Source organism: Salipiger sp. H15 (assembly GCF_040409955.1).
Taxonomy (GTDB): domain Bacteria; phylum Pseudomonadota; class Alphaproteobacteria; order Rhodobacterales; family Rhodobacteraceae; genus Salipiger.
The window spans coordinates 501,299-555,156 of sequence record NZ_CP123385.1; the positions used below are offsets into that span (position 1 = coordinate 501,299).

The 53,858-nt window shown below is 69.3% G+C and carries 56 protein-coding genes and 2 pseudogenes (2 of these 58 running past the window's edge); 24 read left to right on the plus strand and 34 right to left on the minus strand.

What is annotated here, in order from left to right:
• Positions 1 to 516, plus strand: the 3' end of a protein-coding gene (locus PVT71_RS16615) for an HWE histidine kinase domain-containing protein (RefSeq protein ID WP_353475178.1). Its footprint begins 1,380 nt before the window's first position; 516 of the gene's 1,896 nt are visible here — the last part of the coding sequence; its start codon lies beyond the left edge, outside the window; the stop codon is at positions 514 to 516.
• 57 nt (positions 517 to 573) lie between these two features.
• On the opposite strand, the gene mfd is transcribed toward PVT71_RS16615, so the two are convergent.
• Positions 574 to 4,068 carry a transcription-repair coupling factor gene (gene mfd / locus PVT71_RS16620; RefSeq protein WP_353475179.1) on the minus strand — a complete coding sequence of 1,165 codons (3,495 nt, stop codon included), beginning with the start codon at positions 4,066 to 4,068 and terminating at the stop codon, positions 574 to 576.
• A gap of 31 nt (positions 4,069 to 4,099) precedes the next feature.
• Positions 4,100 to 4,624 carry a component of SufBCD complex gene (locus PVT71_RS16625; RefSeq protein ID WP_353475180.1) on the minus strand — a complete coding sequence of 175 codons (525 nt, stop codon included), beginning with the start codon at positions 4,622 to 4,624 and terminating at the stop codon, positions 4,100 to 4,102.
• A 193-nt stretch (positions 4,625 to 4,817) separates the two neighbouring features.
• On the opposite strand from PVT71_RS16625, the gene hemB reads away from it, so the two are divergent.
• Both hemB and PVT71_RS16635 read left to right on the plus strand, forming a co-directional pair.
• Complete coding sequence (hemB, locus tag PVT71_RS16630; RefSeq protein WP_353475181.1) at positions 4,818 to 5,816, plus strand: porphobilinogen synthase; 999 nt, start codon at positions 4,818 to 4,820, stop codon at positions 5,814 to 5,816.
• A gap of 141 nt (positions 5,817 to 5,957) precedes the next feature.
• Entirely contained in the window at positions 5,958 to 6,512 is a 555-nt protein-coding gene (locus tag PVT71_RS16635) for a YSC84-related protein (RefSeq protein WP_353475182.1), read from the plus strand.
• A gap of 173 nt (positions 6,513 to 6,685) precedes the next feature.
• Here PVT71_RS16635 and PVT71_RS16640 read toward each other — a convergent pair whose 3' ends face one another.
• Positions 6,686 to 6,955 (minus strand): usg protein, encoded by a 270-nt coding sequence (locus PVT71_RS16640; protein WP_353475183.1) that lies wholly within the window; start codon positions 6,953 to 6,955, stop codon positions 6,686 to 6,688.
• A 191-nt stretch (positions 6,956 to 7,146) separates the two neighbouring features.
• On the opposite strand from PVT71_RS16640, the gene gyrA reads away from it, so the two are divergent.
• On the plus strand, positions 7,147 to 9,927 hold the full coding sequence (gene gyrA, locus PVT71_RS16645; protein ID WP_353475184.1) for a DNA gyrase subunit A: 2,781 nt from the start codon (positions 7,147 to 7,149) through the stop codon (positions 9,925 to 9,927).
• A 187-nt stretch (positions 9,928 to 10,114) separates the two neighbouring features.
• Positions 10,115 to 10,807: a M48 family metalloprotease gene (locus PVT71_RS16650; protein ID WP_353475185.1), complete on the plus strand. Its 693-nt coding sequence runs from the start codon at positions 10,115 to 10,117 to the stop codon at positions 10,805 to 10,807.
• A 6-nt stretch (positions 10,808 to 10,813) separates the two neighbouring features.
• Here the strand turns inward: PVT71_RS16650 and PVT71_RS16655 are convergent, their stop codons facing one another.
• From PVT71_RS16655 to PVT71_RS16670, 4 genes are all read right to left on the minus strand, one after another.
• Complete coding sequence (locus PVT71_RS16655) at positions 10,814 to 11,323, minus strand: DoxX family membrane protein (RefSeq protein WP_353475556.1); 510 nt, start codon at positions 11,321 to 11,323, stop codon at positions 10,814 to 10,816.
• Between the two features lie 56 nt (positions 11,324 to 11,379).
• Positions 11,380 to 12,114, minus strand: coding sequence for a DNA-binding domain-containing protein (locus PVT71_RS16660; protein ID WP_353475186.1), 735 nt, complete (start codon positions 12,112 to 12,114; stop codon positions 11,380 to 11,382).
• Positions 12,111 to 12,953 carry a DUF692 domain-containing protein gene (locus PVT71_RS16665; protein ID WP_353475187.1) on the minus strand — a complete coding sequence of 281 codons (843 nt, stop codon included), beginning with the start codon at positions 12,951 to 12,953 and terminating at the stop codon, positions 12,111 to 12,113. The genes PVT71_RS16660 and PVT71_RS16665 overlap by 4 nt, the downstream gene beginning before the upstream one ends.
• 93 nt (positions 12,954 to 13,046) lie before the next feature.
• On the minus strand, positions 13,047 to 13,352 hold the full coding sequence (locus PVT71_RS16670) for a DUF2282 domain-containing protein (protein WP_353475188.1): 306 nt from the start codon (positions 13,350 to 13,352) through the stop codon (positions 13,047 to 13,049).
• Between the two features lie 188 nt (positions 13,353 to 13,540).
• On the opposite strand from PVT71_RS16670, the gene PVT71_RS16675 reads away from it, so the two are divergent.
• The 3 genes from PVT71_RS16675 to PVT71_RS16685 all read left to right on the plus strand — a co-directional run bounded on the left by PVT71_RS16675 (position 13,541) and on the right by PVT71_RS16685 (position 15,369).
• A complete protein-coding gene (locus PVT71_RS16675) occupies positions 13,541 to 14,095 on the plus strand; it encodes a sigma factor (protein WP_353475189.1) in 555 nt (184 codons plus the stop codon).
• Entirely contained in the window at positions 14,077 to 14,679 is a 603-nt protein-coding gene (locus PVT71_RS16680; RefSeq protein WP_353475190.1) for an NrsF family protein, read from the plus strand. The genes PVT71_RS16675 and PVT71_RS16680 overlap by 19 nt, the downstream gene beginning before the upstream one ends.
• 294 nt (positions 14,680 to 14,973) lie before the next feature.
• Positions 14,974 to 15,369 (plus strand): hypothetical protein, encoded by a 396-nt coding sequence (locus tag PVT71_RS16685; protein ID WP_353475191.1) that lies wholly within the window; start codon positions 14,974 to 14,976, stop codon positions 15,367 to 15,369.
• 78 nt (positions 15,370 to 15,447) lie between these two features.
• Here the strand turns inward: PVT71_RS16685 and PVT71_RS16690 are convergent, their stop codons facing one another.
• The 12 genes and pseudogenes from PVT71_RS16690 to PVT71_RS16745 form a co-directional block, all read right to left on the minus strand.
• Entirely contained in the window at positions 15,448 to 16,575 is a 1,128-nt protein-coding gene (locus tag PVT71_RS16690; protein WP_353475192.1) for a DSD1 family PLP-dependent enzyme, read from the minus strand.
• A gap of 32 nt (positions 16,576 to 16,607) precedes the next feature.
• The gene (locus PVT71_RS16695; protein WP_353475193.1) at positions 16,608 to 17,096 is read right to left on the minus strand and encodes a MarR family winged helix-turn-helix transcriptional regulator; all 489 of its coding nucleotides are present in this window, start codon (positions 17,094 to 17,096) and stop codon (positions 16,608 to 16,610) included.
• 23 nt (positions 17,097 to 17,119) lie between these two features.
• Positions 17,120 to 18,292, minus strand: coding sequence for an FAD-dependent oxidoreductase (locus tag PVT71_RS16700; RefSeq protein ID WP_353475194.1), 1,173 nt, complete (start codon positions 18,290 to 18,292; stop codon positions 17,120 to 17,122).
• Positions 18,289 to 18,612: a 2Fe-2S iron-sulfur cluster-binding protein gene (locus PVT71_RS16705; RefSeq protein WP_353475195.1), complete on the minus strand. Its 324-nt coding sequence runs from the start codon at positions 18,610 to 18,612 to the stop codon at positions 18,289 to 18,291. The genes PVT71_RS16700 and PVT71_RS16705 overlap by 4 nt, the downstream gene beginning before the upstream one ends.
• A 12-nt stretch (positions 18,613 to 18,624) precedes the next feature.
• Positions 18,625 to 19,863: a cytochrome P450 gene (locus PVT71_RS16710; RefSeq protein WP_353475196.1), complete on the minus strand. Its 1,239-nt coding sequence runs from the start codon at positions 19,861 to 19,863 to the stop codon at positions 18,625 to 18,627.
• A 15-nt stretch (positions 19,864 to 19,878) separates the two neighbouring features.
• Positions 19,879 to 20,589 (minus strand): ABC transporter ATP-binding protein, encoded by a 711-nt coding sequence (locus tag PVT71_RS16715; protein ID WP_353475197.1) that lies wholly within the window; start codon positions 20,587 to 20,589, stop codon positions 19,879 to 19,881.
• Complete coding sequence (locus PVT71_RS16720) at positions 20,582 to 21,343, minus strand: ABC transporter ATP-binding protein (protein WP_353475198.1); 762 nt, start codon at positions 21,341 to 21,343, stop codon at positions 20,582 to 20,584. The genes PVT71_RS16715 and PVT71_RS16720 overlap by 8 nt, the downstream gene beginning before the upstream one ends.
• Positions 21,330 to 22,286, minus strand: a complete 957-nt coding sequence (locus PVT71_RS16725) for a branched-chain amino acid ABC transporter permease (RefSeq protein ID WP_353475199.1) — start codon at positions 22,284 to 22,286, stop codon at positions 21,330 to 21,332. Before PVT71_RS16725 ends, PVT71_RS16720 begins: the two co-directional genes overlap by 14 nt.
• A 2-nt stretch (positions 22,287 to 22,288) precedes the next feature.
• Positions 22,289 to 23,149 (minus strand): branched-chain amino acid ABC transporter permease, encoded by an 861-nt coding sequence (locus PVT71_RS16730; protein ID WP_353475200.1) that lies wholly within the window; start codon positions 23,147 to 23,149, stop codon positions 22,289 to 22,291.
• A gap of 88 nt (positions 23,150 to 23,237) precedes the next feature.
• Entirely contained in the window at positions 23,238 to 24,404 is a 1,167-nt protein-coding gene (locus PVT71_RS16735) for an ABC transporter substrate-binding protein (protein WP_353475201.1), read from the minus strand.
• 124 nt (positions 24,405 to 24,528) lie between these two features.
• A pseudogene (locus tag PVT71_RS16740) lies at positions 24,529 to 24,693 on the minus strand (S-(hydroxymethyl)glutathione dehydrogenase); the annotation flags it as partial.
• 248 nt (positions 24,694 to 24,941) lie between these two features.
• Positions 24,942 to 25,877 (minus strand): LysR substrate-binding domain-containing protein, encoded by a 936-nt coding sequence (locus tag PVT71_RS16745; protein ID WP_353475202.1) that lies wholly within the window; start codon positions 25,875 to 25,877, stop codon positions 24,942 to 24,944.
• 104 nt (positions 25,878 to 25,981) lie between these two features.
• On the opposite strand from PVT71_RS16745, the gene uraD reads away from it, so the two are divergent.
• From uraD to PVT71_RS16765, 4 genes are read left to right on the plus strand one after another with little or no spacing between them, the layout of a single operon-like run.
• Positions 25,982 to 26,560: a 2-oxo-4-hydroxy-4-carboxy-5-ureidoimidazoline decarboxylase gene (gene uraD, locus PVT71_RS16750; protein ID WP_353475203.1), complete on the plus strand. Its 579-nt coding sequence runs from the start codon at positions 25,982 to 25,984 to the stop codon at positions 26,558 to 26,560.
• Entirely contained in the window at positions 26,557 to 27,543 is a 987-nt protein-coding gene (locus PVT71_RS16755) for a TRAP transporter substrate-binding protein (RefSeq protein ID WP_353475204.1), read from the plus strand. The genes uraD and PVT71_RS16755 overlap by 4 nt, the downstream gene beginning before the upstream one ends.
• Before the next feature lie 8 nt (positions 27,544 to 27,551).
• On the plus strand, positions 27,552 to 28,031 hold the full coding sequence (locus tag PVT71_RS16760; RefSeq protein WP_353475205.1) for a TRAP transporter small permease: 480 nt from the start codon (positions 27,552 to 27,554) through the stop codon (positions 28,029 to 28,031).
• Positions 28,028 to 29,308, plus strand: a complete 1,281-nt coding sequence (locus PVT71_RS16765; RefSeq protein WP_353475206.1) for a TRAP transporter large permease — start codon at positions 28,028 to 28,030, stop codon at positions 29,306 to 29,308. Before PVT71_RS16760 ends, PVT71_RS16765 begins: the two co-directional genes overlap by 4 nt.
• 17 nt (positions 29,309 to 29,325) lie before the next feature.
• Here PVT71_RS16765 and PVT71_RS16770 read toward each other — a convergent pair whose 3' ends face one another.
• From PVT71_RS16770 to PVT71_RS16800, 7 genes are all read right to left on the minus strand, one after another.
• Complete coding sequence (locus tag PVT71_RS16770; RefSeq protein ID WP_353475207.1) at positions 29,326 to 30,072, minus strand: aspartate/glutamate racemase family protein; 747 nt, start codon at positions 30,070 to 30,072, stop codon at positions 29,326 to 29,328.
• Positions 30,073 to 30,075: 3 nt separating this feature from the next.
• Positions 30,076 to 30,822: a polysaccharide deacetylase gene (locus tag PVT71_RS16775; protein ID WP_353475208.1), complete on the minus strand. Its 747-nt coding sequence runs from the start codon at positions 30,820 to 30,822 to the stop codon at positions 30,076 to 30,078.
• A gap of 116 nt (positions 30,823 to 30,938) precedes the next feature.
• A complete protein-coding gene (locus PVT71_RS16780) occupies positions 30,939 to 32,450 on the minus strand; it encodes an amidohydrolase family protein (RefSeq protein WP_353475209.1) in 1,512 nt (503 codons plus the stop codon).
• A complete protein-coding gene (locus PVT71_RS16785) occupies positions 32,447 to 33,166 on the minus strand; it encodes an aspartate/glutamate racemase family protein (RefSeq protein ID WP_353475210.1) in 720 nt (239 codons plus the stop codon). Before PVT71_RS16785 ends, PVT71_RS16780 begins: the two co-directional genes overlap by 4 nt.
• Positions 33,166 to 34,443: a TRAP transporter large permease gene (locus PVT71_RS16790; protein ID WP_353475211.1), complete on the minus strand. Its 1,278-nt coding sequence runs from the start codon at positions 34,441 to 34,443 to the stop codon at positions 33,166 to 33,168. The genes PVT71_RS16785 and PVT71_RS16790 overlap by 1 nt, the downstream gene beginning before the upstream one ends.
• Complete coding sequence (locus PVT71_RS16795; RefSeq protein WP_353475212.1) at positions 34,430 to 35,017, minus strand: TRAP transporter small permease; 588 nt, start codon at positions 35,015 to 35,017, stop codon at positions 34,430 to 34,432. The genes PVT71_RS16790 and PVT71_RS16795 overlap by 14 nt, the downstream gene beginning before the upstream one ends.
• A gap of 7 nt (positions 35,018 to 35,024) precedes the next feature.
• Positions 35,025 to 36,071 carry a TRAP transporter substrate-binding protein gene (locus tag PVT71_RS16800; protein ID WP_353475213.1) on the minus strand — a complete coding sequence of 349 codons (1,047 nt, stop codon included), beginning with the start codon at positions 36,069 to 36,071 and terminating at the stop codon, positions 35,025 to 35,027.
• A gap of 281 nt (positions 36,072 to 36,352) precedes the next feature.
• Between PVT71_RS16800 and PVT71_RS16805 the strand changes: the two genes are divergently transcribed.
• The 4 genes from PVT71_RS16805 (at position 36,353) to PVT71_RS16820 (ending at position 39,349) form a co-directional block, all read left to right on the plus strand.
• Entirely contained in the window at positions 36,353 to 37,033 is a 681-nt protein-coding gene (locus PVT71_RS16805) for a GntR family transcriptional regulator (protein ID WP_353475214.1), read from the plus strand.
• A 271-nt stretch (positions 37,034 to 37,304) separates the two neighbouring features.
• Entirely contained in the window at positions 37,305 to 38,051 is a 747-nt protein-coding gene (locus PVT71_RS16810) for a GntR family transcriptional regulator (RefSeq protein ID WP_353475215.1), read from the plus strand.
• Positions 38,048 to 38,704 (plus strand): flavin reductase family protein, encoded by a 657-nt coding sequence (locus PVT71_RS16815; protein WP_353475216.1) that lies wholly within the window; start codon positions 38,048 to 38,050, stop codon positions 38,702 to 38,704. The genes PVT71_RS16810 and PVT71_RS16815 overlap by 4 nt, the downstream gene beginning before the upstream one ends.
• A 156-nt stretch (positions 38,705 to 38,860) precedes the next feature.
• Positions 38,861 to 39,349 carry a DUF4188 domain-containing protein gene (locus tag PVT71_RS16820; RefSeq protein ID WP_353475217.1) on the plus strand — a complete coding sequence of 163 codons (489 nt, stop codon included), beginning with the start codon at positions 38,861 to 38,863 and terminating at the stop codon, positions 39,347 to 39,349.
• A 96-nt stretch (positions 39,350 to 39,445) separates the two neighbouring features.
• Here the strand turns inward: PVT71_RS16820 and PVT71_RS16825 are convergent, their stop codons facing one another.
• From PVT71_RS16825 to PVT71_RS16835, 3 genes are all read right to left on the minus strand, one after another.
• Positions 39,446 to 39,895, minus strand: a complete 450-nt coding sequence (locus tag PVT71_RS16825) for an ester cyclase (protein WP_353475218.1) — start codon at positions 39,893 to 39,895, stop codon at positions 39,446 to 39,448.
• Between the two features lie 78 nt (positions 39,896 to 39,973).
• A complete protein-coding gene (locus tag PVT71_RS16830; RefSeq protein ID WP_353475219.1) occupies positions 39,974 to 40,195 on the minus strand; it encodes a DUF1127 domain-containing protein in 222 nt (73 codons plus the stop codon).
• A gap of 172 nt (positions 40,196 to 40,367) precedes the next feature.
• Entirely contained in the window at positions 40,368 to 40,565 is a 198-nt protein-coding gene (locus PVT71_RS16835; protein ID WP_353475220.1) for a hypothetical protein, read from the minus strand.
• Between the two features lie 93 nt (positions 40,566 to 40,658).
• Between PVT71_RS16835 and PVT71_RS16840 the strand changes: the two genes are divergently transcribed.
• From PVT71_RS16840 to PVT71_RS16865, 6 genes are all read left to right on the plus strand, one after another.
• On the plus strand, positions 40,659 to 41,585 hold the full coding sequence (locus PVT71_RS16840) for a LysR family transcriptional regulator (protein WP_353475221.1): 927 nt from the start codon (positions 40,659 to 40,661) through the stop codon (positions 41,583 to 41,585).
• Positions 41,586 to 41,950: 365 nt separating this feature from the next.
• On the plus strand, positions 41,951 to 42,856 hold the full coding sequence (locus PVT71_RS16845) for an AraC family transcriptional regulator (protein WP_353475222.1): 906 nt from the start codon (positions 41,951 to 41,953) through the stop codon (positions 42,854 to 42,856).
• A gap of 11 nt (positions 42,857 to 42,867) precedes the next feature.
• Entirely contained in the window at positions 42,868 to 43,134 is a 267-nt protein-coding gene (locus PVT71_RS16850; RefSeq protein ID WP_353475223.1) for a UBP-type zinc finger domain-containing protein, read from the plus strand.
• Between the two features lie 148 nt (positions 43,135 to 43,282).
• Positions 43,283 to 44,104 (plus strand): alpha/beta hydrolase, encoded by an 822-nt coding sequence (locus PVT71_RS16855; RefSeq protein WP_353475225.1) that lies wholly within the window; start codon positions 43,283 to 43,285, stop codon positions 44,102 to 44,104.
• Positions 44,105 to 44,188: 84 nt separating this feature from the next.
• Positions 44,189 to 45,133: a ring-cleaving dioxygenase gene (locus tag PVT71_RS16860; RefSeq protein ID WP_353475226.1), complete on the plus strand. Its 945-nt coding sequence runs from the start codon at positions 44,189 to 44,191 to the stop codon at positions 45,131 to 45,133.
• Positions 45,130 to 45,804: a dienelactone hydrolase family protein gene (locus PVT71_RS16865; protein WP_353475227.1), complete on the plus strand. Its 675-nt coding sequence runs from the start codon at positions 45,130 to 45,132 to the stop codon at positions 45,802 to 45,804. Before PVT71_RS16860 ends, PVT71_RS16865 begins: the two co-directional genes overlap by 4 nt.
• A gap of 29 nt (positions 45,805 to 45,833) precedes the next feature.
• On the opposite strand, the gene PVT71_RS16870 is transcribed toward PVT71_RS16865, so the two are convergent.
• The 5 genes and pseudogenes from PVT71_RS16870 to PVT71_RS16890 form a co-directional block, all read right to left on the minus strand.
• Positions 45,834 to 47,975, minus strand: a complete 2,142-nt coding sequence (locus tag PVT71_RS16870) for an FG-GAP-like repeat-containing protein (protein ID WP_353475228.1) — start codon at positions 47,973 to 47,975, stop codon at positions 45,834 to 45,836.
• 97 nt (positions 47,976 to 48,072) lie between these two features.
• The gene (locus PVT71_RS16875; protein WP_353475229.1) at positions 48,073 to 50,202 is read right to left on the minus strand and encodes a VCBS repeat-containing protein; all 2,130 of its coding nucleotides are present in this window, start codon (positions 50,200 to 50,202) and stop codon (positions 48,073 to 48,075) included.
• Positions 50,203 to 50,415: 213 nt separating this feature from the next.
• Positions 50,416 to 51,738: an RsmB/NOP family class I SAM-dependent RNA methyltransferase gene (locus PVT71_RS16880; RefSeq protein WP_353475230.1), complete on the minus strand. Its 1,323-nt coding sequence runs from the start codon at positions 51,736 to 51,738 to the stop codon at positions 50,416 to 50,418.
• Positions 51,739 to 52,452: 714 nt separating this feature from the next.
• Positions 52,453 to 52,584, minus strand: coding sequence for an amidase family protein (locus PVT71_RS16885; RefSeq protein WP_353475557.1), 132 nt, complete (start codon positions 52,582 to 52,584; stop codon positions 52,453 to 52,455).
• A gap of 57 nt (positions 52,585 to 52,641) precedes the next feature.
• Positions 52,642 to 53,304: pseudogene (locus tag PVT71_RS16890) on the minus strand (isochorismatase family protein).
• A gap of 69 nt (positions 53,305 to 53,373) precedes the next feature.
• Between PVT71_RS16890 and PVT71_RS16895 the strand changes: the two are divergent.
• Both PVT71_RS16895 and PVT71_RS16900 read left to right on the plus strand, forming a co-directional pair.
• On the plus strand, positions 53,374 to 53,754 hold the full coding sequence (locus tag PVT71_RS16895; protein ID WP_353475231.1) for a hypothetical protein: 381 nt from the start codon (positions 53,374 to 53,376) through the stop codon (positions 53,752 to 53,754).
• An 18-nt stretch (positions 53,755 to 53,772) separates the two neighbouring features.
• Positions 53,773 to 53,858, plus strand: partial view of a hypothetical protein gene (locus PVT71_RS16900; RefSeq protein ID WP_353475232.1) — the start only. The gene runs 295 nt beyond the window's last position; only the first 86 of its 381 coding nucleotides appear in the window; it begins with the start codon at positions 53,773 to 53,775; its stop codon lies beyond the right edge, outside the window.

Below are 53,858 nucleotides of genomic sequence, written 5' to 3' on the forward strand. Positions count from 1 at the left end.
CTGCCCGAGGCCGGCCACGGTTTCGGCACGCAGCTGCTGGCGCGCATCGCGCAGGACCATTTCGGCGGCCGGATCAGCCGCGAGATCGGCACCGCCCGGCTGCGCTACGAGATCACCCTGCCCCGCGGCACCTGGTCTGCCGCCGAGCCCCAGCCCGATGCCGTGGTGCCGCCCGCGCCGGAGCCCGCGCGGCGCTCGGTGATGATCGTCGAGGACGAGCCGATCATCGCGCTCGACCTCGTGGGGATGATGGAACACGCGGGCTTTGCCATCTTCGGGCAGTTCGCCTCGGTCGCCGCCGGGCTCGAGGGCACCGCCGAGACCCTGCCCGACTTCGCGCTGCTCGACGAGAACCTCGGCGGCGAGACCTCGACACCCCTGCTCGACCACCTGCTCGCGCGGGGCGTGCCGGTGGTGATCATCTCGGGCTACGAAGGCGATGTGCGCACCGGCGTACCGCGGCTGTCGAAACCCATCTCCGAGGCCGAACTTCTCTCGACCATCGAGAACCTCTGACCCCGGCGCAAGGCGGGGCGCCGGAGCGGCGCCCCCGGCCCGGTCAGCCCGACGTGGTCAGCCCTTGTCCTTGCGCAGCTTGATCGCGCCCGCCTTCTCGGCAAGGTCGCGGGCGATGGCGAAGGCGCCCTTGATCTTGTCGGCGTCGCTCGACCAGTCGCGGCGCACGATGATCTTGTTGTCCTTGATCTTCGCCAGCCCGTTCTGCGCCTGGATGAATTCGACCAGCCCCTCGGGCCGCGCGAACTTGTCGTTGTGGAACTGCACCGTCGCGCCCTTCGGCCCGCCGTCGAGCTTGGCGATCCCGGCGTGTTTGCACATCGCCTTGATCCGTACCACCAGCATCAGCGTGTTGACCTCCTTCGGCAGCTTGCCGAAGCGGTCGATGAGTTCCGCCGCGAAGCCCTCGAGCTCGACCTTGGTGGTCAGCTCGGACAGGCGCCGGTAGAGGCCGAGGCGCACGTCGAGGTCGGGCACGTACTCCTCGGGGATCAGCACCGGCACGCCGAGGTTGATCTGCGGTGCCCATTGCCCGTCGTCGTCGGTCAGCCCCTCGAGCTCGCCCGACCGGATCTTGGCGATCGCCTCCTCGAGCATCGACTGGTAGAGCTCGTAGCCCACGTCGCGCATCTGGCCGGACTGTTCCTCGCCCAAGAGGTTGCCCGCGCCGCGGATGTCGAGATCCTGCGAGGCCAGCGTGAAGCCCGCCCCCAGCGTGTCGAGCGAGCCCAGCACCCGCAGCCGCTTCTCGGCGGTGTCGGTGAGCTTGGTGCGCGGCTTGGTGGTCAGGTAGGCATAGGCGCGGGTCTTCGATCGCCCGACCCGGCCGCGGATCTGGTAGAGCTGGGCAAGGCCGAACATGTCGGCGCGGTGCACGACCATGGTGTTCGCGGTGGGGATGTCGAGGCCGGATTCAACGATGGTGGTCGCCAGCAGCACGTCGTACTTGCCGTCGTAGAAGGAGTTCATCCGGTCGTCGAGCTCGCCCGCCGCCATCTGGCCATGCGCCACGACAAACGAGACCTCGGGCACCTGCTCGCGCAGGAACTGCTCTATTTCGGGAAGATCCGAAAGACGCGGCACCACGTAGAAGCTCTGCCCGCCGCGGTAATGCTCGCGCAGCAGCGCCTCGCGGATGGTGATCGCGTCGAACTCGGACACATAGGTGCGGATCGACAGGCGATCGACCGGCGGCGTGCCGATGATCGACAGGTCCCGCACCCCCGAGAGCGACAGTTGCAGCGTGCGCGGGATCGGCGTCGCGGTCAGCGTCAGCACGTGGATGTCCGATCGCAGTTGCTTCAGCCGCTCCTTGTGGGCGACGCCGAAGTGCTGCTCCTCGTCGATGATCAGCAGGCCGAGGTTGTTGAAGCGGATGCCCTTGGCCAGCAGCGCGTGGGTGCCCACGGCGATGTCGACCGTGCCCTTCGCGATGCCGTCGCGGGTCTTGGCCGCATCCCCCGCCGAGACGAAACGCGAAAGGGGCGCGACGTTCAGCGGGAAGCCGCGGAAGCGCTCGGCGAAGCCCTTGTAGTGCTGGCGGGCCAGCAGCGTGGTCGGCGCGATCACCGCCACCTGCACGCCCGACATGGCCGCGACGAAGGCCGCGCGCATCGCCACCTCGGTCTTGCCGAAGCCGACGTCGCCGCAGATCAGCCGGTCCATCGGCTGGCCGCTGGTCATGTCGCCGAGCACGTCCTCGATGGCGCTCATCTGGTCGTCGGTCTCGGTATAGGGGAAGCGCGCGCAGAAGCTTTCCCAGGCGCCGGGCGGCGGGTCGATGATCGGCGCCTTGCGCAGCGCCCGCTCGGCCGCGACGCGGATGAGCTTGTCCGCCATCTCGCGGATGCGCTCCTTGAGCCGCGCCTTCTTGGCCTGCCAGGCACCGCCGCCGAGCTTGTCGAGCAGCCCCTCGTCATGGCCGTAGCGCGACAGAAGCTCGATGTTCTCGACCGGCAGGTAGAGCCGCGCGTCCTCGGCATATTCCAGCAGCAGGCATTCATGCGCGGCGCCGGCGGCGGTGATCACCTCGAGCCCGCGATAGCGGCCGATGCCGAAATCGACGTGCACCACCAGGTCGCCCGGGCTGAGCGACTGCGCCTCGGTGAGGAAGTTCTCGGCCTTGCGGCGCTTCTTCGGGGCGCGGATCAGCCGGTCGCCGAGCACGTCCTGCTCGGAGATCACGGTGATCTTCTGCCCGTTCTTTGGATCGCCCCAAGGCGCGACAAAACCCTGCTCGAGCCCCCAGACCGCAAGGTGCAGCCCGCGCTTGCCGATGCGCGTGCCGTCCATCACCGGGATCGCCTCGGCCAGGCCCTCGTCCTCGATGAGCCCGGTCAGGCGCTCGCGCGCGCCCTCGGACCAGGAGGCGATGAGCACCGGCCCCTCGGCCAGCTGCTTCTTCACGTGGTCGGCGAGCGCGGCAAAGAGGCTGATGCTCTCCTGCTGGCGCTCGGGGGCGAAGCTGCGCCCGATGCGCCCGCCCGCGTCCACCACGCCCGGCCCGCTGGCCTGCGGAAGCGGCGAGAACTGCACCACGCGGCGCGCGCCCACGACGGCGTCCCAATGCGCCTCGTCGAGGTAGAGCAGCTTCGGCGGCACCGGCTTGTAGACCGAATCGAGCCGCCCCTTCTGGCTCATCGCGTGGCGGCGCGTGCCGTACTGGTCCTCGATGCTTTCCCAGCGCGCCAGCCGCGCCGGGGTGATCTGGTCGTCCATCAGCACCGGCGCGCCGGGCAGGTAGTCGAAAAGCGTTTCCAGCTTCTCGTGGAAGAACGGCAGCCAGTGCTCCATGCCCTGCGTCTTGCGCCCCGCGCTCACCGCCTCGTAGAGCGGATCGTCCGAGCCGGCGGTGCCGAACTCGATGCGGTAGTTCTGCCGGAAGCGGGTGATCGCCGCCTCGTCGAGGATCACCTCCGAGACGGGCGCCAGCTCGACCACGTCGAGCTTTTCCGTGGTGCGCTGGGTGACCGGATCGAAGCGCCGCGCCCCGTCGAGCACGTCGCCGAAGAAGTCGAGCCGCACCGGCCCGCCCTCGCCCGGCGGGAAGATGTCGATGATGCCGCCGCGGATCGCGAAATCGCCGGGCTCGTGCACGGTGGGGGCGTTGGAGAAGCCCATGCGCACGAGGAAGCCGCGCAGCGCCGCCTCGTCCACCCGGTCGCCGACGCGCGCGGCAAAGGCCGCCTCGCGCAGCACCTCGCGCGCGGGGATGCGCTGCATCGCGGCCGAGAGCGTGGTGAGCAGCACGAAGCGCTGCGGCATGCCATGCACCAGCCCCGCCAGCGTCGACATGCGCGTGGCCGAGATGTCGGGATTGGGCGAGACCCGGTCATAGGGCAGGCAGTCCCATCCCGGGAAGGTGACCACCGGCATACCGGGATCGAAGAAGGCCAGCGCCTCGCGCAGCGCCGCGAGACGCTTGTCGTCGCGCGCGATGTGCAGGACCGGGCCGGAGGTCTTCTCGACCTCGGCGAGGATGAGCCTGGCGTCGAACCCCTCGGGTGCGCCGCCCATGGTGATGCGGGCCGTCTTGGCAAGCGACTGGGACATGCCGCTCACATGGCTTGCCGCCGGGTCTTCGTCAACCGAGAACGCCGTGCGCGAGGTTCTGGTACATGCCCCACATGGCGGTGACGAAGATCGAGATCATGCCGATCACCTGCACCCAGAAGCGGTGCACCGTCAGCTTGCGCCAGAGCGCCTCGCCGCTCAGCCCGCGGCCGCGGATGCGCTCGGCGGTGGCGATACTCAGCAGCCCGACCAGCGACATCGGGAAGCCGAGCAGGAACAGCGCCTGCGCCAGTTCGATGTCGTACCAGAACCCGAGGCTCGCCAGCATGGTCAGCAGCGCCGCGGCCAGCGCGACCAGCCAGAGCCCCGCCTCCTCGACGATGAAGAGCCGCCGGTTCACGTTGATGCGCACCATGTCCTCGAGATCCTGCGCCGCCTGCCCGCCGTGCTTGCGGGCACGGCCGACCATGTCGAAGGGCACGCCCAGCACCCGGTGGCTGGTGGTCGACCAGGCCACGGCGAGGGCGATCCAGAACCACAGGTTCGAGAACGACCGCATGTCGATGGTTTCGAAAACGAGCCTGGTCCAGTCCACGGCTTACCCACTCTTGTCCTCGGCGCCGCTTCGGCCCCTTCGCTTCCGGTCCTGCCCGACCGGGCCCTTGCCCGGTCCGCCGCGCCGCCCTGCGGGGTGCGCATGCCGGGCGCCCGGGAGGGAGCCCTTGTGACAGGCGTCTTTCCATGCCACCCAAGGGAAACCTTGACAAGGGATACGAAGGACACGCCCGATGAAACCCGTGATTGCCGCCTTTCCTGCCACACGTCTGCGCCGGCTGCGCAAATCTCCCGCGATCCGCGCGCTCACCCAGCAGACGCTGCTGACCCCGGGCGACTTCATCTGGCCGGTCTTCGTGCGCGACGGCGAGGGCATCGTGGAGCCGATCGCCTCGATGCCCCGGGTCAACCGGCTCTCGGTCGACAAGGTGGTCGAGGCGGCGCGCGAGGCGCATGCGCTCGGCATCCCGGCGATCTGCCTCTTCCCCTACACCGACCCGGCGAAGAAGACCGAGGACTGCGCCGAGGCCTGGAACCCCGAGAACCTCTCCAACCGCGCCACCCGCGCCATCAAGGAGGCGGTGCCGGAGATCGCGGTGATGACCGACGTGGCGCTCGACCCCTACAACATCACCGGCCATGACGGCTTCACCGAGAATGGCGAGATCGTGAACGACCGCACGGTCGAGGCCCTCGTCAGGCAGGCGCTGAGCCAGGCCCGCGCCGGCGCCGACATCATCGGCCCCTCGGACATGATGGACGGGCGCATCGGCGCGATCCGCTCCGCGCTCGAGGCGGAGGGCTTCCCGAACGTGCTGCTGCTGAGCTACGCCGCCAAGTACGCCTCGGGCTTCTACGGCCCGTTCCGCGACGCCGTCGGCGCCTCGGGCGCGCTCAAGGGCGACAAGCAGAGCTACCAGATGCAGCCGGGCAACTCCGACGAGGCCATGCGCCTGATCGAGCGCGACCTGCAGGAGGGCGCCGACATGATCATGGTCAAGCCCGGCATGCCCTATCTCGACATCTGCCGCCGCGCCAAGGACATGTTCGGCGCGCCGACCTTCGCCTACCAGGTGTCGGGCGAATACGCGATGCTGGCGGGCGCCTTCGAGAACGGCTGGCTCGACCGGGACAAGGTCATGCTCGAGAGCCTCACCGCCTTCAAGCGCGCCGGCTGCGACGGGGTGCTGACCTATTTCGCCCCGGCAGCCGCGCGGCTGCTCAACGGCTAGCAGTTGGCCGCCGCGCCCGCGCTTGATCTAGTGACAGCGTGGGCCGGTCTGCCTATACTGCGCCCTGACAACCGGCGGAACAGCCGGGCAAAGAGGCTTCGGCCGGGACGACCGGCCCAAAAATCGGCGAGGAAAGAGCAGATGATCTACAACCGACGGGGACTCCTTCTTGGTCTCGGCGCGACCGGTGCGCTGGCGGCCTGCGGCAACGGCGTGGGCGGCAGCGGCGCGCAGACCATCGACGCGCGGGTCAATGCCACGATCAACCAGATGTATTCGCAGTACCCGGGCACCCGCGATCTCGCGGCCAAGTCCGCCGGCATGCTGGTCATGCCGCTGGTCACCGAGGCCGGGCTCGGGCTCGGCGGCGCCTATGGCCGCGGCGCGCTGCGGGTGAACAACGCGACGGTGGACTACTACTCCGTGGTCAAGGGCTCGGGCGGGCTGCAGATCGGCGCGCAGCAATACGCCCACGTGCTCTTCTTCATGACCCAGGACGCGCTCGGCAACTTCCGCCGCTCGCCGGGCTGGGCCGCGGGCGCCAACGTTGAATACGCGATCCCCGAGGGCGGCGAGACGCTGGCGGCCGAGACCACCACCTCGCTCGCGCCGATCATCGCGGTGATCTTCGGCCAGTCGGGCCTGCACATGGGCGCGACGCTCGAGGGCGTGAAATACACCCGGATCATCCCCTGATCTCAGGCGGTCTTCCTGCCGTCGGGGCCTGAGGGGGCGCTGCCCCCTCGCCGCTGCGCGGCTCACCCCCGGCGTATTTTTCAAGAGAAGAAGGGGCCCCGACGCGGCCCCCTCTTCTCGCCGCTTCTTCTCTTTCCAAATACGCATGCACACCGGTTGCCGCAGGCGCGGCGTCAATGGTAGCGGAACTCGCCCACCACCTGCCGCCATTCCCCCGCCGAGATCATCTTGCGATGGGTGAAGCGCACCGAGTGCAGCGGCCCCTCGATCTCGTCCTGCCAGAACTCGATGAAGCGGAACAGGCGCGGATGGTCCGGCGCCAGGTCATAGTCCTGCCAGACGAAGGTGTTCAGCACGTTCCGGTAGTCGGGCATGCGGTAGAAGAGCTCCGCGGTGGTCAGCCCGTAGCCCTTCAGCATGAGTTCGGTCGGGGATTCGTCCATGGCTTTACCTCGCATGACATCCATGTAACGAGGCTGCCGAATGCCGGGTTAGTTTTCAAATAAAACAGTATGTTAGCCACTTGGCGAGGTGGCTGCCAGAATAAGCCGCCCGCCGCCATTGCGCCCAACACCTAGCCTCTGATATACGTAGTCTCAACTAGATATAGAGACAGCACGGACAGGCGAGCAACGTGAGCGACACGCCGGAAACCCCCGAAAACGAAGAAGAAACTCCGCGTCCCGAGCGGAGCCCTCATGGCGGCCCGGTGATCTCGATCATCGACGAGATGAAGTCGAGCTACCTCGACTATGCCATGAGCGTCATCGTCAGCCGCGCGATCCCCGATCTGCGCGACGGCCTGAAACCTGTGCATCGGCGCATTCTCTACACGCTGTGGGAGAACGGGCAGACCAAGTCCAAGAACTACCGCAAGTGCGCGACCGCCGTCGGCGACGTGATGGGCCGCTACCACCCGCACGGCGACTCGGCGGTCTATGACGCGCTCGTCCGCATGGCGCAGGACTTCTCCATGTCGCTGCCGCTGATCGACGGCCAGGGCAACTTCGGCTCGATGGACGGCGATCCGCCCGCGGCCTACCGGTACACCGAGGCGCGCCTCGACCGCACCGCCGAGGCCCTGCTCGAGGACATCGAGAAGGACACGGTGGACTTCGTCCCGAACTACGCCAACGAGCGCAACGAGCCCGTCGTGCTGCCCGCGCGCTATCCTAACGTGCTGGTCAACGGCGCCGAGGGAATCGCGGTCGGCATGGCGACGCGCATCCCGCCGCACAACCTCGGCGAGGTGATCGACGCGACGCTGGCGATGATCGAGAACCCCGATCTCACCTCCGAGCAGCTGATCGAGTACATCCCCGCCCCCGACTTCCCGACCGGCGGCGTGATCCTCGGCCGCTCGGGCGCGCGCAAGGCGTACCTCGAAGGCCGCGGCTCGGTGATCATCCGCGCCAAGACCCGCATCGAGGAGCTGCGCCGCGACCGCTACGCCATCGTCATCGACGAGATCCCCTACCAAGTGAACAAGGCGACGATGATCGAGCGCATCGCCGAATGCGTGCGCGACAAGAAGATCGAGGGCATCGCCCACGTGCAGGACGAGTCCGACCGCTCGGGCGTGCGGGTGGTGATCGAGCTCAAGCGCGACGCCACCGCCGAGGTGGTGCTCAACCAGCTCTTCCGCTTCACCCCGATGCAGGTCAGCTTCGGCTGCAACATGCTGGCGCTGAACGGCGGCAAGCCCGAGCAGCTGACCCTGCGCACCTTCCTCACCGCCTTCCTCGACTTCCGCGAGGACGTGATCGCGCGCCGCACCGCCTTCCTGCTGAACAAGGCCCGCGAGCGCAGCCACGTGCTCTGCGGCCTTGCCGTGGCGGTGGCCAACGTCGACGAGGTCGTGGCGACCATCCGCAGCTCCTCCGATGCCGCCGAGGCGCGCGAGAAGCTGATGACCCGGCGCTGGCCGGCGGCGGAGATCGCGCCCTTCATCCGGCTGATCGACGATCCGACCCACAAGATGAACGACGACGGGACCTACAACCTGTCCGAGACGCAGGCCCGCGCCATCCTCGACCTGCGCCTGCAGCGCCTGACCCAGCTCGGCGTCAAGGAGGTCACCGACGAGCTCGAGGATCTCGCCGGCAAGATCAAGGAATACCTCGAGATCCTCGGCAGCCGCGAGCGCATCCTCGAGATCATCTCGAACGAGATGATCGCGGTGAAGGAGCAGTTCGCCGTTCCGCGCCGCACCGAGATCGTCGACTGGGCCGGCGACATGGACGACGAGGACCTGATCGAGCGCGAGGACATGGTGGTCACGGTCACCCAGTCGGGCTGGATCAAGCGCACCCCGCTCGCCGATTTCCGCGCCCAGAAGCGCGGCGGCAAGGGCCTCTCGGGCGGCGGCCTCAAGGAAGACGACGTCGTCACCCAGCTCTTCGTGGCCAACACCCACACGCAGCTGCTGTTCTTCACCACCGACGGCATGGCCTACAAGCTCAAGTGCTGGCGCCTGCCGCAGGGTGGCCGTACGTCGAAGGGCAAGGCGATCGTCAACATCTTGCCGATCCCGCAGGGCGTGTCGGTGGCGGCGATCATGCCGGTAGACCGCCCCGAGGATGACTGGGACGACCTGCAGATCGTCTTCGCCACCTCCAAGGGCTCGGTGCGCCGCAACCGCCTGTCGGACTTCACCAACGTCATGCGCAACGGCAAGATCGCGATGAAGTTCGAGGGCGAGGACGAGAACACCCGCCTGATCAACGCGCGCATCTGCTCGGAAGATGACGACGTGATGCTGGTCACCAACTCCGGCCGCGCCATCCGCTTCCCGGTGCCCGACGTACGCGTCTTCAACTCGCGCGCCTCGACCGGCGTGCGCGGCGTGCGCCTGACCAACGGCGACGAGGTCGTGTCGATGTCGGTGATCCGCCACTTCGAGGCGGACTCGGACGAGCGCGCCTCCTACCTCAAGATGCGCCGCGCCATGGCGGGCATCGCCGATGACGCCGAGGCCTCGGACGAGGAGGAGGGCAACGCAGACAGCCTGCTCTCCGCCGAGCGCTACGCCGAGATGTCGGCGGCCGAGAACCTGATCCTGACGGTGACGGCGCGCGGCCTCGGCAAGCTCTCGTCGAGCCACGACTACCCGATCCGCGGGCGTGGCGGCATGGGCGTCACCGCCTGGGAGAAATCCATGCGCGGCGGCGAGATCGTGGCCTCCTTCCCGGTCGAGATGGGCGACCAGATCATGCTCGCCACCTCCACCGGCCAGTCGATCCGGGTTCCGGTCGAGGGCATCTCGTTCCGCTCGCGCAGCGCCGGCGGGGTGAAGGTGTTCAACACCCGCGACGGCGAGACCGTGGTCTCGGTGGCGTGGATCGCCGACCAGGACGAGGACGAGGCCGGCGCAGAGGCTGGCGAGACCCCGGGCGAAGGCGCCTCCGAGGAATAAGGCTCGTCAACTGCGCAAAGTTCGACGCCCCGGCCGATCCGCTCGGCCGGGGCGTTTGTTTTTTTGAGTATTTGTGGAAAGATGAAAGCCGCCTTCATCTTTCCATAAATACTCACTTCCTGCCGCCGTCCCGCGCGCGGCGCCAAGCCGTCTTGGCGCGAGCGTTGTTCCACCCCATATTCGGCCCATGCTGAAGCTCACCCCCATCCTGCTCGCCATCGCCTATGCCGTCCTCGCCTACCGCTTCTCGGCCTGGCGCACGGCGCGGGAACTCGACGCGCGCTCGACCGAACTTGCCGACCCGCGACTCAAGGCGCTGACCGACCGCATGGCGGCGGCGCTCGACCTGCCGCGCATCCGGGTGAACATCTACGAGATCGAGCCGGTCAACGGGCTGGCCGCGCCGGACGGGCGCATCTTCATCACCCGCGGCTTCTACAACCGCTACAAGTCCGGCGAGGTCAGCGCCGAGGAGCTGTCCTCGGTGATCGCGCACGAGCTCGGGCACGTGGCGCTGGGACATTCGCGGCGGCGGATGATCGACTTCTCCGGGCAGAACGCGATCCGCACCGTGCTCGTCATGGTGCTGGCGCGGCTGGTGCCGGGGCTGGGTCCGCTCATCGCCAACACGCTGACCTCGCTGCTGGCGGCGCGGCTCTCGCGCGGCGACGAGTACGAGGCCGATGCCTATGCCGCCGCGCTGCTGCACAAGGCCGGGATCGGCGTCGGGCCACAGAAATCGCTCTTCGAGAAGCTCGAGCGGCTGACCGCGGGCGGCACGCGCAGCATTCCCGCCTGGCTGCTGTCGCACCCCAAGACGGCGGAGCGGATCGCGGCGCTGGAACGGCTCGAGGCGCGGTGGGCGGCGGTGCAGGGCTGACGCCCGTCAGCGCCGCAGGACGCGGCGGCGCAGCAGGCGGTCGAGCGACAGCGCCCCGCCGCCGGTGAAGACCAGCACCAGCATCAGGAACGCCCAGAGCAGCCGCTGGTCGAGGATCGGCGCGTCGGGCTGGCGGTCGAAGAGCGCGCCTATGGTGGCGGCGTCGACCCCGTGGCCGAAGATGTCGGTGAGGCTCATCACCAGCAGGAAGCCGATCATCCCCAGTGCGGCGAGCCGTGTGCCGAGCCCGAGGACCAGCAGCAGCGGCAGGATGAATTCCGCGGCGGTGCCGGCGGCGACCACGAGGTGCGCGAAGAGGCCGAGCTTGCCGGGGTCGTAGCCCGCCGCCTCCATCGCGCGGGGGAAGATCTGCGCGTAGGCGTTCGGCGAGAGGGTGAAGCCGTCGATCTTGGTCAGCGCCGATGACCAGAAATACCCGGCCAGCGTGGCGGCGAAGACCAGCCGCGCCGCGAGGCCCAGCACCGTGGGGGCAAGCCGGGTGACGGTGGTGTCCATGCGGGCAAGCAGCGCGAAGACCGGTGTCGAACCCGTTTTCGGAATGGCAAGATCGCTCATGGTTCCGTTCCTTCCTCTTGGCCAAGGGCGCCCGCGCTGAAGAGGCAGGCAAAGATTGCTCCATGGTCCGTCCCGGCGGGCAGGGCCGCGCCGAGCGGCTGGCCCGCCGCCAATGCGTGAAGCGTCGCGCGGGTGCCCTCCGGGGCGGCGCAGATCCGCAGGGCCAGCGCGGGGCGGGTGACCAGCACCTCGCCGGGCGGGCTCTGCGCGAGTTCCGGTCGCCCGGCATTGCGCGCCCAGATGGCAAGCGCCGGATAGCGGGTCCGCAGGATGCGCGTCGCGGGATGCGGGCGCGGGCGGAACGCGGCCAGCGCCTCGGGAGACAGGGCCCCCAGCGCGCGCGGATCGAGCGGCGCGGCATCGGCGGACTGGCTGGCCTCGCGCCGCGCCTGCTCGATGCGGGCGACCTCGGGCAGGTAGGGCAGCGCGGCAAGCGGCGGGAACCGCTCCATCCAGTCCGGCAGGTCGGCGCCGTAGATCGCCATGACCGGGCTGCGCGGCGGATGCGCGCGGGCGAAGTCGCGCGCCATGGCGGCGAAATAGGCCTCGCCCACCAGTTGCTGCACGGCGGGGAAGGCGGCGGCGAGCGCCTCGGTGAGCGCGACGGCGACGTTGTTGCGGTAGACGTCAAAACGCCGCGTCGCCGGCGCGCCCGAGGGATCGCGCAAGGTTTGCGGCCGCGCGGCCTCCGGCGCCAGCAGCGCGCCCGCAAAGAGGCCCTGCCCGCTCATGCCGCCCTCCGCAGCGCCATCACGCCCGCCGCGCGCGCCGCCTCGGCCTCGAGGGTGGCGAAATCGGGCACGTCATTGTCCCATTCGATCAGCGTCGGGCGCGGACCGATGCGCGAGATGACCCCGGCGTAGAGCGCCCAGACCGGGTCGGCCACCGGCGCGCCATGGGTGTCGATCAGCAGTGGCCCGCCCTGCCCGTCCGCTTCCTCGGTGTAGCCCGCAAGGTGGATTTCCCCCACGAGATCGACCGGATAGTCGGCGAGATAGGCCTGCGCCGAGGTGCCGAGGTTGCTGGCCGAGATGAAGACGTTGTTGATGTCGAGCAGCAGCCCGCAGCCGGTGCGGCGGGCGACCTCGGCAAGAAAATCGGTCTCGGAGAGCGTGCTCTCCTCGAAGACGAGATAGCTTGACGGGTTCTCGAGCAACATGCGCAGGCCGAGGCTTTGCTGCACCTCGCCGACGTGGGCGGCGACGCGCTCCAGCGTCGCCTCGGTATAGGGCAAAGGCAGCAGGTCGCTGAAATAGGCGCCCTCGTGGGTGGACCAGGCGAGGTGCTCGGAGAATTGCGCCGGCCGCACGCGCTCGATCAGCCGCTTCAGGCGCGCGAGGTGCGCGGCGTCGAGAGGTCCCTCGCCGCCGATCGACAGGCCCACGCCGTGGACCGAGATGGGGAAGCGCGCCCGCAGATCGTCCAGCATGGCAAGGCGCGGGCCGCCCTCGACCATGTAGTTCTCGGCGTGGATCTCGAGCCAGCGGACCGCGCCGGGATCGGCGAGATCGTCAAAATGCGCCGACTTGAAGCCGACACCGGCGGCTCTGGGAAGCGGGGCGTTCTGCATGGGGTCCTCCGCGGATTGAGGGGCAAGGGGACTAGGGGACAGGGGCGCACGCGGCGACCTCGGGGCCGCCGCGCGCGGGATCGGGCCTTTGCCTCAGCCCTTCGGCAGGTCGCGCATCAGCGGCTCGAGCGAGCCCATGCGCGGGGTGCCGTCGGCCATGGCGGGAAGCTGGATCTCGGCGCAGGTGCCGGCGGGCACGAGCATCCAGGAATTGCCCTGGTAATCGACCGAGGCGGTGCCGGCGCAGGTGGTGCCGGGGCCCGCGGCGCAGCCGTTCTCGCCCGCCATGGAGACGCCGAAGCATTTCTCCTGCTCCTGGGCCTGGGCGGCCCCGGCAAATTGAGCGAGGCCGGCGGCAAGGGCACCGACGAGGGCGAGATGTTTGCTGTGGATGGTCATGTCAGTCTCTCCAAAATGACAAGCAGCGCATCGCGTCTGCACTTGGGTATTCGGCGAAGGGGTGCGGTTTGTTACGCGGCTCGCGCTTGTGTGATAGAGAGGAAATATTCGGGCGGCCCTGTAACGCGGGGACCAAGGCGCCCGTATGCGCAGGTACATTCCCTGCAGGTGGACATGGCCCGAGCCAGATGACCGGACGCGATGACGAGATCGAGGCGCTGATGCGCAAGGCGCTGGACGGCGACAGGCGCGCCTATGCCGCCTGCCTGTCGCGCCTGGTGCCCCGGATGCGCGCCATGGCGGCGCATGACCTGCCCGCGCAGCACGGGCACCTGGCCGAGGACGTGGTGCAGGAGGCGCTGCTGTCGATCCATCTCAAGCGCGGCAGCTGGGACCCCGGCCGACCGCTGCTGCCCTGGGTGCGGGTGATCGTGAAGCACAAGGCGATCGACGCGCTGCGCAAGACGCCGAGCGCGCCGCACGAGCCGGTCGAGGATCACGCGGGGCTCGGCGCCCCGGCGGTCGATCCACTGGCCGGGCTGCACCTCGAGCAGGCATTGTCGCGCCTCTCGGCGCGGGACGCGGCGCTGGTGCGCGAACACGCGATCGAGGGGGTGGACCCCGAGACGCTGTCGAAGGATTTCGATCTCAGCCCCGGCGCCCTTCGGGTGGCGCTGCACCGGGCGCTGAGACGGCTGGCCGAGGCTGCCAGGAAGGAGGAAGAATGGACACCGACGAACTGATCGCTGCGCTGGCCGCCGATGACGTGCCCGCAAGGCGGCCGCGCCTCCACTGGCGCATCGCCTTCGGTGTCGCCGTCTCCATCGTGCTGATGCTGGTGTTCTGGGGGATGCGCCCGGGCTGGCCGGACGTGCTGCTCATGGCGCCGCTGCTGGTCAAGCAGGCGCTGCCACTGCTCGTCGCCCTCGCCGCCTGGCCGATCCTGCGCCGCAACGATCCCGAGGCGCAGGCACCGCTCTGGCCGCTCTGGCTGCTGGCGGCGGCGAGCGGCGCGGGCTGGCTCTATGCCGCGCTCTCGGGCGGCGACGTGATCGGCAAGACGCTCTGGCAATGCCTGCTGTCGATCCCGGCGCTCGCCCTGCCCATCGCGCTTGCGCTGTTTCTCGGCATGCGCCACCGGGTCGAGCCCCGCCCGGCGCGCAGCGGCATGCTGGCCGGGCTCTTTGCCGGCGGCGCGGCGGCGGCGGTCTACGCGGTGCATTGCGACGAGGACAGCGCGGCTTTCTTCCTGCTCTGGTACGGGCTTGCAATCGTCCTTTGCGGGCTTGCCGGGCGCGCGGCCGGGCGGCGATGGCTGAGCGTCTGATTTCCGGGAAGGAAAAGGCCACCTCCATAAAACGCGCGGCGTGCATTCCCGGGTCCATCGCATTTGCGTGATGGCATTTCGAGGAGCTTCAACGAGTCGCAGTTTTGTGATATGCTAAGGGTCTGGGAAATCGCCGGCTTCCCCCTCCCAAATTCGGGAAACCGGAAACGACCAGGGCGGCCTATTCGCCTCTCCCGCCCATTTTTCCTTGTCATCCCAGGGCCCGTCATTTCCGGACCAGTTTACAAGAATTCCTTTGTCAGAGACGAATTCCGTATCTCGAAAGGAATAGCCATGAAGCTCCTTCTCGCCATTTCCTCCATTTCCCTTGCAGTGACCGCCACCGGACCGGCCTCGGCCGAGAACAGCATGCTGAGCGCGCTGGCTCAATACGTGCCCGAGTCCGTGCTCTCGCTCATGAGCGAGCAGCAGATCTTCACGGCCTTCAGCATCAGCACAAGCCGCGACACGGATGCGCAGAAGGCCACGCAGATCGAATACATCGCCACGAGCAGTGCCGAACCACGCACCTACTCGCGTCAGCAGCTCGACCTCGTTTCGGCCTATCTCACCCCGGAACAGATGTCGCGCATGGATGCGGCGGACATCGGCAACGCGCTTGCCCTGATCCATTCCAGCAAGACCGAGACCGAGAAACGCGGCCTCATCCGGGCGCTCGCCGACTACTGAGACGCGCCACCGGATGCGCAACGAGGAAGGGCCGCGGAACACCGCGGCCCTTTCGCATGGTGCGGAGGCTGCCCGGCCCTACCAGCCGCCGAAGCGCGGCCAGACGCGGAGCGGGCCGCCCTCGGCGCCGATCACGTGGTAGCGGTCGTGTTGCGCCGCGACCGCGCAGGCATGGTTGGGCAGGATGCGCAGCTGCGTGCCCACCGGGAACTCTGGTACCGGGCCCGCGGCGCCGGGGCGCAGCGCAACGATGCCGTGTTCCTGGTTGGCGCTGGTCACGATCAGGTCGGGCAAGACCCGGCCCGCGGCGTCGCAGACCACGCCGTAGCCCTGGTCGACCGCCTGCGCGGCGGTGCCGCGGTCGCGCGACAGGGCCATCCACCCCGCGTCGATCATCGTCCAGCCCTTGGCCTTCTGGTGCCCGATCACCGTCGTCAGCACGCTGAGCGCGATATCGTCGAGCCCGCAGACCCCGATCCCCGCCATGACGAGGTCGAAGAAGACATAGACCCCGGCCCGCATCTCGGTGACGCCGGTCAGGTCGCGCGCCGCATGGGCGGTCGGGGTCGAGCCGACGCTCACCACCGGGCAGTCGAGCCCCGCCGCGCGCAACGCCTCTGCCGCCGTCACGACCGCGGCGCGTTCGCGCTCGGCGAACTCGGCATGCGCCTCGCGGCCGCTCACCCCGTAGCTTTCGCCCGCATGGGTCATCACCCCGCGCAGCAGCCCCGAGCCCGACAGGAGCCGCCCGACCGCGAGGAGCGCCGGGTCCGAGGGCGTGAGGCCGCCCCGGTGCCCGTCGCTGTCGATCTCGATCATCGCGGGCACCCCGGCCTCGGCCACGGCGCGGGCCTGCGCCGCGCTGTCGAGGATCACCGTCAGATCGCAGCCCTGCGCCCGGAGCGCGCGCCCGCGCTCCAGCTTCTGCGGCGCGATGCCGACGGCGTAGAGGATGTCGTGGTGACCGGCGCGGTGGAAGGCCTCGGCCTCGGCAAGGGTCGAGACGGTGATCGGGCCGGGCGTGCCGCCGGTCTGGAGCCGCCCGACCTCGGGCGATTTCGCGGTCTTGAGATGCGGCCGGAGCGCCACCCCGAGCCCCGCCGCGTGCCCGGCAAGACGGTCGATGTTGCGCATCATCCGTGCCTCGTCGAGCAGCAGGCAGGGTGTCGGCAGCGCCTCGAAGGCGGGCGTTTCGGTCTCGGTCATGTCGTTCAGCTCCCGGTCTGCGCCCCGACCCTTCACCGGTCGAGGTTTCTCAGCATCATGCGCATGACCCGCAGGTAGGTCTCGAGATCCTCGGGCGCCACCTCGGCGAGCATCCGCGCCTCGCAGTCGAGGGCAATGGCGAGGATCTCGGCATGGATCTTCTGCCCCGCCTCGGTCAGCCACCAGCTGCGCCGCCGGGCATCGCTGCCGGTGGCCTCGTAGGTCGCAAGGCCCCGCGCCTCGAGCAGCTTCAGCGACCGGCTGGCCGCCGCCTTGTCGAGGCGGATCACCTCGCAGATCCGGTTGGCGGTGATCTCGGGCTCGATGTTGAGCATCGCCATCACCCGCCAGTCGACGATCCCGAGGTCGAAATCGCGGCGGTAGATGGCCGAGGTCTGCCGCTGCCACGCGCTGCTGACCGCGTTGAGCAGGAAGGGCGCGTAATGGTCGATGTCGAGGATGCGGATGCCGGCGCGCTCGCGGGTCGGGCTCGAGATGCGGTCCATCGGCTGATCGGTCACGGTGCGGCAGCCCCTCGGGTTCACTATGCGGCTGTCAGGTCATAATTCTTTTCCAGCAGACTGTCACGGGTGGGCACCACGTCAGCGCCCAGAAGGCGGCGCGCCATCATGTGGGTCCGCGCGTCGTTGATCGTTTCGACGGCGGTCAGGCGCGCGCCGCTGAAGCGCAGCACCGCGCCATTTTCCAGCGCGACAATCTCGTCCGAAGGATCGGCAAGCCCGGCGATCTGCAGCTTCAGATCGGCCTGGTCGGACCAGAACCATGGCACGGCGGCATAGGGCGCCGTCTCGCCGTGAACGATGGTCCTCGCGATGGCGCGGGCATGGTCGGTCGCCGCCTGCACCGACTCGAGCCGCACCCGCCGGCCGCTCGCCGCTTCGGGGAAGGCGGCGCAGTCGCCGAGCCCGAAGATGCGTGGATCGGCAGTGCGCAGCGTGGCATCGACGACGATGCCGTTCGCCGCCTCGAGCCCGGCATCCTGCGCCAGCTCGACATTCGGCCGCACGCCTGCGGCGAGCAGCACGAGATCGGCGGGCAGCTCGGTGCCGCCCGCCAGCAGCAGGCCGCGCTCGGTCACCTCGGTCACGCCATTGCCGAGATGCAGCCCGGTGCCGAGCGCCTGATGCAGGTCGCGGAAACGGCGCGAGATCTCGGGCGAGACGGCGCGGGCCATGAGCCGGGGCGCGGCCTCGGCGACGCTCACCTCGTGCCCGAGCCCGGCGGCAACGGCAGCGAACTCGAGCCCGATGAAGCCGCCGCCGATGACGGCGATCCGGCGCGGCCGGTCGAGCGCGGCGCGCAGGGTGCGGGCGTCCTCGAGCGTGCGCAGGTCGAGCGCGCGTTCGATGCCCGGGATCGGCGGGCGCAGGTTGCGCGTGCCGGTGGCGAGGATCAGCACATCGTAGTCCAGCGTCTCGGACCCGATGCGGATCTGCCGCGCCGCCCGGTCGATGGCATCGACCCACGTCCCCGGGCGCAGCGTGATCGCCTTCTGGTCGAAGAAGCTCGCCGGGCGCAAAGCAAGCTTCTCGGCCTCGCCGGTCTTGAGAAAGGCCTTGGACAGCGGCGGGCGCTGGTAGGGCAGCCCGGGCTCGCCGCCGATCAGTGTGATGGACCCCTCGTGCCCCTCCTGCCGGAGCGACATGGCGGCCTGAAACCCGCCCTGCCCCGCGCCGACGATGACGACGTGGCTCATACCTGCTCCTCCGGCAGGTGCACCACCAGCCCGTCGAGCGTGTCGGTCAGCCTGATCTGGCACGAGAGGCGCGAGCGTCCGGTGACCTCGGAAGCGGCGCTTTCGAGCATGTCCTCCTCGCCGTCCATGCGCGGGCCGGTCGCGCCGGCCCAGTCCTCGTCCACGTAGCAGTGGCAGGTCGCGCACATCATCGAGCCGCCGCATTCGGCGACGATGCCGTCGAGCCCCTGCGCAATCGCAAGGCTCATGACGCTGTCGCCCGGATCGCCGTGAAGTTCGGTGCTGGTGCCGTCGTGGGCCACGTAGGTTACCTTGACCATGGGAGGGTCTCCTCAGTTCGGAATGAGCGTGATGGGCAGGCGGTCGAGCGCGCGGATGGCGTTGCCCGGGCGCCAGACGGGCTCGCCTGCGGGCTCGATGCGGTCGACCCTTTCGATCAGCGCGCCAAGCACCGCCTCGAGCTCGGCGCGCGCGATGTTCTGGCCGACGCAGCCGTGGATGCCTGCACCGAAGGCGACGTGTCCCACCGGCCTGCGGTCGATGCGGAAGACCTCGGGATCGCCCCACTTGGCGGGGTCCATGTTGGCGGCGGCGAGCACGCAGATCACCTTCGTGCCCTCCTCGACCGGGAAGCCCGCGATCTCGGTCGCCTGCCCGGCGGTGCGGCCGAAGGTGTGCACCGGCGAGGTGTAGCGCAGCACCTCCTCGAAGGCAGGGCGGATCAGCGCGGGGTCGCGCTTCAGTGCCTGCCATTGATCGGGGTTCTGCGACAGGCACCAGAGCGCGTTGCCGATGCCGGTGACCGTGGTGTCGACGCCCGCCGAGAGGAACGAGCGCACCAGCATCCCCGCCTCGGCCTCGGTCAGCGTGCCGTCATCGGCCGAGGCGTAGACCATCGCGCCGAGCCCGTCGCCGGTCAGCCGGTCGCGGGTGCAGGCGGCGTTGATCCAGGGCACGATCTCGCCGGCGTGGCTCATCGCCTCGCGGCGCAGGGCGTTGTCGGGGCCGACGGCGTTGAACACCATGGCGCCGTAGTCGACGAGGTGGCGCGGGTTCACGTCCTTCATGCCGACCGCTTTCGGAAAGACGGTGGTGGGGAAGGCCTCGGCGAGGTCGGTGACCGCCTCGATGGTGCCCTTGCCGAGCAGCTGATCGACCAGCACGTCGGCGGTCTCGCGGAAGAGGTCCGCGAAGCCCTTCACCACCTTGGGCGAGAGCGCGCGGGACATGACCTTGCGGGTGCGGGTGTGGTCGGGCTGGTCCACCTCGAGGATGATCGACGGCGGCCGCCACGGGTCCTCGAGCTTGAAGTCGTTGAGGCCAACGCCGTGCGACGACAGGAAATTCTCGTGGTCGCTGAAGACGTGCCGCGTCGTCTCGTAGCGCCCCACGGCGAGCACGCTGTAGCGCGGGATGTAGACCACCTCGCCGAGTTCGCGCAGCCGCGAGTAATAGGCCGAGGGATCGCGCAGCAGCTCGGCATCATAGGGATCGACGTCCCAGACCGGGATGCCGCTGGCGGGGGTGATGGGCTTGTGCCCTTCGATGAGGGTCATGGGGGAAAGCGTCATGGGGGTCTCCTCGGATCAGGCGCTCATCGCGACGCCGACGTGGCGGTGCAGCAGCTCCGCGTCCCGTCGCAGCGCCGCAGCGGGCCCTTCGTGAACGATTGCGCCATTGGCCATCAGCACGGCGCGGGTGGCGAAGGCGAGCGCAGCCTCGGCATGCTGCTCGACCAGCACGACGGCGCGGCTGCCGTCCCGGGCGAGCTCTTCGAAGACCGCCATCAGCTGCTCGCAGATCACCGGGGCAAGGCCCTCGAGCGGCTCGTCGAGCAGCAGCACCTCGGGGCGGGTCATCAGCGTGCGGGCGATCGAGAGCATCTGCTGCTCGCCCCCCGAAAGCTGCGTGCCGCCATTCCTGCGCCGCTCCTTGAGCCGCGGGAAAAGCGCGTAGGCCTCCTCGAGCGAGGCATCGCCGCGCAGGCACGACAGCAGGTTCTCTTCCACGGTGAGCGAGGGGAAGATGTCGCGCGTCTGCGGCACCAGCCCGAGCCCGAGGTCGCAGCGCCGATAGGGCGCGAGCCGGTCGATGGCCCGCCCGCCGTAGCTCACGCTGCCGCCGTGCATCCGGGTCAGCCCCATGATCGTGCGCAGGAGCGTGGTCTTGCCCGCGCCGTTGCGCCCGATCACCGCCAGCCGCTCGCCCGGCGCGATGGACAACGTGACGCCGCGCAGCACGTGGGTCGGGCCGTAGCCGGCGGTGACGTTCTTCAGCTCCAGAACCTTGTCAGACATGGGCCCCTCCGAGATACAGCTCGCGCACCTGCGCGTTGGTGGCGATCTCCTGCGGCGTGTCCTCGGTGAGGATGCGCCCCTGCACCAGCACGACGATCGAGCGGGCGACGCGGAACACGAGGTCCATGTCATGCTCGATCACCAGCACCGCAAGGTCCTCGGGCAGGCGCTCGATCGCCTCGATGATGAGATGCGTCTCGCTCGACGGCACGCCCGCGGCGGGCTCGTCGAGGATCAGCAACCGCGGCTTCAGCGCGAGGCTCAGCGCCATCTCGACCAGCCGCTGCTGGCCATAGGCCAGATCGAGCACCGGGCGGTCGGCGAGCGGGCCGAGGTCGAACTGGTCGATCAGCGCTTTCACCTCGGCCTCGACCGCCGCGTTGCCGCTGGCGCGGCGGAGCGTGCGCCGCCCCAGCCCCTCGCGCTCCAGCACCGGCAGGCGCAGGTTCTCGCGCACTGTCAGGCGCGGGAAGAGCGTGGTGATCTGGAAGGTCTTGGCGATGCCGCGTTTGACCCGCTGCGCCTCGTCGAGGGCCGCGATGTCCTGCCCGTCGAAGCGGATGCTGCCGCTCGTCGGGGTGAGGATGCCGGTGACGAGGTTGGCGAAGGTGCTCTTGCCCGCGCCGTTGGGGCCGATCAGGGCCTTGCGCGCGCCGGGCGGCAGGTCGAAGTCGATATTCTCCGTGACCACCAGCCCGCCGAAGCGCTTGGAGAGGCCGCGGACCTCGAGGCCCGAGGTTTCAGGACTTTGCATGGCGGTCTCCGCTGGTCAGGCGTTTCAGCACGGTGGGCAGATGCGCGATCCCGGCGGGCAGGAAGAAGACCACCGCCAGCACCAGCGCGCCGATGACGAAGAGCCAGTTGAAGGGATCGTTGGCGGCGGCGAGGTGATGCACGGACATGAAGATCACCGTGCCCAGCACCGCGCCGTAGAGCCGCCCGGTGCCGCCGAGGATCAGCATGATCAGCGCCTCGGCCGAGAGCGTGAAGGAAAAGGTCTCGAGGCTGACGAGCTGGGTGATCTGCGCCGTGAGCGCCCCGGCGATCCCGGCGATACCGCCACCCAGCGTGTAGGCCGCGAGCCTGCGGCGGTAGACCGAGACGCCGATGGCGACCATGCGCTCGGGGCTCTCGTGGATGCCGCGCAGCGACAGGCCGAAGGGCGAGCGCGCGATGACCGCGAGCGCGGCGAAGACCAGCAGCAGGACCGCCAGCGCGTACCAGTAGCCGGTGATGCCGATGAAATCGAACTCCCAGAGCCCCAGCACCTTGCCGGGCCGGATGCCGCGCAGCCCGTCCGCGCCGCCGGTCACGCCGCGGGCGCGGTTGGCGGTCTCGGCGCAGATCTGCGCGACCGCGATGGTCAGCATGATGAGCGTCAGCCCCTGCGTGCGCATCAGCACCGCGCCCGAGAGCGCCGCCAGCGCGGTCCCGGCGAGCGCTCCGGCGACCAGCCCCGCCACCGGGTCGGCCCAGACGTGGATCGCGAAGAGCCCCGCCGCGTAGGCCCCCGCGCCATACATGGCGGCCTGTCCCAGCGTGGCGATGCCGGCAAGGCCGAGCACGAGGTCGAGCGACAGGACCAGCACGGTCATGATGACGATGCGGGTCAGGAAGGCGAGGTTGTAGGGAAAGAGGAAATACGCCGCCACGGCTGCGATCAGCATCAGCAGCGGTGGAAGGAGACGTGCCGCCATGCTCAGGCCCTCCCCATCAGGCCGCGCGGGCGCAGCGCCAGGAAAAGGATGACGATGGCGAAGAAGGTGATCGTCGCCATGTCGGGCACGAGGTAACGGCTGGCGGTTTCGATCAGGCCGATGGCCAGCGCCGCGACGAAGGAGCCGAGGATCGAGCCGAGCCCGCCGATCGCCACGACGATCAGGAAGAGCACCATGTAGCGCAGCGGGTAATAGGCATCTATGGGCAAGAGCTCCGCCCCGAGGATGCCGCCGAGCGCCGCCAGCCCCGCGCCGAGCGCGAAGGTCAGCATGTAGATGCGCCCGGTGTCGATGCCGAGCGCCGAGGCGGCGTCGCGGTTGTCGACGGCGGCGCGCAGCCGGATGCCGAAACGCGTGCGGTCGAGCAGCGCCCAGAGGCCGAGGATCACCAGCGCTCCCACCGCGATCACCGCTGCGCGGTGCGCGGTCAGCTGGCGGAAGCCGAGATCGACCGAGCGGCTCAGCGCCTCGGGCAGCGGGATGGCCAGCAGCGCCGAGCCGAGCAGCAGGTTCACCGTGGCGATGATCAGGAAGGTGAGGCCGATCGTCGCCAGCACCTGCTGCAGCTCGCCGAAGCCGTAGATGCGCCGGTAGACGAGGCGCTCGAGCGGCATGGCGACGAGGATGGTCCCGGCGACGGCGAGCAGCAGGGCGAGGCCGAAGGGCAGGCCCAGCCCGGCGCCCAGCCAATGCGCCAGCGCACCGCCGATCAGGGCAAAGCCGCCATGCGCGAGGTTCACCACCCGCATCAGCCCCATGGTGACCGACAGGCCGACGGCGATCATGAAGAGGATCATGCCGTAGGCGATGCCGTCGACCGCGATATTGAGAAGGAGAGTCATGTCGTGTCCCGTGTTTCGGTGGAACGGGCCGGCGCGGGCCGGCCCATCCTGCCAGTCGCTGGTCGGTCACTAGCCGCTTACCGGCCGCTCACTCGGTCCAGCCGAGGTCGCCGACGGTGGCGATCACGCCGGTCTCGACGTTCTCCAGAAGCCCGCTCTCGGCGTTGCGCGCCACCTCGCGGATATAGACGTTCTGGATGACGGTGCGGGTCTCGGGGTCCATCTCGAGCGGGCCGCGCGGGCTTTCCCACTTGAGGCCGAGCGCCGCCTCGACCGCCGCCGGCCCGTCCGAGCCCGCCGCCGCCACCATCTCGTAGATCAGGTGCACGCCGTCATAGGCCCCGACCGAGGCCCAGTTGGCCACCGCGTCGGGATGCAGCTCGGTCAGCGCGGCAAGGAAGGCGCGGTTCTCGTCGCTGTCGTGCGCGGGCGAGTAGTGGTAGGCGGTCTGCAGCCCCACGGCCATGTCGCCGAGCCCCTGCAGGTTGGTCTCCTCGGTCTCGGCGGTGCCGAGGAAGGTGATCCCCGCCTCGCGCAGACCGTTCTCGTTGTAGGTCTTGGTGTAGGAGAAGGTGGGCGGGCCTCCCGGCAGGAAGGTGAAGACCGCGTCCGGCGCCTCGTCCTTCACGCGCTGCAGGATCGGGGTGAAATCGGTGGTCGAGAGCGGCATGCGGATGCTGTCCGTCACGGTGCCGCCCTTCGCCTCGAAGGCGCGCTTGAACGAGGTCTCGGCGTCGATGCCGGGGCCGTAGTCGCTGACCGTGGTGACCACGGTGCGGATGCCCTGGTCGTAGGCCCATTCGGCGGCGGGAATGGACACCTGCGGCAGCGTGTAGCTGGTGCGCAGGTAGAAGGGGCTTACCTTGTTGATCGCCGAGGTGGCGGCGTTGAAGATCACCGTCGGCGTCTCCGACTGGGTGATCACCGGGCCGACCGCCAGCGCGTTCGGGGTGAAGGTGAAGCCCGCGAGATAGTCGACGCGGTCGCGGATCAGCAGCTCCTGCGCCAGCGCGCGCGACTGGTCGGGGTTCACCCCGCCGACGTCCTTGTAGATGAAGCTGATCTCATGCTCGCCCGCGGCCGTGCCGTGCTGCGCCTGGTAGGCCTCGATCGCCTGCTGGTACTGCACGCCATATTGCGCGAAGGGGCCCGAGAAGGGCGCGATGACGCCCACCTTGATCTCGTCCGCCGTGGCGCAGGTCGCACCGAGGGCGCTGACCGCCGCGACGGCGGTCATGAGGGTCCGTATGGTCATGATGTCCTCCCATGTGTGCGGCCCTTGCGGCCGCGCTGTCGCCTCTCCTCCAGAGGCGGGTTGCCTTGCCCGGCGGCGACACCCGCCGCCAGGAGCGATGTCAGTGGACGACGCCGATGCGGAGGCCCACCTCGAGCGCGGTGCCCGCGCCTTCATGAAGGAGGACCGCGGGGCACAGCCCCTCTTCGTCGAGCCCGTCCGGCGTGCAGCCGTCGGTCTGGCAGAGGCCGGTCGCCATGATCTCGAGCGGATTCTTTGCTTCAAAGGCAACGGCGGTGCGGGTCTTCATGTGGCTCTCGGCTCCTCAGGTCTGATCGGTCCGGAAGGGTGCCGATCGCAAGACGGCATCGCGCGCTGACACGCGCGCGTCAGCGTCATCTGCCCTGCAACTGGATTGCCCTCCCGGCGCGGCGCCCTCCCCGGCGCACGAGTTGATTCATCAACTATCCTCACCCTGCACGGCATGAGTTGATATGTCAACAGTGCATGTTTGGAGACCCGCAAACCCGCGCGGGGAGAGTCACGGGCGAGCCGGGGTCACTCCCGGCGCAGGCTGCGCACCTCGTCCGCGCAGGCAGCGATCTCCTCGATCAGCACCTTCGACACGGCCGAGCAGATCCGCGGCAGCGTGCGCTTCACGCTCACCACGAGGCTGATCGACTGGCTGCGCACCTGCGCGTCGGTCATCGGGATCGCCACCATCCGGCCCGCGAGAAGCTCTGCGGCGGCGTCGAGTTCCGAGGTGAGCGCGAGATGGGTTCCGGCGCAAACCATCTGCTTGAGCAGTTGCAGCGAGTTGGTCACCACCGGCGGGAAGGCGTCGCTGAAGAGCCAGGTGTGCCGCGCCTCGAGCATCCGCCGGATCGCCAGCGCCCGGCTCTGCACCACCAGCGGATAGGCGCGGACCTCCTTGATCGAGATGCTGGCAAGCGCGGCGACGGGATGCGACGGCGCGGCGACGCAGACCAGCGGCAGGTCGGCCGACCACAGCACGTGCACGTCGCGCGAGGCGCGCAGGTTGAAGCCGAGCGCGAGGTCGGCGAGCCCCTCGTCGACCGCCGCCATGGCCGCGTCGGGCGTCATGATCTCGACCTCGACCTGGACCCGGGGAAAGGCCTCGCCGATCGCCGCCAGTACCCGCGGCAGCGGCCCGTTCGCGAGGCTGTCCATGGTCGCGAGGCGGACGACGCCGAGGTCGATGCCCTGCATCTGCTTCACGTCCGACAGGATGCGGTTCTCATCGGCCTGCCAGCGCCGCGCCAGCACGAGGAACATCTCGCCCGCCGCGGTCGTCTCCATCCCCGTGCTCTGCCGGTCGAAGAGCAGCAGGTCCAGCCGGTCCTCGAGCAGCTTCACCTGCCGGTCGATGGCCGAGGCCGAGATGCCCAGCGCCCGCGACGCCGCCTGGATCGAGCCATGCTCGGCCACCGCCTCGACGTAGCGCAGGACCCGTGGAACGAGGAACAGCGACATTGTCCGCTCCATTCTAATTTTTCGAATAAACTGTGATTTTTTATAGAATGGATTGCAATGGAGATTTCGCCGTAGGGTCGGGGCAGGAACCAACGGACATCCCCATGACACGCGGACTTACCACGCTGAACTCGGTTCAGCGCGAACAGGCTCTTGCGGCCCTCTCCCCGCTCGTCGAACGCTCGCCCTGGGTGGCCGAGGCGGTGGTGGACCTGCGTCCCTTCGCCTCGGACGAGGCGCTGGCCGAGGCGCTGGTCGAGGTCATCCTCGCCGCCGCTCCGGCCCGGCGCCGCGCCCTCTTCAACGTCCATCCCGAGCTTTCCGGCTCCGAGGCGGCCGAGGGGCGGATGACCGCCGAAAGCACGTCGGAACAGGGGCGCCTCGGTCTGACCGCCCTGCCCTCCGGCGAGGCCGCGCGGCTGGCCGCGCTCAACACCGCCTACCGGGCGCGTTTCGGCCACCCGTTCATCATCGCGCTGCACCGCGTGCCCGACCGGGCCGCGCTGTACCAGACCTTCGAGCAACGCCTCCGGGCAAGCCCGCTGGAGGAGCACACCACCACGCTGTCCGAGATCGCCTCGGTGATCCGGGCACGCTGCCGCGCTGCCTTCGGCGCGGCCCCCGAACCCACCCCGAACCCTTCCTCGACATGTCCTCAGGACTCCAAGGAGCACAGCCAATGAAACACCAGATCCTCGCCCTCGCCGCCTCCGTCCTCGCCCTCACCGCCCCGGCGCAGGCCGACACGATCCGGGTCGCCGGGAACTTCGCCACCGACCATTCCTCCTCGGTCGCGATGGAAACCTTTGCCGCGAAACTCGCCGACCTGTCGGGCGGCGCCTTCGAGGTGAACCTCTTCCCGGCCCGCCAGCTGGGCGGCGCGGCCGAGAACGTGCAGGCGGTCAAGCTCGGCGCGGTCGAGATCATCTGGGTCGGCACCGCCTATCTCACCCGCACCGTGCCCGAGCTCGAGATCGTCGGCCTGCCCTTCCAGTTCGAGAGCCGCGAAGAGGCCTTCAAGGTCGTTGACGGCCCCGTGGGCGAGGCGCTCGACGAGAAGCTCGCCGCGCAGGACATCATGTCGCTCGGCTACATGGAGCTCGGGTTCCGGCAGATGACCAACTCGGTTCGACCGATCGAGACGATCGAGGACATCGCCGGGCTCAAGATCCGCCTGCAGCCCAACGAGACCCACCTCGCCACCTTCCGCGCGCTCGGCGCCAACCCGCTGGCGATGGACGTCAACGAGCTTTACTCGGCACTCGAGCAGAAGGTGATCGACGGGCAGGAGAACCCCTTCTCGATCATCCAGGTCGCCGGCTACCCCGAGGTGCAGGACTACGTGTCGAACACCGGGCATTTCTTCGACTTCATCTCGGTCGTCGCCAACAAGAAGTGGTTCGACGGGCTCTCCGCCGAGAAACAGGCCTGGGTCACCGAGGCGATGGATGCCGCCGTCGCCGAGCAGCGCGTGCTCGCCGCCGAGCAGGACGGCGCGGCGCTCGCGAAGATCATCGAGATGGGCATGACCTACACCGAGGTGTCACCCGAGCTTGCCGCCGCCCTGCGCGAGACCACGGCCGGCGTCGCCGCCGAGACCAAGGCCCGGCTCGATCCGAAGCTGGTGGCGCTGCTCGACGCGGAAATGTCCTCGGTGTCGAACTGATCCGCCCTATGAGACAGATCGTCCCTGCGATCCTTGCGCGCGCCGACACGGGCGCGCGCCTCATGGTGATCGCCGCCGCCGCCCTCATGGTGGCGGTGGTCTCGGCGCAGGTTCTGCTGCGCTACGGCTTCAACGCCTCGCTCGACTGGGCCGACGAGGTCTCGCGCCTCGCCTTCGTCACCGCGATCTTCGTCGCCATCCCGCTCGGCATCCGCGACGGCACCCATGTCGGCATCGACCTCGTGGTCGACCGCCTGCCCGCCGCGCCCCGGCGGCTGGTCCGGCGGGGCATCAGCCTGATCGCCGGGCTGATGCTGCTGATCCTCTTCAGGGCCACGCTCCATGTCGCGGGCGCCACCTGGAGCGAGCGTCTCGGCGCCATCGACATCACCTCCTCGGTCTTCTTCTTTCCCGTCATCGCGGGCACGCTGCATTCGGCGCTGCACCTGCTGCACATGGCGGCCGATCCGGACACGCCCCTGCCATGAGCCTTGCCGTCATCGCCTGTTTCTTCGTCCTCGGCGTGCTCGGCATGCCGCTGGCCTTCTCGCTGGGCTGCGCCGCGCTCTTCGGGCTCTGGCTGGCGGGGTTCGATCCAGCGATCATGCCGAGCCGGATGATGAACGCGGTCAATTCCTTCCCGCTCATGTCCATCCCGCTCTTCATGATCGCCGGAGAACTGATGCTGAAGGGCGGGATCATGGAGCGGCTGGTGGACTTCGCCAACGCCTTCGTCGGGCGGATGCGCGGCGGGCTGCTGCAGGTGTCGATCGTCGCGGGCGCCGGGCTAGCCTCGGTCTCGGGCGCGGCGGTGGCCGATGCCTCGGCGCTGGCCTCGACGCTGGTCCCCTCGCTGAAGAAGCAGTACGGGCTCGGCTTTTCCTCGGGGGCCGTGGCTGCCGCCGCCAATCTCGGGCCGATCATCCCGCCCTCGGGGGCGATGATCGTCTATGCCTTCATGGCGGGCTCGACCGTCTCGGTCGGCGGGCTCTTCATGGCGGGCGTGGTGCCGGGACTGATCCTCTTCGTCGCGCTCATGGCCCTTTGCTGGTTCATCTCTTGGAAGCGCGACTACCCGCTGGCCGGCGAGGGGTTCGCGCTCCGCCGCGCCCTGCGCGAGACCCGGCGCTCGGTCGTCGTCTTCATGATGCCCGTGGTGGTGATCGGCGGCATCGTCGCAGGCGCCTTCACCCCCACCGAGGGCGCGGCCATCGGGGTCTGCTACGCGCTCTTCATCGGCTTCTTCATCACCCGCAGGCTGCGCGTCGCGGACCTGCCGGGCGTGCTGCTCACTGCCGCCAAGACCTCGGCCATGGTCGGCGCGATGATCGCCTTCGCCTCGACGGTGACCTTCCTCTTCACCATCGACCTCATGCCGATGAAGCTGGCGGCGCAGATCAAGGCGCTGACCGACAGCCCGACCGTCTTCCTGCTGCTGGTCGCGCTGATGATGCTGGTGGTGGGGATGTTCCTTGAATCGAACGCCGCCAACATCATGCTGGTGCCGCTCTTCCACCCGATCGCGCTGCAGTTCGGCATCGACCCGCTGCACTTCGGCTTTCTCTTCGTGCTGAACCTTGTGATCGGGATGCTGACGCCGCCGGTGGGGGTGATCCTCTTCGTCGTCTGCGGCATCACCGGGGTGAAGATGACCGAGCTCGTGCGCGAGAGCTGGCCCTTCATCGCCGCCATGTACGCCGTGCTCTTCCTGTGCATGTTCGTGCCGGGGCTGGTGACCGGGCTGCCCCGCGCGATGGGCTACTGAGCCGGCACGGGCCCGGCTCAGGCGCCGCCGAAGAGCCGGGTCAGCGCCGGGTCGAGCCCGGTCATGGCGATGCCCGAAGGCTGCGCGCAGTTGCCCGCGCGCGGCTTCGGCAGGCCGAGGCGCAGGATCATCTCGGCCATGCAGACCGCCGCCCCGACGGGCGAGACCACCGGCACCGGCAACGCCGGCTGGATGCGCCGTGCCATGCCCTCCATCGAGCCCGCGCCGAGGACGATCACGTCGGCGCGGTCCTCCTCGACCGCCCGCAGCCCCAGCCCGATCGCCGCCGCATCGGCGCGCGGCTGGTCCTCGGTCAGCTCGGTGCCGGTGAGCCCTATGTCGCGGATCGAGACGACCCGCCCGCCAAGGCCCGTGGCCGCGACCAGCTCGTCGGTCATCCGCCGCGCGGGCGCGCCGATGGAGAGGATCGAGATGCCCTGCCCGAGCACCGAAGCGGCGGCGAGCCCGGCCTCGCCGGTGGCGATGAGCGGCACCGGCATCATCTCCTTTGCCGCGGCGGTGACGGCGGGCACGATGAAGGCCCCGACGATCACCGCGTCATGCCGGTCATAGGCCTGCGCCAGCGCCGAGAGCAGCGCGTGCCCCGCGACCGCAGCCTCGCCCCGGGTCGAGATATAGGCCGAGCCGAAGGCCGCGCTGCAGACGTCGATCGTGGTGCCGGGCGCGGCGACGCGGCGGGCCTCGGCGGCCATGATCCCGGCCATGGCCTCGGAGGTGTTGGGATTGGCGAAGAGAAGGCGCATCGGTCAGCCCGCCGCCAGTGACGGCTCGGCCAGCACCGCCGCGTGGATCTCGGCGGGGGTCGCGAGCCAGACGCCCGGCATCGCCGCGACCTCGGCCAGCGCCTCGGCGAGCGGGCGCAGCCGCCAGGGCTGCCCCGAGATGAAGCTGTGAAGCACCACGCTCATCACCACAGGCTGCGGGCTCTCCAGCAGCTCGCGCGCCTCGTCGAGGATGGCGGCGGCAAAAGCGCGCGGCTCCATCTGGCGCCCGACCATGCTGGTGCTGTCGTTGAGCTCGGCGGCATAGGGGATGGCCAGGAGGCGCTTTGGTCCGGCGTCCAGCCAGACCGGCTGGTCGTCGAGCCGCAGGTCGAGAAGATAGCGGTAGTCCGCACCGGCAAGGCTTTGCAGGGAAGTCGGCGTGTGCGCGAGCCAGGGCGAGGACCAGCCACCCGGCGGCGCGCCCTCGGCGGCGGCGATGCGCGCGCGCACACGGGCAACGTAGGCCGCTTCCTCCCCCGCGGGCAGCGCCGCGAGGCTGTCGGAGTTCGACGCGCCATGGCCGACGAACTCGGCCCCGGCGGCGCGGGCGGCGGCGATGACCTCGGGCGCCTCGTCGTAGAGGTTGGTGTTCAGCAGCACCGCGGGCCGGATACCGATCGCCGCGAGCCGGTCGAAGAGCCGGAACGCGCCCACACGGTTGCCGTAGTCGCGCCAAGCCGTATTGACGAGGTCCGGCGGCGCGCCGCGCGGCAGGATGTCCTCGGTCATGCCCTCATCGGGGCGGTAGCTTTCGACGCCGACGGCGACCCAGAGGGCGACCTTTGCACCGTTGGGCCAATGGCCTGCGGGGCGGGATGGCAGGGCGGAGTATGTCCAGGGCAGGCTCACAGGAGACCTTTCTCGAGCTTGCGCCGCATCCCGACGTCGCGGGCGGCGGCGCGGTCGTGTATGGCGCGGTAGACCGGCAGCAGGTCCGCCACCTCGGCGGCGGCGCGGCGCAGCACCGGGGCGATCCCGGCGAAGACCTCGCGCGCCTCGGCGAGCAGCGCCGTCTCGTCGACCGAGACGACACGCCCCTTCTCGGCGACCACCCGCCCCGCCACCATGGTCAACCGCACCGAGCCGCCCTGCTCGACATGCACCAGTTGCCGGACGAGATCGTTGAGCGGCAGGAAGGCGAGGCTCGAGAGGTCCACAAGGTTCAGGTCGGCGGGCGCGCCGAGGGCCAGCGTGCCGAGCCCCGGCCGGCGCATCGCAAGGCCACCGCCTTCGGTCGCCGCGCGCAGCACCTCGCCCGCGGTGGGCCAGCGATCGGGATCGTCGCCCGAGAGGGTATGGATCATCCCGGCCGTCTTCATCACCGACCAGAGGTTCACCGCGTCGTCGGCGATGGCCTCGTCGACCCCGAGCGAGACGCTGATGCCCCGGTCCAGCATCTCGCGCAGGGGCATGACCCCCGAGCCGAGCCGCAGGTTGCTGATCGGGTTGTGCGCGACAGTCGCACCCGCGTCGGCGATGAGGTCGAGGTCCGCGGCATCCACCCAGATCGCGTGGATGACCTGCATCCGCGCGGAGAGCAGGCCGAGGTCATGGGTGTAGCGCACCAGCGACCGCCCGCCGAAGCTTTCGTGCCCCAGAACGCGCTGCAGCCGGGTCTCCAGCATGTGCGCCAGCACCGGCAGGTCATGCGCGCGGCTGAGCGCGTCGAGCTCGGCGAAATACTCGGGGCTGACCCGCTGCGGCGCCGAGCAGCTGACCGCCGCCCCGATGCGCCCCTCCGCGGCGCAGTGCCAGCGGGTGATCAGGTGATCGTAGAGCGCCAGCAGGTCCGGCGCCTTGAGCCTCGGCCGCCGCGCCAGCGCGCCCTGCAGATGCGGCGGCGCGAGTTCCGCGAGGAAGGGCAGTTTCTCGATCTCGGACAGCTCGGGCTCGTCCAGCGCCAGCGTCGCGCGGATGCCGCTGTCGGCATAGGCCTGCGCCACCGCGTCGATGATCTCGGGCGTGGGCTCGGGCACGAAGAAGCAGTCGTCCATCACCGCGGTCGTGCCGTTTCGCAGCATCTCGATGCAGCCCAGCATCGTGCGCAGGTAGGCCTGCCGCGGCGTCGGGCGCAGCGTCTCGAGCGCCGGGCTCTCGTAGAGCATGAAGAGCTCGAGCGGCAGGCAGGGCAGCCGCCCCTTCATGTGGTTCACCGAGGAATGGAAATGCGCGTTGACCAGCCCCGGCATCAGCAGATCACCCCGGCCCTCGATCACCCGCGCCCCGTCGGGGGCCGCGAGCCCGTCACCGATGGCGGCGATGACGCCCCCTTCGACGCGCAGGTCGCAGGGCGAGGTCATGCCCTCGGGATGCGCCGGATCGAGCAGGCGGACGTTGCGAAAGAGGGCGTCGCTCATGGCTGCGTCCCGGCGAGCAGGGCGGCGAGCGCGGGCGAGAGGCCGATGCTTTCCGCGATCGGCACCGGCCGGGCGGGCTGAGCCGCACCCCCGGCGATCCTGTCCCGGCAGAGCGCCAGCGCCGCGGCGCCGTCGCTGACCGGGACCGCCGCGCGGGGCGCGAGACGCGCCGCCATGCCGACGATCGCGGCGCCGAGGATCACCACCGCCTGCGCCCCCGCCTGCGCCAGCTTGTCGATGGCCCCGAGCACCGCGCCGTCGCGCCGCTCGGCGTCGAGATAGTCCTCGCGCGAGGCGAACTCGATGACCTCCCAGCCGGCGGGGCTGTAGCCGTAGCCCTCCAGCAGGCGCGCGTAGAGCGGCTGGCTCGAGGCGCCGAAGATCACCACGCCGAAGGGCACGCCGCCGGTCGCCGCCAGCGCCGCCTCGGTCAGCCCGACCACCGGCACCGGCAGCAGCTCCGAAAGCGCGCGCAGCGCGGTGTCGAAGGAGATCGCGAGGATCACCCCGTCGACCCCGCCCGCGTGCTGCGCCGCAAGCTCCAGCGCGGCATGGGCGGCGATCAGGTTCTCGGCCTCGGTGGTCACGATCCGCGCGCCGAAGCCGCCGGTGACGCCGTCGATGAGGGTGCCCTCGGGCGCGATGCGGCGGGCCTCGGCCACGAAGGCCGCGGTCACCTCGGGCGAGGTGTTGGGATTGAGGGCGAGCAGGCGCATCAGAGCAGTCCCGGGAAGATCGAGATGAGCGCCACCACCCCGAGGATGCAGGCGAGGAAGGGCAGCACGCCAAGGATCACCGTGCCCACCTGCCCGCGCCCGCGCACGCTTTGCGTCACGTAGAGGTTCATGCCCACCGGCGGGGTAATCAGCGCAAGCTCGCACATCATCACGAGGAAGATGCCGAACCAGACGCTGTCATAGCCGAGGTGCGTGACCACCGGCATCACCACCGGGATCGTCGCGATCATCATCGCGAGCGCGTCGAGGAAGCAGCCGAGGATCAGGTAGAGCACCACCAGCAGTACCAGCATCGCCACCGGCCCGACCTGCAGCTCCGACACGAAGGCCGAGACCTGACCGGGCACGCCCAGCACGCCGAGGATGAAGTTGAGGTAAAAGGCGGCAACGAGGATCAGCAGCGTCATCGCCGTGGTGGTGACGGTGGAGATCAGCGCCTCGCGCAGCATCCGCCAACTGAGCGAGCGGTAGCAGGCGGTGAGCAGGAAGGCTCCGACCACCCCCACCCCGGCCGCCTCGGTGGGCGTCGCGAAGCCGAGGTAGATCGCCCCCATCACCAGCACGAAGATGGCCAGCGGCGGCAGCAAGTCCCCCAGCCGCTTGCGGCGCTCGGGCCAGGGCGCCATGCGCTCGGGGCGGCCCGCGACCGAAGGATTGAGCAGGCTCGCCACGATGATGATCGCCATGAAGGCCAGCGCGAGGATGAGCCCCGGCAGCACCCCGGCGAGGAAGAGCGCGCCGATCGAGGTGTTGGTGATCGCGCCGTAGATGATCAGGTTGATCGAGGGCGGGATCAGGATGCCCAGCGTCGCGCCCGAGGCGACGCTGCCCGCGACCCAGGCTTCGGCGTAGTTCTGGCGGCGGAAGGTCGGGAAGGCGACGGTGCCGATGGTCGCCGCCGTGGCAACCGACGAGCCCGAGATCGCGGCGAAGACCGTCGAGGCGGCGATATTGGTGTGCAGCAGCCCGCCCGGCAGCGGCCGCGTCCAGTCGGCCAGCGCACGGTACATGCGCTCGGTCACCCCGCCGCGCACGAGGATCTCGCCCATCAGCACGAAGAGCGGGATCGCGACCAGCAGGAAGTTGTTGAGCGTGCCCCACATCATCGTGCCGAAGGGCCGCAGCATGGCGTCGCCGAAGAAGAGCCATGCGCCCAGCACCGCGACGGTGAAGAGCGCCGTGGCGATGTGCTGCCCGATGAACAGCAGGAACAGCAGCAGCGCAAAGCCGAGGGCCGCGCCTTCAATGCCCAGCATGGAGCGTCTCCTCGCCATGATCGACGTAATGGCCGACTTCCTCGTCGACGGTGGGAGGCCCGTAGGCGGCTTCGACCGCGGAACGGTCGGTGAAGAGCAGCCAGAGCCCGTGCACCGTGGTCAGGCAGGCGACCGCCGCGAAAAACCCGGTGCCCGCGACCCAGATCGCCTGCGGCACCCAGAGCGGGGTCTGCAGCGGCGTGTTGGTCACCGCGCCGAAGCGGATGGTCTCGGCCAGCTCGCCCCACGCATGCCAGGTCATGAAGAGGCCGAGCCCCGCGATGCTGGCCTGCGCCAGCACGTGCAGCCCGGCGCGCAGCCGCTCGGGAAAGAGCCGCAGGAAGATGTCGATCCGCGGGTGACCGCGGTTCAGCAGCGTCAGCGACAGGCCCAGCGAGCCGACGAAGGCCAGCACGTAGCCGCCCAGCTCGTCCGTGCCCTGGAGCGAGACGCCGAAGACGTCCCGCCCCGCGATATCGACGACGATCAGCACCGCGAGCAGGGCGACGGCGGCGCCCGCGACAAGCGCGAGCGCCAGGGCCAGCCCGCGGGCGATCCCCAACAGAGAGGTCATGCCGCGCTTACTCGGAGGCGATGGTCAGGCCGCGCGCGGCGCCCACGGTCTCGTTCCAGAGCGCGATGCAGCCCGCGTAGCTGGCCTCGCAGCGCGCGCCCCATTCCGGCAGGATCTTCGTGGCCGAGATCTCGGCGACCTTTTCCTTGTCGGCGTCCGACACCGGCACCAGCGTCATGTCGTAGGCGGTGTAGATCCCCTCGGGGCAATCGCCGCCGGTCGAGCAGGACTGCGCGGTGCCGTTGGTCTCGATCGCCAGCGTCCAGAGCGCTTCCTCCATGTCGGCCATCACCGCCTCGAAGGCGGCGCGCTTCTCGGCGTCGAGCCCGTTCAGCCAGCCGAGGTTGACCATGTGCGCCTGCACCGAGCCCGAGACCGACAGCGGGTAGAGATGGGTGGTCACCTCCGGCCACTTGCCGGTGTTGGACGAGGTCGGCGAGGTCACGCCGCAGGAGGCGACCCCGCGCTGCAGCGCCGGGTAGACCTCGGGGAAGGACAGGGTGACGGGCGTCGCGCCCAGTTCCTCGAGCAGCGTCGACATCGAGGCGGTGAAGGAGCGGACCTTGAGTCCGTCGAGATCGGCCAGCGAGGTCATGTCGGAATTGCACAGGAAGACCTGCGGGCCGAAGGGCCAGATCGCCATGGCCTTGACGCCGAACTTCTCGCCGAGGCGGGCGTTGAAGGCCTCGCGGTAGGCATCCACCGCGCCCTTGAGGTCAGCCATGTCGGTCGAGACGCCGATCAGGTCGATGCCCTCGAGGAAGGGGTCGTCCTTGGCCGCGGTGCCGACCTGCACGGTTGCCAGATCGAAGGCGCCCGAGCCGACCAGCCGCAGCGCGTCGGCAAGGTTCAGGCCCAGCACCTGGAACTCGTTGCGGGTGACCTCGAACCCGGCGCCGCCCGCCGCCTCGATCGCGGCGATCTCGGCCGGGTACTGTGCCGCGGACTCCTGCGACTGGGTCAGCCAGCGCAGCGGCTGCGCGGAGGCGGGAAGCGCGGTGAGCGCTCCCGCGGCGACGAGGGTGAGCGAGGCGAGAAGGGACGATCTGAACATGGGCGACAACTCCGCTTGCAAGGTGGTGAACCAACTCCGACCGCCGTGCGCGGGATCGAGAGGATGCCCAAAAGCGGCACATTATTGTTAACAATTCAAATTTATTTTGTGCGCAAATTTCGTGCCTGTGGGGGTCGGAACAGGGATGAAATCACATTTAATTATTTATTTTCTAATATTTGCCACTTGGAAAGCCCGTCCGCACCGCGACGCCCGCGCGATTGCAGACGCCGGAAATCCAGCTTAAAAAACAGCCGGAAGCCCTCAGGAAAGAGCAGCCCATGGCACGTCTCAATGCGGTGGAAAGCGATGTCTACGACCGGATCCGCACGGCGATCGGCGAGCGAAGGCTGCTGCCCGGCCAGAGGCTTCGCGAGGTCGAGCTCTGCCGCATCTTCGGCACGACCCGGGGCACGATCCGCAAGGTGCTGGCCCGGCTCGCCTTCGACGGGCTCGTCGATCACGAGCCCAACCGCGGCGCCTCGGTGGCGCGGCCGACGGCCCGGCAGGCGGCCGATCTCTTCGTCGCCCGGCGCTGCATCGAGCAGGCCATCGCGCGCGAGGCGCTCGCAAGGGTGAGCCCGGCCGACGAGGCCAAGCTGCGCACCCATATCGCCAGGGAGCACGGGGCGCGCGAGGCAGGCGACCGCCGCCGGATCATCGCGCTCTCGGGGGAATTCCACGTGCTGCTGTCGCAGATCGCCGCGAACACGGTGCTGAGCCGCTACCTCGTCGACCTGATCGCGCAGGAGTCGCTGATCATCCAGCTTTTCGAGAAGCCCGGTGCGGACCAGTGCTCCTGCGACGAGCACGCCGGCATCGCCGAGGCGCTGCTGGCGCGCGACGGCGACCGCCTTGCACGGCTGATCGACAGCCATATCGACGGGATCGCGGGCAGCCTCGACCTCGAGCAGCGCGGCATGGCCCGGCCAAACCTCGACGACGTCTTCGCGGAAGGCTGAGCCGGGCGCTCGCGTCCGAGCTTGCCCGCGGCGACGCCTGATCTGGTTGGGATCTTTGCGGGGAGGAACCATCGGAAGTCACGTGAATTGCTGCCGCATCACGTATACATGACGCGCGCCGGGGCGGCGCCTTTCATGCGACACATCAATGCCGCCACGCAAGGAAGCCTTGTGACGCCCATGTTTCCCGCAAATTCTCCACACATTTGCGCAAGCATTCAGCAAAATGAGAATACTTGCGCGTATACAAGATTCCCGAGATGATACCCTTATGACCGACGCCCCTCCCCGCCCTCTTGATCCCGGCCGAACCGGCGCCGAAGCGGCCTACCGGGCGCTGCGGCAGGCGATCATCGATCAGGAGCTGCCCCCCGGCACGCGCCTTCCCGAGGACGACATCGGCCGCCCCTTCGGCATCAGCCGGACGCTCGTGCGGCAGGCGCTGCAGCGTCTGCACGGCGACGGGCTGGTCGAGCTGGGGCACAAGCGCACCGCCACCGTGGCGCAGCCGACGCTGGCCGAGGCGCGCAACGTCTTCTCGGTGCGCCGCGCGCTGGAACGCGAGGTCGTCCACGCCGTCGCCGCGCGCTGGCAGCCGGAGTTCGCGCGCCGGCTCGAGGCGCATGTCCGGCTCGAGGAGGACGCCCGCAGGGCCGGCGACGAACGGGTCTCGATCCGCCTCGCCGGCGAGTTCCACCAGCTGCTGGCCGAGCTCTCGGGCAACGACATTCTCGAGGGTTACGTGACGCAGCTGGTATGTCGCTCGTCGCTGATCCTCGCGCTCTACGCGCGCCCGCATTCCGCCGAGTGCGCGGTGTCCGAGCATCGCGGCGTGATCGTCGCGCTGAGTACGGGCGACGCGGAAAAGGCGGCGGCGCTGATGGACCATCACGTCGGCTCGGTCGCCGCCCGCGCACTCGTCTCGGACGGGCGGGCCGAGCGGCCGCTGGGCGACATCCTCATGAAATACGGCGCGCGGCCCGGCTCCGCGACCATGGCAAGGGAACAGGACATTTGAGCGGATACAGGACCTTCAATTTCGAGGAAATCACCCCGCGCGAGCGCTACAAGCTGCTGATCGGCACCGTCGTGCCGCGGCCGATCGCGCTGGTCACGACGCTGGGGCGCGACGGGCAGGTCAATGCCGCGCCCTTCTCCTTCTTCAACGTGCTGACCGCCGATCCGCCCGTGCTGGCCATCGGCATCGAGAACCACGAGGACATGAGCTTCAAGGATACGGCGCTCAACATCCGCCTGACCGAGGAGTTCACCGTCAACATCGTCGACGACGCGCTGGTCGAGGGGATGAACATCTGCGCGATCGACTTCCCCGAGGGCACCAGCGAGATCGACGAGGCGGGGCTGAGCACCGCGCCGGGCACCGCGGTGAAATGCCCGCGCATCGCCGAGGCTCCGGCTGCGCTGGAATGCGTGCGCCACATGACGATCGAGCTGGGCCGCAGCCGCGAGATCGTGCTCGGCCGGGTCGTCGCGCTGCACATCCGCGAGGATCTCGTCGATGCCGAGCGCAAGTGGATCGACCAGATCGGCCTTGGCGCGGTCGGGCGGATGGGCGGACAGGGTTATTCCCGCACCTCCGACCAGTTCGACCTCGGCACCCCGTCGCTCGGCGACTGGATGGCCCGCGGCACCCTGCGCAGCGCCGAGTGATCCGGGCGAGACGTGCCCTTCACGCTGGAAGGCCAAAACCGTAAAGGCGGGCGGCCGGCCCTCCGCCCGATGGGGCTCCCCATGATCGCAGGCGCGCGCGTGCGCCAATTCTGCGAGGCTTCCCGCCGGGACAAACCAGACCGGCGGAGAGCGGCGATGCCCAGACCGATCAAAGGCCGGTTCACCGCCCGCATCGAGGGCGATTTCGTCGTGTTCCTGATCGGGATGCGGATCAACAAGCCCTGGAAGATCGGCACCTGGTGGCCGGTCTTCATCGCCATGCCGAGGATGGTGAAGGAACTGCAGGCCGCGGGGCCGTCCTGCGGTTTTCTCGGCACCACGCCGGTGCGGCCCGGCGTGATCGCGCAATACTGGCGCTCGTTCGAGCAGCTCGAGAGCTATGCCCGCGCGAAGGACAACCGGCACTGGCCCGCCTGGGTCGCCGTCAACAGGCGGGTCAAGGGCGCGCGGGACGACGTCGGCATCTGGCACGAGACCTGCAAGGTGCGCTCTGGCGACGACGAGTGCGCCTATTCGGGAATGCCGCCCTACGGGCTTGCCGCCGCCGCCGAGCTGGTGCCCATCGGCCGCCAGAAGGAGGCGCAATCGGCCGCCCGCGACCGCATGGCGGGCCGGCTCGACTGACCGACCCGCTCGAGGGCGCGGGTCCGGGAGAGGGCTCGGGGCATCTTCTGCACTTCTTCCCGAGATGGGACCGGGGCGCGAACGCCCCGGCTCCTGTCAGGCCAGTTCCGCCTGCCGCTTGCCAAGCTGCGACATCAGCAGCGGCAGGTTGATGCTGAGCCAGGTCTCGGCGATGAGCCCCTCCTCCATCCGGTAGAGCGCGACCCCGTCGAAGACGACGCGGGCCCCGTCCGGGTCGATGCCCGCGAACGCGCCGGAATGGGTCGCCCGGATCTCCCAGTGGGCCGAGACGAACTCCTCGGTCGCGAGGGTCTTCAGCGTCTCGAAGCTCATTTCGCTGAAGGACTGGCGGAAGATGCGGAAGAACGCCTTGTAGCTCTCGCGCCCCCTGAACTCGCCGTCCGGGAAGCCGGGGAAGCCGTGGCAGACGATATGCGGCACAACGGTCTCGTCGATGATGTCCACGTCGTCGATCCGCTCCGAATGGGTGCCTGCCAGAAACCGCGCGACGGTCTCCCGGTTGGTCGTGATCCTCGGGTTGGTCATGTCGTTCCTTTCCATTGTCGTGAAGGCCTTCGGGGAATGCCGGTCCCGCGCCGAGGCGGGGCCGGGCCTGCGGCGGGCTCAGTGAAGCTCGCGGATCAGGCGGAAATCGCGCCCGTAGCGGGCGGCGTCGGCGAAGTCCTCGGGCGCAAGCCCGATGTCCCGCAGCAGGTGGTCATCAAGCTCCTGCAGGTCGCGGACGCCGCGCCGGACGGAGGCCTCGTGGGCAAGCCTGCGCATGCGGGTCGCGAAGGGATTGTCGATCTGGCGGGCCCGGAACAGGGCGAGGGGAAACGAGGTCATCGGTCTGTCCTTTCATGCGTGACGCGTCGGCCGGGGGGTAGCCTCGAGCGGCGCGGGGGGGGGGTCGGAGGGGCCTGTCCCGGCGATGGGCAACATGGACCATGCGCCGGGAATTCTTGCTGCCGGTCTCCGCAGGGGGCGGCCCAGTGCCGGCCTGCGATCCCGCCTCTGCTCAGGGCTGCGGGGCCGAAAGGGCGGCGTTTCCGTGCCAGATCCCGGCGCCGGGCGCGCCGGACCAGCCCGGCACATGCGCGGCGGCAAGGCCGAGCCCGGCGAAGAGGGCAAGCGCGGCAAGCACCCGGGCGAGGTCGGCGAGAGGCGCGGGCGGCCTCGTCGCGGGGTCGAACGTGCGGGGGAGGTGGATGTCCATGATGTCGGGGCTCCTGTCGGTTTCCCCGGAAATATGCCAATGTGGATCCCGCCGACCGAGACGTCCCCCAGCATGAGTGCGTGACTTTCCCTCATGAATGAGCCGCGGAACAGCCTGCCCCTCGAGAAGCTGGTGCAGTCGATGACTGTCCTGGCCGCGGTCTATCGCCAACAAAGCTTTGCCGGGGCCGCGCAGGAACTCGGGCTCGATCCCAGCGGTGTCAGCCACCGCATCCGCTCGCTCGAGGAGGCGCTGGACCTCGTGCTCTTCGAGCGCACCACGCGCCGGGTGCATCCGACGCGCGCCGGCACGCTGCTCTGCGGCGCGGCGGTGCGCAGCCTCGACGAGGCGGCGCGGGCGCTCGACGCGGCGCGGGACCTGCGGTCGGAGACCTCGATCCGCCTGTCGGTGCTCAGCGCGCTGGCGATGAAATGGCTGATCCCGCGGATGCCGGATGCGCAGCGGGCGGGCTTCGATCTTTCCGTCGACGTGCGCGAGGAGCCGGTGAGCTTCGAGACCGGCGATGTCGACGCGGGCTTCCGCTTCGGGGCCGGCCCCTACCCGGGGCTGCACGCGACCCGGCTCGCCCCCTGCGACCTGCAGCCGGTCATCGGCAGCCGGATGATGCGCAACAGGAAGCCTGACGAAACGCTCCTGCGCGATGGCCGCACGCCGCTCCTCGGCGCGCGCGGCGCCGAGAAGTTCGGCACCGACGGGACCTGGGCGGATTACTGGCGCCTGCTGGGCCGGGACGCGGACAGCCCGAACCCGAGGATCGGCTTCGACCGCTCGGACCTCGCGATCCAGGGCGCGGTCGGCGGGCTCGGCATCGCGCTCGGCCGCACGCTGCTGATCGAGGACGACATCCGCCACGGGCTGCTGCTGCCGGTCGGGCCAAGGATGAGGGCGACGAGCGCCTGGTGGCTGGTGACCACGCCCGAGCTGGCCGGGACCGAGGGGATGCAGCTGCTCCGCGCCTGGCTGAAGGAGCAGATCCGGCTGACGCTGCTCGCCTCATAGGCGAACCCCCGCCCTTCCGCCGTTCCGCAACGGGCCAATCCTTTTGCACTCCGCGCGGTATTTGGGCTGATGCCCCGCGGAAAATGGCCGGTGGATACGAACGTGATAGCCGGGGCACTATTTTCCAAAGCAACTCCCGGAACCCGTGCTAAGGTCATTTCCGGAAATCATGTCATGGCCCCCAACTCCGGCCGGGCCGCCGCCGATCCGAATTCCCGCACAGCCCATTCCACGCTCCTTCGGGAGCCGACTTTCAGTAGCCGAATTTCGCCGCGACTTCCGACCCTTTCCCGCCTGCCCGCCGCCCGCCGCCGGCCACCTCCGGCCGCACCGCGAGCGGCCTGCGCGGACGCCACGAGGTACCGATGAACGCCCCTTTCGCCGAACCATCAAGCCATTCGAGACACAAGGATTCCCTTGGCTGCTCCCTCTCCGAGCTCCGGGTCGACCAGGTGCTTTCGACGCAGGACATGGTGTTCCGCCGCAAGGCTGCCGAGGGCCGTCACCGCAGCCATGTCGACACGCCCGCGCAGGACCGCGGCCTGCTGGTCGGGGTCTCGCTCGTCGACGGGCACAGGCGGACCGGCCATACCCGCGGCGGGCGCAGGGACAGAATATTCGACAGCGGCGATATCTATATCCGCGACTTCGACGAGAATTATTCCGCCGACATGGACGGCTATTTCGACTTCTTCCTGATCGAGCTTTCTCCCGACTTCCTGAAGAACGCCGCCACGCTCACCGACCATGGCTGCGGCGATCTCGCGCGCATCCAGGCGCAGGAGGACCAGGTGCTGCGCCACCTCGCGCTGGCGATCCTGCCCGCGCTCGCCCAGCCCGACGCCGCCGATGCGCTTTTCGTCGAGCAGCTCGCCGTCGCCATGGGCGCGCACCTGCTGCACCGCCACCGCGGCGACGGCGCGACGCCCGGGGACGAGGCGCACCGGCTCGGCCCCGTCGCCATCCGCCAGGCGCAGGAGCTGCTGATGGCCGGGCTCGGCGAGCCGGCCTCGATCGCCGAGATCGCAAGAACGCTCGAGATGTCGCGCAACGGCTTCTTCAAGTCCTTCCGCGAGACGGTGGGCCTCTCCCCCTACCAGTGGCTGCTCAGCCAGCGGGTGGAGCGCGCGCGGCGCCTGCTGCTGACCACCGACCTGCCGCTGGTCGAGATCGCGCTGACCTGCGGCTTCTCGGACCAGAGCCATTTCACCCGCATCTTCAAACGGCTGGAGGGAACCTCTCCCGGCCGCTGGCGGCAGCGCAGCCAATGAGCGGGCCGAACATGAGCTGCGCGCACCTGGACCAGATCCTGCAGGACCTGCCGACCGAGGAGGCCAAGCGCGGCGCGGTCTGCCCGGCCTGCGTCGCCATGGGGTCGGGCTGGTTGCACCTGCGCGTCTGCCGCAGCTGCGGGCATGTCGGCTGCTGCGACAGCTCGCCCAACCGCCACGCCCGCGGCCACTGGGAGGCGACGGGCCACGCCGTCATCGCCTCCTTCGAGCCGCGCGAGCGCTGGTCCTGGTGCTTTGCCGACGACCTGCTTCTCTGATCCCGGGAGCGCCTGACCCGCGCCGCGGGTACGAACGTGATAGCCCCCGAACACGCCTGCAAGATCGCACGTCCCTCCTGCCCTAGCCTGAGGTCCTGCGGGCCCGCCCCCGGTGCGGCCCTTCCCTTCGGACCATGGAGACGGACCCATGAGCTTTCTCACCACCTCGGACGGCGTGCAGATCTTCTACAAGAGCTTCGGCGAGGGGCGGCCCATCCTCTTCTCGCACGGCTGGCCGCTCTCGGCCGACGCCTGGGAGACGCAGATGCTGTTCTTCGGCTCGAGGGGCTACCGCGTCATCGCCCATGACCGGCGCAGCCATGGCCGCTCGCAGCAGGTATGGGAGGGCAACGACATGGACCGCTACGCCGACGACCTCGCCGAGCTGATCGAGGCGCTCGACCTCAGCGACCTCGTGCTGGTTGGCCATTCCACCGGCGGCGGCGAGGTGGCGCATTACCTCGGGCGGCACGGCACCGCGCGGGTCTCGGCGGCGGTGCTGGTCGGCGCCGTGCCGCCGCTCATGCTGCGCACCGAGGCGAACCCCGAGGGCCTGCCGATCGACGTCTTCGACAGCATCCGCGCCGGCGTCGCCAGCAACCGCTCGCAGTTCTTCCGCGACCTCGCCGTGCCCTTCTACGGCCACAACCGCGAGGGCGCCACGGTCAGCACCGGGCTGCAGGAGGCCTTCTGGCTGCAGGGCATGGCCGGGGGGATCAAGGGGCTCTACGATTGCATCCACGAGTTCTCGGAGGTGGACTACACCGAGGACCTGAGGCGCATCGACGTGCCGCTGCTCTTCATCCATGGTGACGACGACCAGATCGTGCCGATCGCCGCCGCCGCCGAGAAGGCGGTGAAGATCACGCCCAACGCGACGCTCAAGGTCTATGCGGGCGGCTCGCACGGGCTTGCCGAGACCGAGCCCGAGCGGTTCAACCATGACCTGCTCGCCTTCATCGAAGGCTGACGAGACCCGTAGATCGGCGCCGCGCGCCTTGCTATCCATGCGGGCAAGCCGCGCTACGCCGCGCAAGAGGACAGGAGGTCAGACATGCCTATCGGTGCGATACCCGGGCTTCACCACGTCACGTCGATCTGCAGCGACCCGCAGGCCAACCTCGATTTCTATGCCGGCTGCCTCGGGCAGCGGCTGGTGAAGAAGACGGTCAACTTCGACGCGCCCGACACCTATCACCTCTACTACGGCGACGCGGCGGGCACGCCGGGCACGCTGATGACCTTCTTCCCCTTCACCGACGCCGGACCCGGCCGCGCCGGCCCCGGCATGGCGAGCGCCGTCGCCTACGCGGTGCTCTCCGCCGCCTTCGAGGGCTGGATGGACCGGCTCGCACTGGCGGCGGTGGATTTCGACGGGCCGGTGGAGCGCTTCGGCGCGCGGATGCTGATGCTGCGCGACGCCGACGACGCGCCGGTCGAATTGATCGAGGTCGAGGGCGCGGGCGATGAACTGGCGGGCTTCCATTCGGTGACGCTCTGGGAGGCAGATCCCGATGCGACCGCCCGCGTGCTGACCGAGCATTTCGGCTACAGCGCCGCGGGCAGCGAGACCACGGGCGGCACCGAGCGCCTGCGCTTCACCGCGGCAGGGTCGGGGCGCGGCTCGGTCATCGACATACTCCGCTCGGACGCGCCCACCCTGCCCCGCAGCGGCGCCGGCACCATCCACCACGTCGCCTTCCGGGCCGAGAGCGACGAGGTCCAGCTCGAGTGGCACGACCGGCTGGCCACCGCGGGCTTCGACGTGACCCCGGTGATCGACCGGCAGTATTTCAACGCCGTCTATTTCCGCGAGCCGGGCGGCGTGCTCTTCGAGATCGCCACCGACCCGCCCGGCTTCGCCGTGGACGAGGCGCCCGAGGCGCTCGGCACCGCGCTCAAGCTGCCGGAGGAATACGAGCCGTTCCGCGCGCGGCTCGAACGCGTGCTGCCCGAGCTGAAGCCCGCGCAGGTGTCCCGCCTCGGGTCGGCACGATGAGACGCGCGGGCGCTCCCGCCAGCCGCGCCACGGCGGCGCTTGTGCTGGTCCACGGCCGCGGCAACTCGGCGGCGGACATCCTTGGGCTCGGCGAGGCGCTCGCCTTGCCCGATCTCGCCCTGCTGGCCCCGGACGCGCCGGGCCGGTCCTGGTGGCCGACGAGCTTCCTTGCGCCCGACGCCGAGATCGCCCCCTGGCTCGACCGCGGCCTCGCGACCCTGCGGGCCTGCGTGGCGGCGCTCGAGGACGAGGGCTTCGCGCGCGGTGCGATCAGCGTCGCGGGGTTCAGCCAGGGCGGCTGCCTCGCCCTCGAATTCGCCGCGCGCGAGGGCGCCGGGCTTTCCGCCGCCTTCTGCTATTCGGGCGCGCTGCTCGGCACCGGCGACGGTGATGGCCCGCCGCGCGACGATCTCTACGGCTACGGCCCCAAGCGCTTCGACTATCCGCAGCGGCTCGACGGACTGCACGTCGACATGGGCTGCCACGAGCGCGACCCGCACATCCCGCTTGCCCGCTTCACCGAGAGCGCCGCGCAGATGCAGAGGCTCGGGGCCAACGTGACGCGCAGGGTCTACCCCGGCCTGGGCCATGCGCTGGCGCAGGAAGACGTCACCGCGCTCAGGGGCTGGCTCAATCGCGGAACGACGGGCGCGGAGGGCCGCGCCCGCTGAGGCGCGGCGGGCGGGATACGCCTGTCCGGTCAGGCCACCGGGAAGGGATCGTCGAAATACCCGACCGTCACAGCCGGGTTCGAATAGGTGTAGTACCTCTCGTCCTCGAAAACCGGCGTGACCGGCCCGGCATTGGTGAAATTGCCCTCGCCGTCGTTCAGGATCAGCGAGACCTGCACCGGGATCGGATCGTCGGGGTCAAGGTCCTCGAGCCGGGGCACCAGCAGGAAGTCCAGATCCCCGTCGCCGTCGAAATCGCCGACGGCCACCGCCTCACCGACGATCCCGGGATCGAAGGACTCCAACTCCAGCGCGCTGCGGTCAGCGTTCAGGCTGACCACCCGCAACCCCGGCTCGATGCCCTCGCGCGCGTCCACGAAGCCGGGCATGATGATCTCGGCCTCGGGATCGCTGTCGAAGTTCCCCGCGACCATGCGCCCGACATAATTGTCGTAGCTCAGCGGATAGGCCGGAGCCTCGGCCATGCGCCTGCCGGTTCCGTCGTTGAGATAGACATAGACCCCGGCCCCGTCGCTGACCGCCTGCATGAGGACGTCGTTGTCGCCGTCGCCGTCCATGTCGACGATGATCTCGTTCGTGCTGCCGTCGTCGCTGGGCGAGAGCGCCCCGGCCCTTGTGAAATGGTTGGTGCCGTCGTTCAGCATCACCACGACGCCGCTGACCTCGTTGCCGGCGCTGATCACCACGTCGAGGAACCCGTCGCCGTTCATGTCGCCGATCTGGCCGGGATTGCCGTTGTAGCCGAGGTAGGCCGGGGATGGCGGCAGCAGCTCGAAGCCCTGCTCGCCCCGGTTCTCGAAGACCAGCAGGCTTTCGGACCCGTAGGAGGTCGCGACGATGTCGATGTCGCCATCCCCGTCGAGGTCATCCGCGTCGATGAGCTGCACCAGTTCCGAGATCGTCCCGCCGTTCTCGAAATAGGGATAGGTGCCGACGGTGATGGTGAAGACCTCGCTGCGCGGGTCCTCCTTGCTGAAGAGGCCGCCGCCGTCGTTGTGGTAGAAGGTCGTGGTCAGCTCGAAGTCGATGTCGACGGGCGCCGGCCGGTCGTTGCCCTCGATCGGGGTCAGCAGCGTCGCCCAGGCGACGAGAAAGTCGAGCCGCCCGTCCCCGTCGTAGTCCCGCGCGTAGCGATAGCCACGCGCGTCCGGCAGCGTATAGGGCTGCTCGGTGAACCCGCCCGCCCCGTCATTGAGCGCGATGTAGGCCACCCCGTCGCGGCCGTAGCGCAGGTCGAGCGATCGCGCCACGGGGCCCGGTCCGTCGTCCGGCCCCTCGACCGCGACGAGGTCGAGATAGTCGACGCGGAACGGCTCGCCGCCATCCCCCGCACCGGTGATTTCGATCGTGTCGCCCGCCTCGAGCCAGACCTGCGTCCCGGTCAGCGTGGCGGCGCTGGCGCGGTTCGCGATGGCACTGCCCTGCGTCGAGTCGAAGGCCGTGCCGAAGGCGTGGTCGCCATTGATCAGCACCTCCATCCGCGAGACGCCGTCAGTCTCGTCGAAATAGCCGACGGTCAGGTCGAACCAGCCGGCCTGCGCGACCGTGTGGCGCGCCGAGGCCGTGCTGCCCTGGCTGTGCTGGAGCATGAACCCGCCCGAGGCCGCGCCGTTCCGCACCACCGAGAAGCCCGCGGTGATCTCGAAATCCTCTGCCTCCACCCGCAGGCTTTCCGGAACGTGGGGCGCGCTGCCCGCGGAGATCTCGAGATAGTCGGTCCGCAGCGGCTCGCCGCCCTCCGCCGCGCCGCGCAGATCGAGGACGTCACCCGGCGCCAGCAGCAGCCCGGCAACCGTATGCTCGGCCCGCGCCGCGGCGGTGACGATGCCGCCCCCAGCGGTCGAGTCCCAGTCGAAGGCGTCGACGACCCTGCCGTTCACGAGGATCTCCATGTGCGACACGCCATCGCTCTCGTCGAAATAGCCGAGCGTCAGATCGTACCAGCCGGTCGCCCCGGTAAATAATCCACCGGCCTGCGACGCCGGTGCGGTGGCCTCGAGATAGCGCCCCCCGGAGGCGTGCGGATTCGACGCCGCGCGGAAACCCGCGCCAATGGTCAGGGCCTCGGCCTCGATACGCCCGGCCCCCGGGATTCCCGCGGTTGGCGAGAAATTCGGGAAATCGAACATCGAAGAAGCGGAATAGGACATGGGCATTGAAGGACCTCCCTGATTGCTTCAGCACGTCGCATCCGGTCACGCGCAGCCAGTGCCGGTGGCCCGGAATGCGCCGCTCGGCCCGGACCTCTCAGAACAGGAACGTGTCCGCCGTGTCGAAATCGCCGGTGCCGACGCGCGGCACCCACGAGACCTCGGTGGAAACGAAGGGCGGCACGATCTCGTCGCCGAGGCTGAAATTGCCCGCGCCATCGTTCACCAGAAGCCGCAGGCCCGAGGAAAAGATCAGCATGTCGAGATCGCCGTCGCCGTCGTAATCTTCCGGCGCGAGCACCCGGCCCACGATGTCCGGGTCATAGGAAACCTCCTCGAACCGGTCGCCCGCAGCGTCCCGCACAAGCTCGAAGGTCCGCAGCCCCGCCGGCACGCCGTAGTCCTCGTCGCTGAGGGAGGCCGTCACCATCTCGACGTCGCCGTCGCCATCGAAATCCGCGGCGAGTTTCGTGCCCACGCCACCGTCGATCGTGCCGATCCGCACGCCGGCGCCATCCTCATGCCCAGTCCCGTCGTTCAGCACGGCATAGAGCGCGGAGTCCTCGCCCGCGAGGGAGTAGATCACGTCGAGATCCCCGTCTCCGTCGAGGTCGGCGACCTGCGGGTTCCCGGCGCCGCCCTCGCCGCCGCCGCGCCCGGCGGTTGTGACCATCTGGCCCGTGCCGTCATTGACCGTGATGGCAAGGCCGTTCCAGTCGGCGCCGGTGGTCACGACGGCATCCAGCAACTCGTCGCCGTTCATGTCCGCCAGCAGCGCCTCGTTCGGCGTGTAGCCGAGCACCGCGATGGGGGTTGCGGCCTGCAGCGAGAAGGCGTTGGCCCCGTCGTTCTCCAGCACGAAGAGCGCGCCGCCGAGGTAGCTTCCGGCGAGGTAGTCGATGTCGCCATCCGCGTCGATGTCGCCCGCGGCATGGGCGCGGAACAGGTCTGCCGGAGGCTCCCCGGCGTCGAGCTCCACGTCGCCGATCAGGATGTCGAAGACCTCGTCCGAACTCGCCGCGAGATCGAAGCCCATGGCCCCGTCGTTGAGGTAGACTTCCGTCGTGACGGTGAACCGGTAGGGCACCTGCGACGCGCCCGCCGGGATCGCCGGAAGCTCCGGTCCGGTGGTGAAGACCTTGAGGAAGTCGTTCAGCCCGTCGCCGTCGAGATCCGCGCTCAGGATCGAGGCCCCCGCCCGGATGGCGCCCCCCGCCGAATAGGTGACGTCCGTGGTGATGCCGGTCACCACCTCGGTGAAGGCGCCGCTGCCATCATTGAGCGCGACCACCACGTCGTTGCCGTCCTCGTACCAGAGATCCGGCAAGGGCCCCGCGGGCGCATCGTCCCGCGCCTCGAAGTCGAGCCGGTCGAGGCGCAGCGGCTCGCCGCCGTCGCCCCGCCCCTCGAGCTCGATCACGTCGCCGGCCCGCAGGTCGAGCCCCGCGATGACATGCTGCGCGAGGCTGGCCTTGCTGGCGAGGGTGGAGCCCGTCACGTCGTCCCAGAGGAAGCGGTCGACTTCGACGCCGTTCACCTTCACCCAGAGCTCCGAGACGCCGTCGCTCTCGTCGAAATAGCGGATCGTCAGGTCGAAATGGCCGGTCTGCTCCATGGTGAAGCTCGCGCGCGCGGTCCCTCCGCCGGACTGCTGCAGGACGTAGGAGGCCGAGGCGGCCCCGTTGCGCACCGCCTCGAAGCCGGAAACGAGCGTCAGGTCCTCCGCCTCGACGGCGAAGCTGCTGGCCGGGCCGGGGGCGCTGCCGGCGCTGACGTCGAGATAGTCGGTGCGCAGCGGCTCGCCGCCATCCGCCATGCCGCGAAGCTCGATGACGTCGCCGGGCGCCAGCGCCACACCCGTCACGACGTGCTCCGCCTTGGCGGCGGCGGTGACGATCTGGCTGCCGGTCGCGGAATCCCACGCGAAGGAGGAGACGACGCTGCCGTTCACGAGGATTTCCATGAAGGAAACGCCGTCGCTCTCGTCGAAATATCCCAGTGTCAGGTCATAATATCCCGCGGCGCCGGAAAATATGCCCCCGGCCTGCGAGGCCGGTGCAATGGCCTCGAGATACTGGCCTGCCGAAGGATGGGGGTTGCTCCTGACCTGGAATCCGCTGCCGATGGTGAGGCTTTCCGCCTCGGTCCGCCCCGTGCCGGAAATTTGGGCGATCGGGTTCAGATCGGGAAAGTCGAATATCGAGGCAATAGGATTTGAAGCAGGCATTGAAGCCTCCCGAATGAAATGGATCGACTCAAATCTGCTGAACAAATATGCAAAGAGACTGTCGCATCGGGAGAATGACGTCAATGCGCGTCTACCCCGAAGCGAATATACCCATACCGGGAAGGGTCTCCCCTTCCGCGGTTCCCGGGGTCAGCAATCCAACGCCGGCGCCCCTCCCTTGACGGGCGAAAGGGGCATGAACCGCCCGAAAGGTCAGGCGGTTTCCGCCTCCGGTGCAGGCGCCCCGCGCTGCAGCACGGCGGCGAAGAAGCCGTCGGTATCATGGCGCGCGGGCGTCAGGGAAAGATGCTCGCCATGGGCCGAGCCGGTCATCTGCGGCGCGGTCTCGCGCAGCGGCACGACGCGGAAGTCCGGGTGCGCCGCGAGGAAGGCGGTCACCTGCTCCTCGTTCTCTTCGGGCAGCATCGAGCAGGTCGCGTAGACCAGCCGGCCACCGGGTTTCACCAGCCGGGCCGCGCTGGCGAGGATCCGGGCCTGGAGCGCCACGAGGTTGTCGAGGCCCTTCTCCTCGGGCGCGCGCCAGCGGGCGTCGGGATTGCGCCGCCAGGTGCCGGTGCCGCTGCAGGGCGCATCGACGAGGACGCGATCGAAACCGCCCTTGTGGCGCTTGACCCAGCGGTCGGTCTCGCTGGCCAGCAGGCGCGTCTCGGCATTGTGCACCCCGGCCTTGCGGAAGCGTTCGGCGGAGCGCTTCAGCCGGCCTTCGTTGACGTCGCAGGCGATGATGCGGCCCTTGTTGTTCATCTGCGCGGCGATGGCGAGGGTCTTGCCGCCGGCACCGGCGCAGAAGTCGACCACGCGATCGCCCGGGCGGGCATCGACCAGCATGGCGACAAGCTGCGAGCCCTCGTCCTGGATCTCGATCTCGCCGCTCTTCAGCGGATCGAGGCGCGCGAGCGAGAGGCGCTCCCTCACGCGGATCCCGTGGGGCGCCAGCGTCGACATCTCCGCCGGGATCCCGAGCGCCTTCAGCTCGAGCAGCATGGCCTCGCGCGTCGCCTTGATCGTGTTGACCCGCAGATCGAGGGTCGGCGGCGTCAGCAGCGCCGCCATCTCGGCCCCGAAGGCCTCGCCGAAACGCCGCCGCAGCGGACCGGCCGCCCAGTCGGGGCATTCGAGGCGCACCTCCTCGGGCATGGCGGGATGCACCATCGTGCAGCCCCGCAGCTTGTTCAGCAGCGAGGCCTCGGCGTCCGTCAGGGCGGCGGGCGCGAACTTGCCGCCGCTGAACAGCCGTTTGACCTGGTCGGGCGTGCGGCCCTCCGCCAGCATGAGCCAGGCCAGCAGCCGGTTGCGGGGCGTGTCGCCGCGCCCGAACCTGTCCAGCCACCAGCCAAGCCGCGCGCGATGGCGAAGAAGCTCTTGGAGCATCTCGAGGATGGCGCCCCGGTCCCTGTCGTCCAACTTCCGCCGGGCGCGGAGCCAGGCAGAGATGACGGCATCCGCGGGGCGCGCGACGCTGTCGACTTCCCCCATGAGATCGAGGGCGGCTTGCAGGCGGGCAGATGGGGTCATGGTCAGGCGATCAGATGGCAAAAGCTAAGGGAAAGGCGAGTGAGGTGCTTCCGGGACCGGCGGATCGGTCACCTGCGGCCCTACGGCGATGCCGGCCTGTTTACTGGGCGCACCCGCTCTTGGAAACCGGCATTTTTTGCATCGGCGGAAAGGTTGGGCGCAGTACGCGGGCTTCCGGGCGGGGGCGGTGTCCGCGCGATGGCGATCGCGCCAGTCGGAGTGTGCGCAGATGCGACGGAGAAGATGTTCGACAGGGTATGCATGTCGGAAATGTGGAGTTGGCGGCTAGGCCCCCCGCGAAGCGCGGCGCCATGTCGGGGGCGAAGACCGGCCGGATCCGTCCCTGCGCGGGTCCGAGGCTCGCACAGATGTCGCTCGCCTGCATCAGGTGATAGGCCCTGAAAATATGCCTGCAACTCCGCGGCGAAGAGCGCCACGTCGGGCCCATTCGACTGCCTTCGTGCGAAAACCAGCAGCGCCGTGCCGAACGCCGCGTCGCAAAGCGCGTAGGCATCTGCGGCGACGCAGATCTCGTGGATCGGCACCTTCCTCCCTGCGGGAAGCAACGTCCCCGACCTGCGACAGGGTTCCGGCGTCGCGGGTAACCCAGCCGACGGTGTCAAAGCTCGGCGCGAAGGGGGTGACGCCTTCGAGGAAAATGGCCCCGTGGCTCGGCCGTATCGCGAAGACTCTGCAGGAGGCCTCCGGCATGCGCTACGAGCCGCCTGTGTCTGTGCCGAGGGCAAAATCCGCGAGCCTCGCCGCGACGGCCGCGGCCGATCCGCTCGAGGCGCCTCCGGGCAGGCACAAGGGCGCGGCGGTGTTCAGCGGCGTGTCGCAATGCACGTTGCGCCGATCGAGGCTGAAGGCCAGCTTGTCGGTGACCAAGACGCAGCCGCAGCCCTAGCCGAGGGAATTCGCGTCGGTCAGCGTGTGCCGCACGCATTGATCGGTGTTCACCCCGGCTATGAGCACGGTCCGCGTCTCGAGGTTGCGCTGGACGGAATCGAGCGGCGTGTCCCAGAAGCCGCTGATCGGTGCCCGATCCGGTGGGCTTCTAGAGGTGGATCAGCTTCGGCGGCAGGGTCGCGGCTCCGGGCGCACGCCCCAGATCACCCAGATCACCGGCACGCCCAAGGCACGCAGATCGCGTAGCAGGTCCTGCAGCGGCGCAATCGGCGCGCGGTCGGGCTCGACGTCGCCGCCGATGTGATCGACCCGGCCGCCCTTGGCACAGAATTTATTCTGCATGTCGATGACCACGATCGCGGTCCGGTTGAGGCCGCACACCACCGGCTGCGGCTGGGTAGAGATGTGGACGCGTCGCCGTGAGGGCACGCACACGAACATGTCGATCTCGGCGGGCGGGGCGGTCCAGTGACAGGTCTGTCCGATCCCGAGAATTCCGGCCACGGGCTGGGCCCAGGCGTCGTCCTTCATCGAGGAAATCTCCCTTTCGACGGTGTGGCGCGCCTCCGCGCCCCGCGCCCCTCCCTGCCCATTCCCCGGCCGCCCCGCCCACGCGTTCCTTCGGGCACGGCCCGATCCGGGTTTCGCTCGGGTCATCCCGCGCGGCCGACGCAGGAACGATCGGCGCCGGAGGGTCCAACGGAAGGTCTTCGAAAGGGAAACAAGATGTTGAAGCGACGACACTTCATCGCCATGGCCGCCGTCTCGGCGTCCCTGCTCTCCTCGACCACGGCCGTCGCGGCGGGGGTGCACAGGGTCGAGATCCTCATGCCCGGCTACAGGGCGGACAAAAGCTGGGTGGACTCCGGCCACGACGGGCTCGTCGCGGCGCAGGAGAAATACGGCGACATCCCCGAGGTGCAGATGATCGAGAACATGAACTCCGCCGACATGGAGCAGGCGCGGACCCAACTCGCCATGGCGAACGAGCTGGTGACCGGCGTCGGCGGCCAGCTGCACTACGCCATCGACCAATTCCAGGGCGGCAGCTGGGAGGTGGGAAGTGGGAAGTCGGAAGTGGGCGACAAAGCCTTCGGCCTAGCCTAGGGCAAGAACGTCTCGGACATGATCGTCCGCGAGAGCAACCCCGCGATGAAGGCCGAGCTCGAGGTGATCACGACGAAGATCCCCGCAGCGAAATCACCACACTG

Excerpts from the sequence above, each read along its gene's own strand:
- mfd (WP_353475179.1), bottom strand. The coding sequence starts at position 4,068 with ATGTCCCAGTCGCTTGCCAAGACGGCCCGCATCACCATGGGCGGCGCA.
- hemB (WP_353475181.1), top strand. The coding sequence starts at position 4,818 with ATGAAACCCGTGATTGCCGCCTTTCCTGCCACACGTCTGCGCCGGCTG.
- PVT71_RS16635 (WP_353475182.1), top strand. The coding sequence starts at position 5,958 with ATGATCTACAACCGACGGGGACTCCTTCTTGGTCTCGGCGCGACCGGT.
- PVT71_RS16640 (WP_353475183.1), bottom strand. The coding sequence starts at position 6,955 with ATGGACGAATCCCCGACCGAACTCATGCTGAAGGGCTACGGGCTGACC.
- PVT71_RS16650 (WP_353475185.1), top strand. The coding sequence starts at position 10,115 with ATGCTGAAGCTCACCCCCATCCTGCTCGCCATCGCCTATGCCGTCCTC.
- PVT71_RS16655 (WP_353475556.1), bottom strand. The coding sequence starts at position 11,323 with ATGGACACCACCGTCACCCGGCTTGCCCCCACGGTGCTGGGCCTCGCG.
- PVT71_RS16660 (WP_353475186.1), bottom strand. The coding sequence starts at position 12,114 with ATGAGCGGGCAGGGCCTCTTTGCGGGCGCGCTGCTGGCGCCGGAGGCC.
- PVT71_RS16665 (WP_353475187.1), bottom strand. The coding sequence starts at position 12,953 with ATGCAGAACGCCCCGCTTCCCAGAGCCGCCGGTGTCGGCTTCAAGTCG.
- PVT71_RS16670 (WP_353475188.1), bottom strand. The coding sequence starts at position 13,352 with ATGACCATCCACAGCAAACATCTCGCCCTCGTCGGTGCCCTTGCCGCC.
- PVT71_RS16675 (WP_353475189.1), top strand. The coding sequence starts at position 13,541 with ATGACCGGACGCGATGACGAGATCGAGGCGCTGATGCGCAAGGCGCTG.
- PVT71_RS16680 (WP_353475190.1), top strand. The coding sequence starts at position 14,077 with ATGGACACCGACGAACTGATCGCTGCGCTGGCCGCCGATGACGTGCCC.
- PVT71_RS16685 (WP_353475191.1), top strand. The coding sequence starts at position 14,974 with ATGAAGCTCCTTCTCGCCATTTCCTCCATTTCCCTTGCAGTGACCGCC.
- PVT71_RS16690 (WP_353475192.1), bottom strand. The coding sequence starts at position 16,575 with ATGACCGAGACCGAAACGCCCGCCTTCGAGGCGCTGCCGACACCCTGC.
- PVT71_RS16700 (WP_353475194.1), bottom strand. The coding sequence starts at position 18,292 with ATGAGCCACGTCGTCATCGTCGGCGCGGGGCAGGGCGGGTTTCAGGCC.
- PVT71_RS16705 (WP_353475195.1), bottom strand. The coding sequence starts at position 18,612 with ATGGTCAAGGTAACCTACGTGGCCCACGACGGCACCAGCACCGAACTT.
- PVT71_RS16710 (WP_353475196.1), bottom strand. The coding sequence starts at position 19,863 with ATGACGCTTTCCCCCATGACCCTCATCGAAGGGCACAAGCCCATCACC.
- PVT71_RS16715 (WP_353475197.1), bottom strand. The coding sequence starts at position 20,589 with ATGTCTGACAAGGTTCTGGAGCTGAAGAACGTCACCGCCGGCTACGGC.
- PVT71_RS16720 (WP_353475198.1), bottom strand. The coding sequence starts at position 21,343 with ATGCAAAGTCCTGAAACCTCGGGCCTCGAGGTCCGCGGCCTCTCCAAG.
- PVT71_RS16725 (WP_353475199.1), bottom strand. The coding sequence starts at position 22,286 with ATGGCGGCACGTCTCCTTCCACCGCTGCTGATGCTGATCGCAGCCGTG.
- PVT71_RS16730 (WP_353475200.1), bottom strand. The coding sequence starts at position 23,149 with ATGACTCTCCTTCTCAATATCGCGGTCGACGGCATCGCCTACGGCATG.
- PVT71_RS16735 (WP_353475201.1), bottom strand. The coding sequence starts at position 24,404 with ATGACCATACGGACCCTCATGACCGCCGTCGCGGCGGTCAGCGCCCTC.
- PVT71_RS16745 (WP_353475202.1), bottom strand. The coding sequence starts at position 25,877 with ATGTCGCTGTTCCTCGTTCCACGGGTCCTGCGCTACGTCGAGGCGGTG.
- uraD (WP_353475203.1), top strand. The coding sequence starts at position 25,982 with ATGACACGCGGACTTACCACGCTGAACTCGGTTCAGCGCGAACAGGCT.
- PVT71_RS16755 (WP_353475204.1), top strand. The coding sequence starts at position 26,557 with ATGAAACACCAGATCCTCGCCCTCGCCGCCTCCGTCCTCGCCCTCACC.
- PVT71_RS16760 (WP_353475205.1), top strand. The coding sequence starts at position 27,552 with ATGAGACAGATCGTCCCTGCGATCCTTGCGCGCGCCGACACGGGCGCG.
- PVT71_RS16765 (WP_353475206.1), top strand. The coding sequence starts at position 28,028 with ATGAGCCTTGCCGTCATCGCCTGTTTCTTCGTCCTCGGCGTGCTCGGC.
- PVT71_RS16770 (WP_353475207.1), bottom strand. The coding sequence starts at position 30,072 with ATGCGCCTTCTCTTCGCCAATCCCAACACCTCCGAGGCCATGGCCGGG.
- PVT71_RS16775 (WP_353475208.1), bottom strand. The coding sequence starts at position 30,822 with ATGACCGAGGACATCCTGCCGCGCGGCGCGCCGCCGGACCTCGTCAAT.
- PVT71_RS16780 (WP_353475209.1), bottom strand. The coding sequence starts at position 32,450 with ATGAGCGACGCCCTCTTTCGCAACGTCCGCCTGCTCGATCCGGCGCAT.
- PVT71_RS16785 (WP_353475210.1), bottom strand. The coding sequence starts at position 33,166 with ATGCGCCTGCTCGCCCTCAATCCCAACACCTCGCCCGAGGTGACCGCG.
- PVT71_RS16790 (WP_353475211.1), bottom strand. The coding sequence starts at position 34,443 with ATGCTGGGCATTGAAGGCGCGGCCCTCGGCTTTGCGCTGCTGCTGTTC.
- PVT71_RS16795 (WP_353475212.1), bottom strand. The coding sequence starts at position 35,017 with ATGACCTCTCTGTTGGGGATCGCCCGCGGGCTGGCCCTGGCGCTCGCG.
- PVT71_RS16800 (WP_353475213.1), bottom strand. The coding sequence starts at position 36,071 with ATGTTCAGATCGTCCCTTCTCGCCTCGCTCACCCTCGTCGCCGCGGGA.
- PVT71_RS16805 (WP_353475214.1), top strand. The coding sequence starts at position 36,353 with ATGGCACGTCTCAATGCGGTGGAAAGCGATGTCTACGACCGGATCCGC.
- PVT71_RS16810 (WP_353475215.1), top strand. The coding sequence starts at position 37,305 with ATGACCGACGCCCCTCCCCGCCCTCTTGATCCCGGCCGAACCGGCGCC.
- PVT71_RS16820 (WP_353475217.1), top strand. The coding sequence starts at position 38,861 with ATGCCCAGACCGATCAAAGGCCGGTTCACCGCCCGCATCGAGGGCGAT.
- PVT71_RS16825 (WP_353475218.1), bottom strand. The coding sequence starts at position 39,895 with ATGACCAACCCGAGGATCACGACCAACCGGGAGACCGTCGCGCGGTTT.
- PVT71_RS16830 (WP_353475219.1), bottom strand. The coding sequence starts at position 40,195 with ATGACCTCGTTTCCCCTCGCCCTGTTCCGGGCCCGCCAGATCGACAAT.
- PVT71_RS16835 (WP_353475220.1), bottom strand. The coding sequence starts at position 40,565 with ATGGACATCCACCTCCCCCGCACGTTCGACCCCGCGACGAGGCCGCCC.
- PVT71_RS16840 (WP_353475221.1), top strand. The coding sequence starts at position 40,659 with ATGAATGAGCCGCGGAACAGCCTGCCCCTCGAGAAGCTGGTGCAGTCG.
- PVT71_RS16845 (WP_353475222.1), top strand. The coding sequence starts at position 41,951 with ATGAACGCCCCTTTCGCCGAACCATCAAGCCATTCGAGACACAAGGAT.
- PVT71_RS16850 (WP_353475223.1), top strand. The coding sequence starts at position 42,868 with ATGAGCTGCGCGCACCTGGACCAGATCCTGCAGGACCTGCCGACCGAG.
- PVT71_RS16855 (WP_353475225.1), top strand. The coding sequence starts at position 43,283 with ATGAGCTTTCTCACCACCTCGGACGGCGTGCAGATCTTCTACAAGAGC.
- PVT71_RS16860 (WP_353475226.1), top strand. The coding sequence starts at position 44,189 with ATGCCTATCGGTGCGATACCCGGGCTTCACCACGTCACGTCGATCTGC.
- PVT71_RS16865 (WP_353475227.1), top strand. The coding sequence starts at position 45,130 with ATGAGACGCGCGGGCGCTCCCGCCAGCCGCGCCACGGCGGCGCTTGTG.
- PVT71_RS16870 (WP_353475228.1), bottom strand. The coding sequence starts at position 47,975 with ATGTCCTATTCCGCTTCTTCGATGTTCGATTTCCCGAATTTCTCGCCA.
- PVT71_RS16875 (WP_353475229.1), bottom strand. The coding sequence starts at position 50,202 with ATGCCTGCTTCAAATCCTATTGCCTCGATATTCGACTTTCCCGATCTG.
- PVT71_RS16880 (WP_353475230.1), bottom strand. The coding sequence starts at position 51,738 with ATGACCCCATCTGCCCGCCTGCAAGCCGCCCTCGATCTCATGGGGGAA.
- PVT71_RS16895 (WP_353475231.1), top strand. The coding sequence starts at position 53,374 with ATGTTGAAGCGACGACACTTCATCGCCATGGCCGCCGTCTCGGCGTCC.